The 57,671-nt window shown below is 23.6% G+C and carries 54 protein-coding genes and 2 tRNA genes (2 of these 56 only partly in view); 42 read left to right on the top strand and 14 right to left on the bottom strand.

What is annotated here, in order from left to right; all coding sequences use genetic code 11:
- The 5 genes in view from ispG to AOQ89_RS01180 are tightly spaced (at most 19 nt apart) and all read left to right on the top strand, a layout consistent with a single transcriptional unit that may run on beyond the window.
- On the top strand, positions 1-105 hold the 3' portion of the coding sequence (ispG, locus tag AOQ89_RS01200; RefSeq protein ID WP_080872563.1) for a flavodoxin-dependent (E)-4-hydroxy-3-methylbut-2-enyl-diphosphate synthase. The gene continues 1,002 nt to the left of window position 1, outside the view; 105 of the gene's 1,107 nt are visible here — the last part of the coding sequence; the start codon falls outside the window, past its left edge; it ends in the stop codon at positions 103-105.
- Complete coding sequence (hisS, locus tag AOQ89_RS01195) at positions 95-1,402, top strand: histidine--tRNA ligase (RefSeq protein WP_080872560.1); 1,308 nt, start codon at positions 95-97, stop codon at positions 1,400-1,402. The genes ispG and hisS overlap by 11 nt, the downstream gene beginning before the upstream one ends.
- Entirely contained in the window at positions 1,371-1,910 is a 540-nt protein-coding gene (locus AOQ89_RS01190) for a tetratricopeptide repeat protein (protein WP_080872558.1), read from the top strand. The genes hisS and AOQ89_RS01190 overlap by 32 nt, the downstream gene beginning before the upstream one ends.
- On the top strand, positions 1,907-3,016 hold the full coding sequence (locus AOQ89_RS01185; protein WP_080872556.1) for an outer membrane protein assembly factor BamB family protein: 1,110 nt from the start codon (positions 1,907-1,909) through the stop codon (positions 3,014-3,016). The genes AOQ89_RS01190 and AOQ89_RS01185 overlap by 4 nt, the downstream gene beginning before the upstream one ends.
- A 19-nt stretch (positions 3,017-3,035) precedes the next feature.
- Positions 3,036-3,755 carry a GTPase gene (locus AOQ89_RS01180; protein ID WP_143715374.1) on the top strand — a complete coding sequence of 240 codons (720 nt, stop codon included), beginning with the start codon at positions 3,036-3,038 and terminating at the stop codon, positions 3,753-3,755.
- On the opposite strand, the gene AOQ89_RS03035 is transcribed toward AOQ89_RS01180, so the two are convergent.
- The gene (locus AOQ89_RS03035) at positions 3,733-3,897 is read right to left on the bottom strand and encodes a hypothetical protein (RefSeq protein ID WP_243469328.1); all 165 of its coding nucleotides are present in this window, start codon (positions 3,895-3,897) and stop codon (positions 3,733-3,735) included. The genes AOQ89_RS01180 and AOQ89_RS03035 overlap by 23 nt on opposite strands.
- Here AOQ89_RS03035 and AOQ89_RS01175 point away from each other — a divergent pair.
- The 8 genes from AOQ89_RS01175 to AOQ89_RS01140 all read left to right on the top strand — a co-directional run bounded on the left by AOQ89_RS01175 (position 3,824) and on the right by AOQ89_RS01140 (position 10,785).
- Positions 3,824-4,318, top strand: a complete 495-nt coding sequence (locus AOQ89_RS01175) for a GTP-binding protein (protein WP_243469326.1) — start codon at positions 3,824-3,826, stop codon at positions 4,316-4,318. The two genes, AOQ89_RS03035 and AOQ89_RS01175, sit on opposite strands and share 74 nt — an antisense overlap.
- A 151-nt stretch (positions 4,319-4,469) precedes the next feature.
- On the top strand, positions 4,470-5,936 hold the full coding sequence (gene guaB, locus AOQ89_RS01170) for an IMP dehydrogenase (RefSeq protein WP_080872550.1): 1,467 nt from the start codon (positions 4,470-4,472) through the stop codon (positions 5,934-5,936).
- A 15-nt stretch (positions 5,937-5,951) separates the two neighbouring features.
- A complete protein-coding gene (guaA, locus tag AOQ89_RS01165; protein WP_080872548.1) occupies positions 5,952-7,523 on the top strand; it encodes a glutamine-hydrolyzing GMP synthase in 1,572 nt (523 codons plus the stop codon).
- Between the two features lie 2 nt (positions 7,524-7,525).
- A complete protein-coding gene (gene thiD / locus AOQ89_RS01160; protein WP_080872546.1) occupies positions 7,526-8,350 on the top strand; it encodes a bifunctional hydroxymethylpyrimidine kinase/phosphomethylpyrimidine kinase in 825 nt (274 codons plus the stop codon).
- Between the two features lie 99 nt (positions 8,351-8,449).
- Entirely contained in the window at positions 8,450-9,073 is a 624-nt protein-coding gene (gene upp / locus AOQ89_RS01155; protein ID WP_080872545.1) for a uracil phosphoribosyltransferase, read from the top strand.
- A gap of 103 nt (positions 9,074-9,176) precedes the next feature.
- A complete protein-coding gene (gene dapA, locus AOQ89_RS01150; RefSeq protein WP_080872543.1) occupies positions 9,177-10,082 on the top strand; it encodes a 4-hydroxy-tetrahydrodipicolinate synthase in 906 nt (301 codons plus the stop codon).
- Positions 10,079-10,318: a hypothetical protein gene (locus tag AOQ89_RS01145; protein ID WP_080872541.1), complete on the top strand. Its 240-nt coding sequence runs from the start codon at positions 10,079-10,081 to the stop codon at positions 10,316-10,318. Before dapA ends, AOQ89_RS01145 begins: the two co-directional genes overlap by 4 nt.
- A gap of 20 nt (positions 10,319-10,338) precedes the next feature.
- The gene (locus tag AOQ89_RS01140; protein WP_080872539.1) at positions 10,339-10,785 is read left to right on the top strand and encodes a DUF441 family protein; all 447 of its coding nucleotides are present in this window, start codon (positions 10,339-10,341) and stop codon (positions 10,783-10,785) included.
- A gap of 11 nt (positions 10,786-10,796) precedes the next feature.
- On the opposite strand, the gene dapE is transcribed toward AOQ89_RS01140, so the two are convergent.
- The 4 genes from dapE to AOQ89_RS01120 are packed head-to-tail and all read right to left on the bottom strand — an operon-like array spanning position 10,797 to position 15,926.
- Positions 10,797-11,903 carry a succinyl-diaminopimelate desuccinylase gene (gene dapE, locus AOQ89_RS01135; RefSeq protein WP_080872537.1) on the bottom strand — a complete coding sequence of 369 codons (1,107 nt, stop codon included), beginning with the start codon at positions 11,901-11,903 and terminating at the stop codon, positions 10,797-10,799.
- Positions 11,903-13,897, bottom strand: a complete 1,995-nt coding sequence (gene tkt / locus AOQ89_RS01130; RefSeq protein WP_080872535.1) for a transketolase — start codon at positions 13,895-13,897, stop codon at positions 11,903-11,905. The genes dapE and tkt overlap by 1 nt, the downstream gene beginning before the upstream one ends.
- A 26-nt stretch (positions 13,898-13,923) precedes the next feature.
- The gene (gene ptsP / locus AOQ89_RS01125; protein WP_080872532.1) at positions 13,924-15,648 is read right to left on the bottom strand and encodes a phosphoenolpyruvate--protein phosphotransferase; all 1,725 of its coding nucleotides are present in this window, start codon (positions 15,646-15,648) and stop codon (positions 13,924-13,926) included.
- A gap of 20 nt (positions 15,649-15,668) precedes the next feature.
- Positions 15,669-15,926, bottom strand: coding sequence for an HPr family phosphocarrier protein (locus tag AOQ89_RS01120; RefSeq protein WP_080872530.1), 258 nt, complete (start codon positions 15,924-15,926; stop codon positions 15,669-15,671).
- Between the two features lie 204 nt (positions 15,927-16,130).
- Here AOQ89_RS01120 and ligA point away from each other — a divergent pair, with 204 nt between their 5' ends.
- Entirely contained in the window at positions 16,131-17,858 is a 1,728-nt protein-coding gene (gene ligA / locus AOQ89_RS01115; protein WP_080872528.1) for an NAD-dependent DNA ligase LigA, read from the top strand.
- A 9-nt stretch (positions 17,859-17,867) separates the two neighbouring features.
- Here the strand turns inward: ligA and AOQ89_RS01110 are convergent.
- Positions 17,868-17,941 (bottom strand) — tRNA-Lys (locus AOQ89_RS01110).
- Between the two features lie 9 nt (positions 17,942-17,950).
- Positions 17,951-18,022: transfer RNA gene (locus AOQ89_RS01105), tRNA-Val, on the bottom strand.
- A gap of 86 nt (positions 18,023-18,108) precedes the next feature.
- Between AOQ89_RS01105 and gltX the strand changes: the two genes are divergently transcribed.
- The 10 genes from gltX (at position 18,109) to AOQ89_RS01055 (ending at position 27,899) form a co-directional block, all read left to right on the top strand.
- The gene (gene gltX, locus AOQ89_RS01100; RefSeq protein ID WP_080872526.1) at positions 18,109-19,509 is read left to right on the top strand and encodes a glutamate--tRNA ligase; all 1,401 of its coding nucleotides are present in this window, start codon (positions 18,109-18,111) and stop codon (positions 19,507-19,509) included.
- Between the two features lie 480 nt (positions 19,510-19,989).
- Positions 19,990-20,430, top strand: a complete 441-nt coding sequence (locus AOQ89_RS02995; RefSeq protein ID WP_143715371.1) for a HemK family protein methyltransferase — start codon at positions 19,990-19,992, stop codon at positions 20,428-20,430.
- A 4-nt stretch (positions 20,431-20,434) separates the two neighbouring features.
- On the top strand, positions 20,435-21,499 hold the full coding sequence (gene aroC, locus AOQ89_RS01090) for a chorismate synthase (protein ID WP_080872524.1): 1,065 nt from the start codon (positions 20,435-20,437) through the stop codon (positions 21,497-21,499).
- Between the two features lie 66 nt (positions 21,500-21,565).
- Complete coding sequence (gene fabB, locus AOQ89_RS01085; protein WP_080872522.1) at positions 21,566-22,777, top strand: beta-ketoacyl-ACP synthase I; 1,212 nt, start codon at positions 21,566-21,568, stop codon at positions 22,775-22,777.
- 14 nt (positions 22,778-22,791) lie between these two features.
- The gene (locus tag AOQ89_RS01080) at positions 22,792-23,895 is read left to right on the top strand and encodes a 4-phosphoerythronate dehydrogenase (protein WP_195909755.1); all 1,104 of its coding nucleotides are present in this window, start codon (positions 22,792-22,794) and stop codon (positions 23,893-23,895) included.
- Positions 23,896-23,904: 9 nt separating this feature from the next.
- Positions 23,905-24,654 carry a tRNA pseudouridine(38-40) synthase TruA gene (truA, locus tag AOQ89_RS01075; RefSeq protein ID WP_080872517.1) on the top strand — a complete coding sequence of 250 codons (750 nt, stop codon included), beginning with the start codon at positions 23,905-23,907 and terminating at the stop codon, positions 24,652-24,654.
- 11 nt (positions 24,655-24,665) lie between these two features.
- On the top strand, positions 24,666-25,526 hold the full coding sequence (gene accD, locus AOQ89_RS01070; RefSeq protein WP_080872515.1) for an acetyl-CoA carboxylase, carboxyltransferase subunit beta: 861 nt from the start codon (positions 24,666-24,668) through the stop codon (positions 25,524-25,526).
- A gap of 14 nt (positions 25,527-25,540) precedes the next feature.
- Positions 25,541-26,806 (top strand): bifunctional tetrahydrofolate synthase/dihydrofolate synthase, encoded by a 1,266-nt coding sequence (folC, locus tag AOQ89_RS01065; protein WP_080872511.1) that lies wholly within the window; start codon positions 25,541-25,543, stop codon positions 26,804-26,806.
- A 22-nt stretch (positions 26,807-26,828) separates the two neighbouring features.
- Entirely contained in the window at positions 26,829-27,296 is a 468-nt protein-coding gene (locus AOQ89_RS01060) for a CvpA family protein (protein WP_080872506.1), read from the top strand.
- A gap of 21 nt (positions 27,297-27,317) precedes the next feature.
- Entirely contained in the window at positions 27,318-27,899 is a 582-nt protein-coding gene (locus AOQ89_RS01055) for a UbiX family flavin prenyltransferase (protein WP_080872503.1), read from the top strand.
- On the opposite strand, the gene pta is transcribed toward AOQ89_RS01055, so the two are convergent.
- Entirely contained in the window at positions 27,889-29,937 is a 2,049-nt protein-coding gene (gene pta / locus AOQ89_RS01050) for a phosphate acetyltransferase (RefSeq protein ID WP_080872499.1), read from the bottom strand. The genes AOQ89_RS01055 and pta overlap by 11 nt on opposite strands.
- Positions 29,918-31,141 carry an acetate kinase gene (locus AOQ89_RS01045; protein WP_080872497.1) on the bottom strand — a complete coding sequence of 408 codons (1,224 nt, stop codon included), beginning with the start codon at positions 31,139-31,141 and terminating at the stop codon, positions 29,918-29,920. Before AOQ89_RS01045 ends, pta begins: the two co-directional genes overlap by 20 nt.
- Positions 31,142-31,212: 71 nt before the next feature.
- Here AOQ89_RS01045 and AOQ89_RS01040 point away from each other — a divergent pair, with 71 nt between their 5' ends.
- The 13 genes from AOQ89_RS01040 to AOQ89_RS00980 are packed head-to-tail and all read left to right on the top strand — an operon-like array spanning position 31,213 to position 45,712.
- On the top strand, positions 31,213-31,644 hold the full coding sequence (locus AOQ89_RS01040; RefSeq protein WP_080872493.1) for an NADH-quinone oxidoreductase subunit A: 432 nt from the start codon (positions 31,213-31,215) through the stop codon (positions 31,642-31,644).
- Positions 31,607-32,281 (top strand): NADH-quinone oxidoreductase subunit B, encoded by a 675-nt coding sequence (locus AOQ89_RS01035; RefSeq protein ID WP_080872489.1) that lies wholly within the window; start codon positions 31,607-31,609, stop codon positions 32,279-32,281. The genes AOQ89_RS01040 and AOQ89_RS01035 overlap by 38 nt, the downstream gene beginning before the upstream one ends.
- Positions 32,282-32,306: 25 nt before the next feature.
- Complete coding sequence (nuoC, locus tag AOQ89_RS01030; protein WP_080872486.1) at positions 32,307-34,064, top strand: NADH-quinone oxidoreductase subunit C/D; 1,758 nt, start codon at positions 32,307-32,309, stop codon at positions 34,062-34,064.
- Between the two features lie 6 nt (positions 34,065-34,070).
- Positions 34,071-34,565: an NADH-quinone oxidoreductase subunit NuoE gene (nuoE, locus tag AOQ89_RS01025; RefSeq protein ID WP_080872483.1), complete on the top strand. Its 495-nt coding sequence runs from the start codon at positions 34,071-34,073 to the stop codon at positions 34,563-34,565.
- Positions 34,558-35,856, top strand: a complete 1,299-nt coding sequence (gene nuoF, locus AOQ89_RS01020; protein WP_080872481.1) for an NADH-quinone oxidoreductase subunit NuoF — start codon at positions 34,558-34,560, stop codon at positions 35,854-35,856. Before nuoE ends, nuoF begins: the two co-directional genes overlap by 8 nt.
- A 28-nt stretch (positions 35,857-35,884) precedes the next feature.
- Positions 35,885-38,602 carry an NADH-quinone oxidoreductase subunit NuoG gene (nuoG, locus tag AOQ89_RS01015; protein ID WP_080872479.1) on the top strand — a complete coding sequence of 906 codons (2,718 nt, stop codon included), beginning with the start codon at positions 35,885-35,887 and terminating at the stop codon, positions 38,600-38,602.
- Positions 38,603-38,609: 7 nt separating this feature from the next.
- Positions 38,610-39,551, top strand: a complete 942-nt coding sequence (gene nuoH, locus AOQ89_RS01010; protein WP_080872477.1) for an NADH-quinone oxidoreductase subunit NuoH — start codon at positions 38,610-38,612, stop codon at positions 39,549-39,551.
- Positions 39,552-39,560: 9 nt separating this feature from the next.
- Complete coding sequence (nuoI, locus tag AOQ89_RS01005) at positions 39,561-40,097, top strand: NADH-quinone oxidoreductase subunit NuoI (RefSeq protein ID WP_080872473.1); 537 nt, start codon at positions 39,561-39,563, stop codon at positions 40,095-40,097.
- A gap of 9 nt (positions 40,098-40,106) precedes the next feature.
- Positions 40,107-40,610, top strand: coding sequence for an NADH-quinone oxidoreductase subunit J family protein (locus tag AOQ89_RS01000; protein ID WP_080872471.1), 504 nt, complete (start codon positions 40,107-40,109; stop codon positions 40,608-40,610).
- Complete coding sequence (locus tag AOQ89_RS00995) at positions 40,607-40,906, top strand: NADH-quinone oxidoreductase subunit NuoK (protein WP_080872470.1); 300 nt, start codon at positions 40,607-40,609, stop codon at positions 40,904-40,906. The genes AOQ89_RS01000 and AOQ89_RS00995 overlap by 4 nt, the downstream gene beginning before the upstream one ends.
- The gene (locus tag AOQ89_RS00990; protein ID WP_080872468.1) at positions 40,903-42,765 is read left to right on the top strand and encodes an NADH-quinone oxidoreductase subunit 5 family protein; all 1,863 of its coding nucleotides are present in this window, start codon (positions 40,903-40,905) and stop codon (positions 42,763-42,765) included. Before AOQ89_RS00995 ends, AOQ89_RS00990 begins: the two co-directional genes overlap by 4 nt.
- Positions 42,762-44,216 (top strand): complex I subunit 4 family protein, encoded by a 1,455-nt coding sequence (locus tag AOQ89_RS00985; protein WP_080872466.1) that lies wholly within the window; start codon positions 42,762-42,764, stop codon positions 44,214-44,216. The genes AOQ89_RS00990 and AOQ89_RS00985 overlap by 4 nt, the downstream gene beginning before the upstream one ends.
- Before the next feature lie 17 nt (positions 44,217-44,233).
- On the top strand, positions 44,234-45,712 hold the full coding sequence (locus AOQ89_RS00980) for an NADH-quinone oxidoreductase subunit N (protein ID WP_080872464.1): 1,479 nt from the start codon (positions 44,234-44,236) through the stop codon (positions 45,710-45,712).
- A 1-nt stretch (position 45,713) separates the two neighbouring features.
- Here AOQ89_RS00980 and nrdB read toward each other — a convergent pair whose 3' ends face one another.
- The 3 genes from nrdB to ubiG all read right to left on the bottom strand — a co-directional run bounded on the left by nrdB (position 45,714) and on the right by ubiG (position 49,959).
- Positions 45,714-46,847, bottom strand: coding sequence for a class Ia ribonucleoside-diphosphate reductase subunit beta (nrdB, locus tag AOQ89_RS00975; RefSeq protein ID WP_080872463.1), 1,134 nt, complete (start codon positions 46,845-46,847; stop codon positions 45,714-45,716).
- Between the two features lie 27 nt (positions 46,848-46,874).
- Complete coding sequence (nrdA, locus tag AOQ89_RS00970) at positions 46,875-49,160, bottom strand: class 1a ribonucleoside-diphosphate reductase subunit alpha (RefSeq protein ID WP_080872461.1); 2,286 nt, start codon at positions 49,158-49,160, stop codon at positions 46,875-46,877.
- Between the two features lie 103 nt (positions 49,161-49,263).
- Positions 49,264-49,959, bottom strand: coding sequence for a bifunctional 2-polyprenyl-6-hydroxyphenol methylase/3-demethylubiquinol 3-O-methyltransferase UbiG (gene ubiG, locus AOQ89_RS00965; protein WP_080872459.1), 696 nt, complete (start codon positions 49,957-49,959; stop codon positions 49,264-49,266).
- Between the two features lie 108 nt (positions 49,960-50,067).
- Here ubiG and gyrA point away from each other — a divergent pair, with 108 nt between their 5' ends.
- Together gyrA and AOQ89_RS00955 are read left to right on the top strand one after the other, a co-directional pair.
- Complete coding sequence (gene gyrA, locus AOQ89_RS00960) at positions 50,068-52,557, top strand: DNA gyrase subunit A (RefSeq protein WP_080872457.1); 2,490 nt, start codon at positions 50,068-50,070, stop codon at positions 52,555-52,557.
- Positions 52,558-52,699: 142 nt separating this feature from the next.
- Positions 52,700-53,833 carry a porin gene (locus tag AOQ89_RS00955; RefSeq protein WP_080872456.1) on the top strand — a complete coding sequence of 378 codons (1,134 nt, stop codon included), beginning with the start codon at positions 52,700-52,702 and terminating at the stop codon, positions 53,831-53,833.
- Positions 53,834-53,876: 43 nt separating this feature from the next.
- Here the strand turns inward: AOQ89_RS00955 and rplY are convergent, their stop codons facing one another.
- Positions 53,877-54,164 (bottom strand): 50S ribosomal protein L25, encoded by a 288-nt coding sequence (gene rplY / locus AOQ89_RS00950; RefSeq protein ID WP_080872454.1) that lies wholly within the window; start codon positions 54,162-54,164, stop codon positions 53,877-53,879.
- A 106-nt stretch (positions 54,165-54,270) separates the two neighbouring features.
- On the opposite strand from rplY, the gene folE reads away from it, so the two are divergent.
- Positions 54,271-54,927, top strand: coding sequence for a GTP cyclohydrolase I FolE (folE, locus tag AOQ89_RS00945; protein WP_080872452.1), 657 nt, complete (start codon positions 54,271-54,273; stop codon positions 54,925-54,927).
- A 12-nt stretch (positions 54,928-54,939) separates the two neighbouring features.
- On the opposite strand, the gene metG is transcribed toward folE, so the two are convergent.
- A complete protein-coding gene (metG, locus tag AOQ89_RS00940; protein ID WP_080872450.1) occupies positions 54,940-56,565 on the bottom strand; it encodes a methionine--tRNA ligase in 1,626 nt (541 codons plus the stop codon).
- A gap of 74 nt (positions 56,566-56,639) precedes the next feature.
- Here metG and dcd point away from each other — a divergent pair, with 74 nt between their 5' ends.
- Together dcd and gndA are read left to right on the top strand one after the other, a co-directional pair.
- Positions 56,640-57,230 (top strand): dCTP deaminase, encoded by a 591-nt coding sequence (dcd, locus tag AOQ89_RS00935; RefSeq protein ID WP_080872448.1) that lies wholly within the window; start codon positions 56,640-56,642, stop codon positions 57,228-57,230.
- A gap of 16 nt (positions 57,231-57,246) precedes the next feature.
- Positions 57,247-57,671 carry the start of an NADP-dependent phosphogluconate dehydrogenase gene (gene gndA, locus AOQ89_RS00930; protein WP_080872446.1) on the top strand. It continues 970 nt past the right edge of the window, so the window shows 425 of its 1,395 coding nt (coding positions 1-425); its start codon is at positions 57,247-57,249; its stop codon lies off the right edge, out of view.

Here is a 57,671-nt window from a genome sequence, read left to right as displayed (position 1 = left end):
AGAAAAAAAAAAATTAAGAACTCTTTAATACTTAAAGAATTAAAAAAAAATATCCAAAAAATAATAGAAATTAAAAATAAATATAGAAAAAAAAATGAAAAATAAGAAAATTTATTCTATAAGAGGAGTACACGATTTTTTTCCTCCAAATTCAAATATTTTGAGCAAAATAGTACAAATTTTTGCAAAAATTTTAAACAATTATGGATTCGAAAAAATTTACATACCTATCTTAGAAAAAACAAGCTTATTAAAAAAAATTATAGGAGTAAGTACTAATTTAATAAAAAAAGAAATGTATACATTTTTTGATAAAAAAAAAAATAGCCTTTCTCTAAGACCAGAAGGAACATCAGGATGCGCAAGATCTTTAGTGCAGAATTCTCTACTAAGAAATAGAATAGAAAAAAAATTTTGGTATTTTGGACCTATGTTTAGGTATGAAAGACCTCAAAAGGGAAGATACAGACAGTTCTATCAAATTGGGATAGAAATATTTGGATTGGAAGGTCCAGAGATAGAAGCTGAAACAATTCTAATGGTACAAAAATTCTGGAAAACTTTAGGAATAGAAAAATTTGTATCTTTAGAAATTAATTCTTTAGGTAACTACAATTCACAAACTTTGTATAAAAAAAAACTTTTTGAATTTTATAAAAAATATAAAATTGATTCAAAAACTAAACAAGAAATAGAAAATAATCCAATTAAAATTCCCAGATATATTCTTTCAAAAAACATAAATAAAAAAATACCTAAAATTATTGATTTTTTAGACAAAAGATCTAAAAAACACTTTTTATATTTATGCAATATTTTGGATAATTTAAAAATAAAATATAAAATAAATCCTAGGTTGTACAGAGGATTAAATTACTATAATGATACAATTTTTGAATGGATTTATAAAGATGAAAATAAAAGATCACAATCCGTTTGTGGAGGAGGAAGATACGACCAATTGACTAAAAAAATTGGAGGATACTTTTGTTTTGCTTTTGGATTAGCTATAGGAATAGAAAGAATAATGCTAATTAGACAATTAAATAAAGCAATAAAAAAATCTAATTTAGTAAGTACAGATATCCATATATTCTATTTAGAAAAAAAAATAGAAAAAAATTTTTTAATTCTATCAGAAAAAATAAGAAGTGCATTTCCTAATCTAAAGATATCTTCAAATTATAAAATACAAAAAATAAAAAAATGTTTAAAAATTGCTAGTATGCAAAATACTAAAATTGTAATCTTAATTGGAAAAAAAGAGATAGAATCTAACACTATAACAATTAAAGATTTTTTTGCAAAAAAGCAGTACAAAGTAAGTTTACTAAAAATGAAAAAAAAAATTCAAGAAATATTACAAATAAATGAAAAAAATATATCAAACAATAAAAAATAAAAATAAATGGATTCTTTTCTTTTTTTTATCTATTTTTCTGGTATTTTTTTTATTTTTTAAAATTTTTAAGAATATTCAATCAGATAGAAATAATAAAAGAAATTTATCTTTTGCAAAAAATTTTTTTTCTGTTTATAAAACAGATATAGTTAGTAGTATTGAAAAATCTTATAAATTTGAAAAAAATTTAGAATTTACTAAATCGTATTCTATAATTTTGTCTATTCTAGATAAAAAAATAGAAAAAGATTTTCAAAATATGATGTATATAAAATTAATTAGAATAGGTATGCAAACAAATAAAGTAGAAGATCTTTCAAAAATTTTTAAAAAAATAAAAAATTCTAAATGGATAGGAATAGCAGAAAATGTTTTTGGAGATATCCAAAAAAATATATTTAGTAATGAAAACAATGCTAAATTTTTTTATAAAAATTCTTTAAAGAAAGAAATACCAAAAGAAATGAAGGAAATCATACAAATTAAAATTAATAATACAATTCAATGAACAAAAATATTTTAAAAATTTCTTTTTTTTCCATTCTACTTTTTTTCTTTTGTTTCGTATGTAATGCACAAAAAACAGAAAAAAATATTTTTTGGGAGAAAAAAATTAAAGATATAAAAAATAGTTCTTTTATAAATTTAAAAATTTTTATGAATTATCTTTTTATTACAGACGAAAAAAAATCTATTCATGCTATTGATTTAGAAAAAGGATACGATATATGGTATAAAAAAGTAAAATCTTTTCTTGGAAAAAAAGAGAGTATTTTTAATTCTATTGAAATAGGTAAAAACTCAATATACCTATCTAGTAATTCAGGAAAAATTTATTCTATAGATATAGTTAATGGTGAAGTACTTTGGAACTTAGAAATTTCAGATTCCATTATTTCTGATATATTTTATTACAAAGGAATTCTATTTGTACAATCAGCCAATGGTATACTTCAAGCAATTGATGCTGATTATGGAAGAATAATTTGGAGTATGAAAATAAGAAAAAAATTTTTTTCTATTCAAGAAAAACCAATTTTTTTAATATTAGAAAATAAAATACTCATAAATGATGACTATGGATACTTAAATGCTATATTGATTGAAAATGGAGAACTAGTATGGAAGAAAAAAATTTTTAATTTTTCAGACGAAAAATATTTAGATGTACAAGAAAATACTATAAGCAATATGGAGAAGAAAAAAGATGTAATGTTTTTCTCATCCTATAAAAATTGTTTTGCCTTAGAAAATAAATCTGGATCTTTATTATGGGAACTACCTATAGGAACAAAAAAAAAATGTATTTTTCAAGAAAATGCTATTTTTTTACTAAATAATAAAAATAAAATAATCGGAATAGACTCTTCAAATGGAAAAATATTATGGAAAAATTTAACATTTTTAAATCAAAAAACTACTAATTTGCAAATCAAAAATAGAGAAATTATTTTAGGAGATTCTAAAGGATATTTGTATAAAATTAATGCGAATAATGGAAAGGTTGTATCAAAAAAAAGAGTTTGCAAATCTAGTTTTTTTGATAATATTATTGTACAAAAAGAAAGAGTTATTTTAGTTTCAAAAAAAGGAAAAATATACAGTTTCAGATGAAACAAAATTGGCATTTTTTATGAAAAAATTTTATATTGCAATTATTGGAGAAAAAAATGTAGGAAAGTCTTCTTTGTTCAATAAATTAACAAGAACAAAAGATGCAATAATAACAAAACAATCTGGATTTACAAAAGATATTAAATGTAGAAATATCTTTTATAAAAATATTAATATTATTTTTATGGATACTAAGAACAATATTATTTTAGAAAATACAAATATATTTAATAAAAAGGTTCTTCAATCTAATCTGATAATTCATATTATAGACTGCTCTAAGGGTATTAGAGAAAAAGAAAAAAGATCTATAAATTTTTTAAGAAAAAACAAAAAAAAATTTCTTCTTGTAGCTAATAAATCCGACAATAATGATATTAGAAATGAAAGTTTTAATTTTTATTCTTTAGGAATAAAGAAAATTTTTTATGTTTCTACTATAAAAAATATAGGAATTAAAAAATTGTATAAAAAAATAATTTTAATTATTAAAGAAGAAACTTTTATTTCCAAAAAAAAATATACTATAGATCAAAAAACTGATTTAAAAATTTCTGTTATTGGAAGACCAAATGTAGGAAAATCTACATTGTTTAATAAAATTTTAGGTTTTAAAAGAACAGAAACTGATAAATATCCTGGAACTACCAAAGACAGCATAAATGAATTTTTTGTAAAAGATCAAAAAAAATACGAAATTATAGATACAGCTGGAATTAAAAAAAAAAAAATTTTTTAGATAAAATTATTTTTTCAGATACAAAAAAATCTATTATTTCATCTGATTTAGTTGTTTTGGTATTTGATATAAATTTTGGTATTACTAAACAAGATTTATCTTTATTAAATTTTTTAAGTAAAAACTTAAAAAATTTGATCATAGTTATAAATAAAATGGATACAATTAAAAAAAAACATACAAATTATATAAAAAAACATATAAAAAAAAATTTTCAGTTTTTTAGTTTCTTTCCAATACATTTTGTATCTGCATTAAAAAATGTAGGAATTCGCAATTTGATTAGTAATTTTCACAAAGTTTATCAGTATACTAGAAGAAGAATAAGATCTTCTGAAATCAATAAAATATTAAGAAATTCTTTAGAAAAAAATCCTATAAAGAAAAAAAAAGTCTCTATAAAATATGCGCATATAGGTGGAAAAAATCCAACTACAATTATTTTACATGGAAAAAATCTTCATAAAATTTCTAATAGTTATAAAAGATACTTAAAAAAATCTTTTTACTATGGTTTAAAGTCTTTTGGAATTTTTATTCGTTTTATTTTCAAAAATAATTAGTATTTTCTATTTAATAATACTATTCAATAACATTCGAGATACTAATTTTTAAAAATTTAAAAAAATTTTAAATTGTAAACCAAAAAAGTAGAGAAAAAAAACTATATATTATAATATTTACTTTAATAGATTTTAATTTTATAAGAATTTTATGTTACGAATCTTAAAAAAATCTTTAACTTTTGATGATGTTTTACTAGTTCCTTCTTATTCAAATCTTTGCTTAAAAGATATAAATATAAAAACTAAATTAACGAGAAAAATAGATATTAATATTCCAATTGTTTCTGCTGCAATGGATACAGTAACAGAATCAAATTTAGCAATTGCTATTGCGAAAGAAGGAGGAATAGGATTTATACATAAAAATATGTCTGTTGAAGATCAAGTAAAAGAAATTCTAAAGGTAAAAAGATACAAAAATGGAATTATATACCAGCCTAAATGCGTATTTCCTGAAGATACTATAGAAAAAATTGTAGAATTAACTAAAAAAAATGGATTTTCAGGATATCCAGTAGTATCAAAAAATAAAAAATTAGTAGGAATCATTACAAAAAGAGATGTTAAATTTGCAAAAGATAGAAATAGAAAAGTTTTTGAAGTGATGACTAAGAAAGAAAAATTAATAACTGTCTATAAAAATGAAAAAAGAAACAAAATACTAGAAAAAATGCAAGAAAATAAAGTAGAAAAGATTCTTGTTATTAATCAAGATTTTTGTCTTATTGGAATGATTACTGCAAAAGATCTAAAAAATTTTAAAGAAAAACAAAATTCTTGTAAAGATCAAAAAGGAAGATTAAGAGTAGGAGCAGCTATTAGTGCAGAAATTGAAACAAAAAGGATTAGTTTTCTTATTTCATCTGGAGTAGACGCAATACTAATAGATTCTTCTCATGCTCATACAAAAAAAATACTTAAGAATATAGAAGATATAAAAAAAAAATATCCAAATTTGCAGATTATAGCAGGAAATATAGCTACAAAATCTGCAGCAATTTCTTTATTGAATGTAGGAGTAGATGCAGTTAAAGTTGGAATTGGACCAGGATCTATATGCACTACAAGAATAATTACTGGAGTAGGTATTCCTCAAATAACAGCTATATCTGATGTTGCAGAAGCTTTAAAAGGGAAAAATCTTCCTATTATAGCTGATGGAGGAATAAGATATTCCGGAGATATTGCAAAAGCTATAGCAGCAGGATCTGATTGTGTTATGTTAGGTTATTTACTTGCCGGTACTAAAGAATCTCCTGGAAAATTAGAATTTTTTCAAGGAAAATATTTTAAGTCTTACAGAGGAATGGGATCTATAGGAGCTATTTCTAAAGGATATTCTAATAGATACTCTATAAAAGAAAGTAGAGAAAAAAGAATTATTCCTGAAGGTATTGAAGGAAAAGTTTCTTATAAAGGAAATTTATCAGAAATAATTTTTCAACATGTAGGAGGATTGAAATCTTCTATGATGCTTACTGGATGCAAAAATATTCAAGAATTAAAAACAAAGTCAGAATTTATACATGTGAGTTCTTCTGGAAAAAGAGAAAATCATGTTCATAATGTTACAATTACAAAAGAACCTCCTAATTATCCTATATATAAAAAATAAAAAAATTGATTTTTTATGAAAAAAAAAGATTATTCTAAAATTTTAGTAGTAGATTTTGGATCACAGTACACTATGTTACTAAAAAAAAAAATACAAGAATTTGGTGTATATTGCAAAATTTTCTCTTATAAAATTACTGAGAAACAAGTTCAAAATTTTAATCCAAAAGGTATTATACTTTCTGGAAGTCCTAAAAGTGCAATAGATACATGCAGTCCAGAAATACCTACTTTTATGTTAAATATGCATATCCCTATTTTAGGAATTTGCTATGGAATGCAAATAATGGTGCAACAAATGGGAGGTACAGTAAAAAAATCAAAGTTTAAAGAATTTGGAGAAACGCAAATTAAAGTTCTTAAAAAAAAGAGTAAATTGATTCAAAAAAATGATTACGATAAAAATTATTTAGCAAAAGTATGGATGAGTCACGAAGATGAGGTTTATAAAATTCCAAAAAACTTTCAAGTAATTGCGAAGACAAAACATTCTATCGCAATTATAGAAGATTCAAAAAAGAATTTTTATGGATTACAATTTCATCCAGAAGTTTCACATACTAAATTAGGAAAAAAAATACTAAAAAAATTTTTATTTAAAATTTGTAAATGTAAAAAATACCTAAAAACTACAAAAACAGTAGAAAATATTATAAAAAAAATTAAAAATTTAGTAAAAAAAGAAAAAGTATTACTAGGATTTTCTGGAGGTATAGATTCTCTTGTTTGTGCTGTACTTATAAAAAAAGCAATTAAAGAAAATCTGTTTTGTTTTTTTATTGATCATGGATTATTAGATACTAAAAAAATTAGAGATAGTATAGAAAATTTTTCCGAAAAATATCTATTAAATATTAAATATATCAATGCAAAAAGAATTTTTTTTAAAAAACTAGAAAATGTTTATGATCCAGAAAAAAAGAGAAAAATTATAGGAAAAACATTTATAAAAATTTTTGAAGAAGAATCTAAAAAAATAAAAAATGCTAAATGGCTAGCTCAAGGGACTATTTATCCTGATATAATAGAATCTTCATTTCATAAAAATAAAGAAGGTATTAACGAAAATTTAATTAAATCACACCATAATGTTGGTGGTATTCCAAAAATAACTAAAATAAAAATTTTAGAACCATTGAAAAACTTTTTTAAATATGAAATTAGAAAAATTGGTCTACATTTAGGAATTTCAAAAAATGATTTATACCAAAGTCCATTTCCAGGTCCTGGCTATGCAATTAGAATTATTGGATCAATTAAATACGAATACTGTAGAATATTAAGTAAATCGGATGAAATTTTTTTAGAAGAAATAAAAAAAAGTAACTTAGAGAAAAAAATAAGTCAGGCATTTTCAATATTTTTACCAATTAAATCAGTAGGAATAGAAGGAGATAGAAGAAAATATGGATGGACAATTGTACTGAGAGCAGTAGAAACAAAAGATTTTATGACAGCAAATTTTTATAATTTTTCTAGCAAATTTTTAAAAAAAGTTTCAACTAGAATTACAAATGAAATTGATGAAGTATCTAGAGTACTATACGATATATCTAATAAACCTCCTTCAACAATAGAATGGGAATAAATATGACGATTTATAGAGAAAAAAAAGAAAATATTCAAAATGCTTTAACTATTGCAGGTTCAGATTCATGTGGAGGAGCGGGTATACAAGCTGATCTAAAAACTTTTAGTGCACTTGGATTGTATGGATTATCCGCTATTACTTCTTTAACTGCCCAAAATACTATGGGAGTTAAAAAAATTTATTCTGTAGATCCAATATTTTTTAAAGAACAACTAGTATGTCTATTTGAAGATATAGATATTTCTACTGTAAAAATAGGTATGTTAGAAAACGAAAAAATTATAAAAATTGTATTTGAAGTTTTAGAAAAATACAGACCAAAATTTATTGTTTTAGATCCTGTAATGTTTTCTAAAAATGGAAATTTATTGATTGAAAAAAAAGATATTAATAATCTAAAAGAATTTCTACTTCCTATAGCTTCTATTATTACTCCTAATATTTTAGAATCTGCAATGCTTACCAACAAAAAAACAGCAGAAAACGAAGAAGAAATTATGGAACAAGGAGAAATTCTTAAAAAAATTTGCAAAAGAGTTCTTATAAAAGGAGGACATTATTCAAAAAAAGATAGTTCAGATTGGTTTTTTTCTAAAAATAAGAAAATTCGTTTTTATGCGCAAAGAATAAAAACAAAAAGAAAGATTCATGGTACGGGATGCACATTTTCTTCTGCTTTAGCATCTTTTAGGGTATACAAAAAAAATTGGATTGATTCTGTACAATCAGCGAAAACTTGGATTCAAAAATGTATTATAAAATCTAATTTTTTAAAAGTTGGTAAAGGACTTAAAGTACTAAATCATTTTTACGAGTGTTGGTAAATTTTATCTAATGAAAGGTTTTATCTACTAGAATTAAAAAACTAATAAAATTTTATACTTCATTTGATAGAATATATATAAATAAAATTTGGAGAAAAAATGAAAATTGTAGAAGTCAAACATCCTTTAATACATCATAAAATTGGTATTTTAAGAAAAAATACTACAAATAGAAAAAAATTCCAAGAGATTGCTTCTGATTTAGCCAGTTTATTAACTTATGTTGCAACAAAAAATTTAAAAACTACTAAAAAAATAGTTGAAGGATGGAATGGAAACGTAAAAATTCAAATTATTAAAGAAAAAATTACTATAGTTCCAATTTTAAGAGCTGGAATAGGAATGATTAATGGAGTACTAAAACATTTTCCAGAATCTAATATTAGCGTTGTAGGAATTTATAGAGAAGAAGATACTTTAAATCCAATTCCATATTTTAAAAAATTTGTTCCACAAATAAAAAACTATATCGCTATTGTTATAGATCCTATGTTAGCTACAGGAGGATCTATGATATCTACTATAAACTTACTTAAAAAAGCTGGTTGTGAATATATAAAAGTTTTGACTTTGGTTTCTGCACCAGAAGGATTAGAAGCATTAAGAAAGATACATCCAGATATTGAATTATATACCTCTTCTATAGATTCAGGAATTAATGAAAATGGATATATTATACCTGGATTAGGTGACGCTGGAGATAGAATATTCGGAACAAAATAAAAGAAGAATTAAAAATTTAAAATAAAAAAATACAAAGATTTAAATTTTCTACAATTAAGTATTTAAAAATTTTTCTCTATAACAAAAAATAATAAATTTAAAAATGAAGAATGTTATTGATTTTTTTAAAAAAAAAAATCGTACAAAAAATATAGTAGCTCTAATTACTCCAATGAAAAAAAATGGATGTTTAGACTATTTTGGAATAGATAATGTAATTAAATATCAAATAAGTAATAAAATTGATGGTATATTAGTAGCTGGCACAACAGGAGAAGCTTCTACTTTAAAAGAAGAAGAATACGTAAAATTACTAGAAATAGTTTTAGAACATTCTTGTGGAAAAATTCCAGTATTTTTTGGAATTCATTCCAATTCTACTACTGGATGTATAGAAATAATAAAAAAAGTAAAAAACTATCCAATTTCTGCATTCTTAACAGTAGTACCTTACTACAATCTTCCAAATCAGGAAGGAATATACAAACATTTTATGAAAATTTCTGAATTTTCTAACATTCCACAAATTATATATAACGTTCCAAAAAGAACAGGATCTAAGATACTTACAAGAACGATTTATAAACTTTCAAAATTTGGTAATATTATAGGAATTAAAGAATGCAGTAAAAAATATCGCATATATAAAAATTTAAAAAGAAAAAAATTTCTTTTTTTTAGTGGAAATGATAGTACTTTTATAGATTTTATAAAAAACGGAGGAAATGGAGTAATTTCTACACTATCTAATGCTATACCAGATAAAATTTCAAAAATTTGTTCTTTATTAGACAATAAAGAATATAAAAAGGTAAATTTATTGAAAAAAGAAATTAATTCTTTATTTTTTGCAATCTCTTTAGAAACTAATCCAATTGTAATAAAATACATATGTAAATCTTTACGTATAATAAAAAATAGTTTTGTCAGACTTCCTTTAACAGAATTAAATAAAAAAAATAAAAAGATAGTAAAAAACATCATTAAAAAATACAAAAAAATTACATGAAAACAAAAAAAAAATTCAAATTTCTTTTTTTTCCTATTCTTTTGTTTTTCTTTTCTTGTCAAAATAATTCTATTATGCAAAATAAATATAGGAATTCAAAAAAAATAAAATTTCCAAAAAATTCTATTTTTTTAGAAAATAAAAAATACGAAACTTCTGAAAAAATTTTAGAAAAATCTTTGAAAAAAGGTGAAAAAGTAGATTTAAGTCCTCCATACCCTCCTTTTTTAGAATAGAAAAAATAATTTTTAAAATTATGATGATTTATAGCGAAATTTTACTAATTCTATTTTTAATTTTGAATATTTTTCTAAAAAATAGAATTGTTTTTTTTTCTCTACTTTTTTTACTAATTTTAAAAATTTTAAATTTGCAAAAATATTTTACTTTTTTTAAAAGTAATGGAATTGAAATAGGAATGATAGTAATTACTACTAGTGCACTCTTTCCAATATTTGAAGAGAACTTCTTTTTTTTAAAAGACATAAAGAAATTTTTTCACTTAAAATATTTCATAGCTATTATAATAGGATCTTTTTTATCTTGGATTGCAGGAAAAGGAGTTTTATTAATTGCGAAAAAACCAGATTTTTCTGTATTTTTTTTAATAGGAATTACTATTGGAATTCTATTTTTTAATGGTGTTTCTGTAGGTCCTTTGATAGCATATGGAATATTTTATCTAATTTTTAAAAATAATTAAGTTGAAAAAAATTATAGCACAGTATTATTTAAAATTTCTTCATAAATTAAGGATAAAGATAATAGATCATCTAATCTCACTCTCTCATTTATTTGGTGAATAGTAGCATTTTGTAATCCTAATTCTACTATTTGGCAATTTAATTTTCGTATAAATCTTCCATCTGATGTCCCTCCGGAATTATTTATTTGTGGAAGAAATTTTTGTACTTTTTTAATAGAATTTTTAACTTTATTTAAAAATTTTCCCTTTTTACTTTCAAAAGGTTTACTAGAATTTTCGAGATATATTTGATATTTTATTCTATAGTATTTTAGTGCTTTTTCTATCATTTCTTTAATTTTAGGTACAGAGACTTTACTTTCATACCTTATATTTATAAAAATTATTATTTTTTCTGGATGAGTATTACTTATATTCTTTTCTTTTTTTATATCTATAATTTGAAAATTGAATTTCTCTTGGTTTAAAAAATTCTTTAAAAAAAATATAGATTTATGATAAGGATTTTCAAATCCATTTGAATAAGCGACATGTTTTTGTGCTCCATAAACAAAAATTTTTATATTCAAAGATCCTCTTCTACCAATTCTAATTTGATCTCCTACAAAAAATTTACTGGATGGTTCTCCTATTAGGCAATAATGAATTTTCTTTTTTTTTCTTATTAAATACTCTACAATTTTTTTTGTTCCAAATCTTGCTTTAGATTCTTCATCTGAAGTAATAAAGAATAGAATTTCTTCATTATGAAAAGGATTTTTTTTTAGAAAATTTTTTAATGCAAAAATCATAGAAGATATAGCACCTTTCATGTCTACAACACCTCTTCCATAAAGATAGTTTCCTTCTATAGATGCTTTGAAAGGAGGAAATTTCCAAAGACTATAATTTCCTGGATGCACAACATCAGTATGACAAGAAAAAGCAAAACTTTTGGAATTTTTCATTCCAATCTTCCATGCTAAAGTATTCTTAGTATCAGAAAAATCTATGGTTTTTACTATAAATCCAAGAGAAATAAGAATTTTTCTTATAATTTTTTGACAATCTAAATCTAATGGACTAATTGAAGGACTTTGTATTAATTTTTTTGTAAATTCTAATAAAAATTTCATTACAAATTTAGTTCAGTGCATATAAATTTTAAAATATTTTCTTTAACTATTCCAAAATACTTGAATAGTTCTTTTTCTGATCCTGATTTTCCAAATTCATTAATTCCAAAAATTTTTCCTTTTCTATATCTAAGAAATTTAAACCAAAAATTTGTGTTTCCAGCTTCTATAATAATGATAGGTATTTTTTTGTTTCTAGGAATAACAGAATTTTTATACTTTTTATTTTGTTTTTCAAAAACGTCTACTGAAGGCATAGAAATTAATCTAGAGGAAACATTTCTTTTTTTTAATTCTTCGTATACTTGGTTTCCTATAGAAACTTCTGATCCAGTTGCTAGAATCAAAATTTTTGGTTTTTTAGAATTTTTCAGTATATATCCTCCTTTTTGAATAGACAAAAATTTTTTAAAATCTTTATTTTGTTGCTCCAAATTTTGTCTAGAAAGAACTAAAACAGTAGGTCTACAAGAATTTTCTATAGCTATTTTCCATGCTATAAATGTTTCAACATAATCACAAGGTCTCCAAACACTAATTTCAGGTATCATTCTTAAACTAGAAAGTTGTTCTATTGGTTGATGTGTAGGACCATCTTCTCCTACTCCAATTGAATCATGAGTATAAATCATAATATGCTGTATTTTCATCATACAGGCCATACGAATTGCATTTTTAGCATATTCTGAAAAAATTAAAAAAGTCGAACTATAAGGTATAAAACCTCCATGTAAGGATATTCCATTTGCTATTGCTGTCATTCCAAATTCTCTAACTCCATAATGAATATAGTTTCCTAATTCATTTTTATTTAAAGAAATTGATTTTGACCAAAAAGCTAAGTTACTTGGAGTCAGATCTGCGGATCCTCCTAACAATTCTGGAACAATTGGACCTAGCTGTTCTAATGTATTCCTTGAAGATTGTCTTGTAGAAATGGTATTTTCTTTACTTTTCCAATTTTTAGTTATACGTAATATCTCATTTTTCCATTTTTTTGGAAGAGTTTTTTTTATTCTCCTAACTAATTCTCTAGCTAATTTTGGATACTTTTGTTTATAGGAATAGAACTTTCTTTTCCATTTTTCTTCCTTTTCTGATCCAGAAATTTTAGCATTCCAAGACTGATATATTCTAACAGGAATAATGAATGGAGGATAATTCCATTGTAAAAATTTTCTTACAGAATGTACTTCATCTTTTCCAAGAGGAGCGCCATGAGAAATAGATTTTCCAGATTTTTTTGGAGAACCATACGCTATAGTGGTTTTACAAATTATTAAAGAAGGTCTATCAGAAGTACCTTTTGCTTCTTGAATAGCAGAAATAATTTCATTTCTGTTATGTCCATTTATTTCTATAACATGCCATCCATAAGAATAAAATCTCATGTATGTATCGTCTTTTAACCAATTTTTTACTTCTCCATCTATAGAAATTTTATTATCATCATAAAATGCAATAAGTTTACCTAATTTCATAACTCCAGCTAAAGAGCAAGATTCATGAGAAATACCTTCCATAATGCATCCATCTCCAAAAAATACATAAGTATAGTGATCAATAATACAGTATCCTTCTCTATTAAAATAACTAGAAAGAGATTTTTCTGCAATTGCTATACCTACTGCATTTGCTAATCCTTGACCTAAAGGTCCAGTAGTTACATCTACCCCCCAAGAATTTTTTTCAGGATGACCTGGTGTTTCTGAACCAAACTTTCTAAAGTTTTTAATTTCATTTATAGATATCTTATATCCAGTAAGATGCAAAATACTATACAAAAGCATAGATGCATGTCCGTTCGAAAGTACAAATCTATCTCTATTTATCCAATTTGGATTATTTGGATTATGATTTATATATTTTCTCCAAAGTACTTCTGCTATATCAGACATACCCATAACGGCTCCAGGATGTCCAGAACCTGCATTTTCTATTGCATCAATAGAAAGAATTCTTATAGCATTTGCTAGTTCTTTTTTATCATTCATTAACGAATTCCTAGAATTTAATTTTTTTATTTTATTTTTTTTTCTTTTTTAAAAGTGTCTAACAGATTCATAATTTCTCTATTTGTTTTACAAAAAATGGCAAGTTGAGAAATTTTTTTTGCATCCTTATAATTTATTGATCTAATTACTTTTTTTACTCTTTTTATGGAGGAAATATTCATACTTAATTCATCTATTCCCATTCCAACTAGTAATATCGCTGCATTTTCATCGTTTGCTAATTCTCCACATATAGAAGTTTTTTTTCCATATTTATGAGAAGCTTCAATAACCATTTTAATAAGTTTTAGAACTGATGGAGAAATAGGATTGTATAAATGAGAAATATACTCATTTCCTCTATCTACAGCTAAAGTATACTGTGTAAGGTCATTTGTACCAATACTAAAAAAGTCAACTTCTTGTGCTAAATTCTCTGAAAGTATAGCTGCTGCTGGAGTTTCAATCATTAATCCTATTTTTATATTTTTATCAAATTTTATACATTCTTTATTAAGTTGAAGTTTTAAAATTTCTATTTCTTTTTTTAAAGCATACACTTCTTCCAAAGAAGAAATCATAGGATACATAATTTTTAATTTTCCAAATACAGAAGCTCTGAATATAGCTCTTAATTGAGTACGGAGTATCTCTATTTTATCTAAACAAATTCTTATTCCTCTCCATCCTAAAAAAGGATTATTTTCCTTAGGAAAATTTATACAAGAAATTTCTTTATCTCCTCCTACATCTAAAGTTCTTATAACTATTTCATTTTTGAAAGATTGTGCTAAAGATTTGTATTCTAAAAATTGTTCTTCTTCATTAGGAAGAGAATTTCTATTCATAAATATAAATTCAGTTCTATACAATCCAATTCCTTCTGCTCCAGATTTTTCTATATTTTTTAATTCAAAAATATTTCCAATATTAGCGCATATTTTAATTTTATGATTGTCTATTGTAATACAAGGCAATTTGCTATCTTGTTGTAGATTCTTTTTTTCTATTTCATACTTGATTTTTATTTTTTTAATTTTTTGAAACTCATTTTTTTTTGGATTAATATATATTCTATTATTAATTGCGTCAATTGAAATAAAATCTCCATTCTTTACAATTTTAGTTATATTTCCTATACCAACTATAGCTGGTATTTCTAAAGATTTTGCAATAATAGAAGTATGTGATGTTGTTCCACCTACATCTGTTAAAATACCTAGTATTTTTTTAAAATTAGCTTGAGCAATATCAGAAGGAGTCAAATCTTTAGAAATCAGTATTACTTCCTTCTTTAAAGTACTTAGATCTACTACTGAAAAATTGAAAATATTTTGTAGTATTCTTTTTTTGATATCTTGTAAATCTATAATTCTTTCCTTTAAATAAGCATTTTTTAGTTTTTCTATTTTTTTAATTTGTTCTTCAATTGCTAAATTAATAGAATATTCAGGAGTATACAATTTTTTTTCTATTAAAAATACTATTTTTTTTTCTAATTCTTCATCTTGCAGTAGTAAAATATGGCTATCAAAAATTTCAGATTTTTCTTTTCCAAAAAATTTTTTTATTCTGTCCCTTATTTTACTTATTTGTATACAAGATTTTTCTCTAGCTATAAAGAATCTTTTTATTTCTCCTTCTATATCTTCTTTTTTAATATATTTTTTTTTGAAGGAAATTTTTTTTTCTTTTAATAAAAGTGCTTTACCAAACGATATACCTGGAGATGCTAAAATACCTGAGATCATGTTTTCTCCCAATTAAATGATTACTTTAATTTTTTAATAAGTTCTATAAGACTATTAACTGCTTTTTTTTCATCAGTTCCATTAGCACAAATTTTAATTTCAGTACCTTTTGTTATTCCTAAAGACTGTATTCCTAAAATGCTTTTTGCATTTTCTTCTTGATTATTGGCAATAATTTTTATTTCAGAAAAAAAACTTTTAGCTAATTTAACAAATTTAGCTGCTGGACGAGCGTGTATTCCATTCGAAATATTGATGCTTACTGTTTTTATATACATTATGTATTTCCTTCATAAAAATAGAATATTTTAAAATGTTGGTACAAATCATTTTTAGTAAAAAAGTTTAGTTCTATTAAAATTAGTTACTAATTTGCATAAAACAATTATAATCTAAAATTATTTTTTTTTTTAAATATTTTCATAAAAATAAAATTTTCATAAAGCAAACTAAAACTAAAAAATTTTTATAAGTATAAATATATGGAAAAAAAAATTAAAAAGTTGCAGAAAAAAATATTAAAATGGAATTTTTTTTATTATATAAAAAATTCTCCTAAAGTAACAGATTATGAATACGATGTATATTTTGATATTTTGAAAAAAATGGAATCTAATACTAAAGTTTCTAATCCTATTACGCAAAATATATGGTTTCAAAAAGAAAAAAATTTTCTAAAAAGTATGCATATAGAACCTATGCTTTCTTTAGAAAGTATTTTTAAAATTTCAGATTTAAAAAAATTTGAAAAAAAAATACAAAAGAAAATAAAAAACAAAAAAATTCAGTACTGTTGTGAATTAAAAATAGACGGAATTGCAGTAAATCTAAGATACAAAAAAAATTCTTTGCTTTCAGCTGCCACAAGAGGAAACGGAAAAATTGGAGAGAATGTTACGAAAAAAATATATCATTTAGATACAATACCAAAAATTTTATCTTTAGAAAAAGAGAACGATATATACGAAATTAGGGGAGAAATTTTTGTATCTAAAAAAAATTTTTTAAAAATCAACTCAATTCTAAAAAAAAAAAACAAAAAAATATTTTCTAATGCAAGAAGCGCTGCTTCTGGAATTTTAAGAAGTTCTTCAAATAATGATTTAGTAAAATACTTAGATTTTTTTTGTTATGGTATTGGATTTTTAAAAAATAAAGAAAAATTCATAAGCCAATTTAAAATACTAAAATTTTTAAAAAAGATTGGATTTCCTACTGAAGAAAAGAATACAAAAATTTTTTATCAAATAAAAGAAATTGAAAATTTTTATCACATCCTGCAAAAAAAAAGAAAAAAACTAGATTATGATACAGACGGTATAGTAGTAAAAATCAATAGTTTTAGATTACAGAAGAAATTAGGAAATACACATAGATTTCCAAAATGGTCGATAGCAGTAAAATTTCAAGGAGAAGAAAAAATTTCTAAAATTCTTTCTGTTTATTTTACTGTTGGAAAGACAGGATCTATAGTTCCAATAGCAAAAATTGCTCCAATATATATATCTGGTACAAAAATTACTAATGTAAACCTATACAATTTTAAATTCATAAAAAAAATGAATTTAATGATCAATGATAGAATAATAGTAGAAAAAATAGGAAATACGATTCCTAAAATAACTAAAAAAATTTCTTCCTTTTATAAAAAGGAATCTAAATTTTGCATAGAAATTCCTAAAAATTGTCCTTCTTGTAAGGAAAAAATTTTCATAAAAAAAAATGGTCTTCTATCGTGCAAAAATAAAAAAAATTGTTTGCAACAAAAAATTTGTATTTTTCAACACTTTGTTTCTAGAAATGCTATGAATATTTCTGGAATAGGAAAAAAAATTATAGAAGATCTAATTGTAAAAAATATAGTCATAGAATTTTCTGATATTTTTAAATTGTCCGTTCATGATCTTTTAAAAATTGAAAAAATAAAAGAAAAAAAAGCAAAAAAAATTTTTTTAGCTATACAAAACTCTAAAAGAGTAAATTTTTCTTGCTTTTTGTATTCTTTAAGTATAAAAGGTTTAGGAAAATCCAATTCTGTAAGAATTGCTAAAACTCTTAAAAATACAAAAAATTTTTTAAATGTAGAATATAATACTTTAAAAAAAATAAAAAATTTAGGAAAAAAGAACGCTAAAAATATATTTTTATTTTTAAAACAAAATAGGGAAAGTTTGAAAAATCTAATTAATTCAATTTCTATTGTTGTGTAAACTACTAAATGGGTCGTGCAGGATTTGAACCTGCGACCAATTGATTAAAAGTCAACTGCTCTACCATGCTGAGCTAACGACCCAAATACAATTGGGTGATGATGGATTTGAACCATCGACCCCCTCCTTGTAAGGGAGGTGCTCTTCCACTGAGCTAATCACCCCATATTTTTATTATAGAACAATGTAATATATTATACAAATATATTAATCATTCAGTTTTTATCAAAATAGGTGTAATAAAATTAATATGAAAGTTAAAACAAGATTTTCTCCAAGTCCAACTGGAAATTTTCATTTAGGTAATGCTAGAACTGCCTTATATTCTTGGTTATTTGCTAGAGCAAATAAAGGGAAATTCTTACTAAGAATAGAAGATACTGATTATGCTAGAGTAAAGTTTTCTTCTCTAAAAAGTATAATTGGAGGATTAAAATGGCTTAATATTGATTGGGATGAAAAAGTTTATTTTCAAAGTAAAAGGATTGTGAAATATAGAGAAATTGTCGTTTATATGCTGAAAAAAAAATTGGCATACAAATGTTATTGTAAAGAAGAAAGACTAAAAGAACTAAGAAAACAACAAATTTTTGAAAAAAAAAAACCTAAATATGACAGGTTTTGTATAAAAAATTCTAAAAAAGTAAATAAAAATGATAAATATGTAATAAGATTTTTTAATCCTTCTGAAGGAGATATAGAATTTTTTGATTTAATTAGAGGGAAAATAATTTTTAAAAATTCTGAATTAGATGATTTGATAATTATTAGAAACAACGGAATTCCAACCTATAATTTTGCTTCTGTTGTGGATGATGATGAAATGGGAATAACTCATATTATTAGAGGAGAAGAACACATTAATAATACTCCAAGACAAATAAATATTATTCGTGCTCTAAAAAAAAAGATTCCTACTTATGCTCATCTTCCTATGATTCTAGATGAAAATAGAAAAAAAATTTCTAAAAGAAATTTTGCGAAAAATATACTAGATTATAAAAAAGAAGGATTACTTCCTGAAAGTATAGTAAACTACCTTCTTAGATTAGGTTGGTCTTACAAAAACAAAGAAATATTTTCTTATGAAGAAATGAAGAATTTATTCAACTTAAATTCAATCAGTAAATCTCCAAGCATACTAAATTATAAAAAAATGTTTTGGTTAAATAAATATTATATTAACAATACTGAAGAAAAAGAAATACTTCCGTACGTAAAAAAATATTTTAAAATTTGTAACACAAATTTTAAAAAAGGACCGAAAATAGAAAAAGTTATTAATTATGTAAAAAAGAGATGTAATTCTTTAAAAGAAGTTTCAAAAAATTGCATTCCTTTTTATAAAAATTTTTTGCAATTCTCAGAATCTTCAAAAAAGAAAAATCTAAATAAAATTTCTGAGAAAGATATTGAAACTATTATTGAAGAATTTGGATCAATAGAATATTCAAAAAATAAAAATATAGAAAAATCTCTTAATAAAATAGAAAAAAAAACAAAAATTAAAAAAAAAGATCTATATAAGATAATTAAATTTATTTTGATTGGAAAAACAAAAAATTTTTCTTTAAACGAAATTTTAAGAATTTTAGGGAAGACAAGAGTAATAAAATATTTATTTTATGCATTAAAATTTTTACAAAAATAACAAAAATGAAATTCTATATCAGAAAGATTGCTGTAGAAATGAAATCAATACTTGATATAATAAGATGGACAGTTAGTCAATTTAATAGATCTAATATATTTTATGGACAAGGTTCAACAAATTCGTATGAAGAAGCCTTACAAATTGTATTTTCTAGTATAAATTTATCTCCTTATATAAGCTATAAATTTTTTTCTGCAAAACTAACATATAAAGAAAAAATTAGAATTATTAGTAGAGTAATTAAAAGAATAAGATACAGAATTCCGTCTTCTTATATAACAAAAACATCTTGGTTTTGTGGATTGAAATTTTTCGTTGATAATAGAGTTTTAATTCCTAGATCCCCTATATGTGAGGTAATAAAAAAAAATTTTTTTGGATTTTTAAAGAAAAATCCTAATCGTATTTTAGATATGTGTACAGGAAGCGGATGTATAGCTATACTTTGTGCAAAAAAGTACAAAAAATCTTTTGTAGATGCTTCCGANCGATATTTCTATAAAAGCACTTAATGTAGCTGAAAAAAATATTAATATGTATAATTTGCATAATAGAGTAAATTTAATTTTTTCTAACTTATTTAAAAATATAATTTTTGATAAATACGACTTGATAATTTCAAATCCTCCTTATGTCAGTAAAAAAGAAATTTTGCATCTTCCTAATGAGTATAAAAAAGAACCAAATATTGCCTTATATGGAGAAAAAGATGGTAACTTCTATATAAAAAAAATTTTATCTTTATCATACAGATACTTAAATTCTAATGGAATTTTAGTTTGCGAAGTTGGAAATAGAATGAAATACTTAATTTCTCAGTATCCTAAAATTTCTTTTTTTTGGACACCCTTAAAAAAAGGGGGGAAAGGAGTATTTATTTTAACAAAACAACAAATTAAAAAACAATTTAAAAATTAGTCATATGCCAGGAAATAGTATAGGTAAATTATTTAAAGTAACTACTTTTGGAGAATCACATGGATCACTTATAGGAGCTGTAATTGATGGTATGCCTCCAAAATTTTCTATTTCAGAAAAATACATACAAAAAGAGATAAATAGAAGAAAATCTGGATTTTCTGAATATACTACAAAAAGAATTGAAGAAGACAAAATAAAAATTGTTTCTGGAATATTTAAAGGACAAACTACGGGAGCCAGTATAGGAATATTTATAAAAAATAAAAACTTTAAAAGCAAAGACTATCAAAAATATAAAAACATTTATAGACCTGGTCATGCAGATTTTTCTTATAAAAATAAGTACGGTATTAGAGACTATAGAGGAGGAGGAAGAGCTTCTGCTAGAGAAACTGTTATTAGAGTTGCTGCAGGAAGTATAGCAAAAAAATATTTATTCGAAAAATGTGGAATAAAAATTTCTTCTTATGTTTCAAAAATCGGTAGATTACAGTGTAGAATAAAAAATTCTTATCAAATAAAAGATATAGAAAACGTAAAAATTGCAAATCTTCTAGAAAAAATCCAAAAATCAAAAAATTCTATTGGATCAAAAATTACTGTTTGCATAAAAAATGTACCAATAGGATTAGGAGAACCAATTTTTGATAAATTAGATGCTGATCTATCTCATGCTATCATGACTATAAATGCTGTTAAAGGAGTAGAAGTCGGAGATGGATTTTCTGTAGTAGAACAAAAAGGAGATAAAAATAGAGATCCAATTAGCAAATCAGGATTTTTAAGTAATCATTCTGGAGGAATTATTGGAGGTATTAGTACTGGACAAAAAATTATTTTGCACGCAGCTATAAAACCTACCTCTAGTATAGAAATTCCAATAGATACTGTAGACGAAAAAAATAGAAAAAAAACTATTATAGTTAAAGGAAGACACGATACTTGTTTAGGTATTAGAGCCATGCCTATAGTTGAATCTATGGTTTCTATTGTTCTTATGGATCATTATTTAAGAAATATCTCGCAATGCCACGAAATTTTTTTCAAAAAATTAAAAGTTTTTTAGTTTTTTATAATTTTTTTTAGAATGCAAATTAATTTTTCTTCTACTAATTTTTATAAGAGGTTATACATGAAAAGGGCTGTAATAACTGGTATAGGAATTCTATCTAGTATAGGTAGTAGTAAAAAAGAAGTTCTATACTCTCTAAAAAAAGGTCAATCTGGAATTACTTTTTCTGAAGAATTTAGAGATTCTGGAATGAAAAGTCATGTTTGGGGTAATATAAAAATTGATGTATCAGAAAATATAGATAGAAAAATGAGAAGATTTATGAATGATGCTTCTATATACTCTTATATTTGCATGCAACAAGCAATCTCAGATTCAAATCTAACGAAAAGTATGATTTCAAATGAAAGAACTGGACTAATAATTGGATCAGGAGGAGGCTCTCCAAGAAATCAATCTATAGTATTTAGTAAAATGAAGTCTGAAGGACTAAAAGGAGTAGGTCCTTATATGGTTCCTAAATCTATGAATTCTGGAATATCTGCTTGTTTAGGAACATTTTTTAAAATTAAAGGAATTAGTTATTCTATTAGTTCTGCATGTTCAACTTCAGCTCATTGTATAGGAAATGCATTTGAAATGATTCAATTTGGCAAACAAGACTTAGTATTCGCTGGAGGAGGAGAAGAATTATCTTGGGAAATAGCTTGTGAATTTGATGCTATGCGCGCCTTATCAACAAATTACAATCATACTCCAGAAAAGTCATCAAGAGCTTACGACGCGCATAGGGATGGATTTGTAATATCTGGAGGAGCTGGAATAATAGTCGTAGAAGAGCTACAGCATGCAATAAAAAGAAATGCTCATATTTATGCTGAAATTGTTGGATACGGAGCTAATTCAGATGGATTTAATATGGTTATACCTTCTGGAGAAGGAGCTATAAGATGCATGAAAAATGCAATAAAAGATATAGATTCTCCTATTGACTATATTAATGTTCATGGAACATCAACAAAAATAGGAGATATAAAAGAATTACTAGCTATTAAAGAAACATTTGGTGAAAAACATCCTTGTTTTTCCTCTACTAAATCTATGACTGGACATTCTTTAGGAGCCTCTGGAGTTCATGAAATAATTTTTAGTCTTCTTATGTTAGAAAATAACTTTATTGCTCCTAGCATAAATATAGAAAAAGTAGATTCTAATGTAAAAGGAATGAATTTGATTACAAAGTATACTAAAAAAAAACTAAATACTATTATGACTAATAGTTTTGGTTTTGGAGGAACAAATGTTTCTTTGGTCATAAAGAAAATTTTTTAAATTTGGAGGTATATTTGAATATTTTAATAGATGAAAACGTATATTTTGGAAAAAATATATTTTCTAGTGTAGGAAAAGTAAATATTATTAAAAAAAGAATATTTAAAAAATTTGTACTATCTCATTCTGATGCTTTAATTATTAGGTCTTCTATAAAAATAAGAAAAAATAGCCTACAAAACACTAAAGTAAAATTTGTAGGAAGTGCAACTTCTGGAATAGATCATGTCGATACAAAATATCTAAAAAATTCAAAAATCAAATTTTCTTTTGCAAAAGGTTGTAATTCTAGATCAGTTGTAGAATATGTTATCTCTTGCATGTATTTTTTTGCGAAAAAATACAATTTTTTTTTAAAAGATAAAGTAGTTGGAATTATTGGAATGGGAAGTATAGGATCTTTACTATTTAAAATACTAAAAAAAATGCAAATTAATACAATTTTTTATGATCCATTTGTAAAAAATCAAAAAAACTGTAAAAATTTAAAAGAAGTTGCTAAATCTGCTGATATAATCACTTTGCATGTTCCCTTAACAAAACATTGTAAACATTCTACTTGGCATTTAATAGACTACAATTTTTTGTCATCTCTAAAAAAGAATTGCATTCTTATTAATACTTCTAGAGGAGCAGTGGTAGATAATTTGGGATTACTTAAAATTTTAAAAGAAAAAAAAGAAATAAAAGTAGCATTAGATGTTTGGGAAAACGAACCAAAATTTTCTTCTTCTCTTTTTTCTTTAATAGATATAGGTACTCCTCATATTGCTGGATATTCATTAGAAGGAAGACTAAATGGTACTTTTTTAATATACAAAAAATACTGCAAATTTTTGAAAATAAAAAAAAAATTTGATAAAATTCTTTTTCCTAATAAACCAATTTTTAGATTTAAAATACCAGAAAAATACAGTATTTCAGAAGAAAAAATTGGTAAAATTATTAGAGTTTTTTGTAATGTTGAAAAATACAGCTTATTTTTTAGGAATAATGCTAAAGAAGATTTTTTTAAAATTAGAAATAAGTATACGAATAGAAGAGAATTTTCTTCAATTAAAATAGATACTAAAAATTTTAGATACAAACAACAACTTTCTAATTTAGGTTTTTCATAGATTTTATTAATGAGAATAGCTTTATTAATTGAGTATGAAGGAAGTAGCTATTTTGGTTGGCAAAATCAAAATTCTTTTCCAAGCATACAAGAAAATTTAGAAATCGCTTTAAGAAAAATTGCGAAAGAAAAAGTCAGCACTTTTTGTGGTGGAAGAACAGATTCTGGAGTACATGCAATAGGGCAAGTAGTGCATTTCGACACTACTAAAAATATTCCTTATAGTGCTTGGATAAAAGGAACAAACAGTTATCTTCCAAAAAGTATTCGCATAAAAAATATGCTCTATGTAAACGAAAATTTTCATGCCAGATACAGCGCAATATCTAGAAAATATCATTATATACTGTATAATGGACCTGAAGAATTTGCATTACTAAGAAATTTTGTAACATACTATAAAATTCCATTAAATGAAAAAAACATGCAAATAGCATCAAATTATTTAATAGGAGAAAAAGATTTTTCTACTTTTAGAAGTAGAAAATGCCAATCAAAAAGTTCTATAAGAAAAATTTATAAAATTAGAATATTTAGAAAAAATAATTATATTATATTTGAAATCGTAGCTAATTCATTTTTGTACAAAATGGTTAGAAATATAATTGGCAGTCTAATCAGTGTAGGAACAGGAAAAAAAAAAATAGGATGGATATTAGAAATTTTACTTAAAAAAAATAGAAATTTTGCAAGTTTTACAGCTCCTTCTAATGGACTATTTTTAACGAAGATCAATTATCCAAAAAAAATATTTTTGTAAAATTTTTTCATATGAATTGGATTAAAAAAATTTTAAAAAAAACAGTTTCTATACCAGTAGAAAAATCAAAAATTCCAAAAGGAATATGGGAAAAATGTGAAAAATGTAAAGAGTTTTTATATATTCCAGAATTAATAAAAAATTTAAGAGTTTGCACAAAATGTGGATATCATATGAAAATTAGTGCAAGATTAAGAATAAAAAATTTTTTAGATTCTGAAAATCAAAAAGAAATAGATTCAAATCTACTTCCCATCGATTCTTTGAACTTTAAAGATTTAAGAAAATATAAAGAAAGACTACAAGAAGCGCAAAGAAAAACTAAAGAAAAAGAAGCTATAGTAGTCATGCAGGGAAAACTTTTTTCTATTCCAATTATTGTAGCAGCATTTGAATTTTCTTTTATAGGAGGATCAATGTCTTTTTTAGTAGGAGAAAAATTTAAAAATGCTGTAGAAAAATCAATACAAGAAAATTGTCCTTTTGTATGTTTTTCTTCTAGTGGAGGAGCGAGAATTCAAGAATCTTTAATATCTTTAATGCAAATGGCAAAAACTAGTGCAGTAATTGCCAAAATGAAAAAAAAAAAATTACCTTATATATCGGTTTTAACAAATCCAACTATGGGTGGAGTTTCAGCTAGTTTAGCTACTTTAGGAGATTTAAATATTGCAGAACCAGAAGCTTTAATAGGATTTGCCGGTCCTAGAGTAATAGAGCAAACTGTAAGAACAAAATTACCAGATTTTTTTCAAAAAAGCGAATTTTTGCTTAAAAAAGGAGCTATAGATATGATTGTGCATAGAACAAAAATGAGAGAAAAAATAGCAAGTATTATTTCAAAATTGATTAAAAAAAAAATATATATGTAGTAAAATTTTAGTATATGCTTCTTAGCAATCTTCTTAAATTTCTAAAAAATCTACACTACAAAAAAATAGATCTAGATTTGAGTAGAGTAAAAAAAGTATTTTTGAAAACAAAAATTACAAAAATAGCAAAAAAAATTGTGCTTGTAAGTGGAACTAATGGAAAAGGTACTACATGCAAGATATTAGAGGACATTTTACTTTTTTATAATCAAAAAGTAGGAGTGTACAGTTCTCCTCATATTCTAAACTATAAAGAAAGAATAAGAATTAATGGAAAAATTCTTTCAGATAAATTTCACATAGATTCTATTAATTTTATAAATAAAATAAGAAAAAAAATATCTTTAAGTTACTTTGAATTTTCAACTCTATCAGCCTTTTATATTTTTAAAAAATGCAAATTAGATTATGCTATTTTAGAAGTTGGAATGGGAGGAAGACTAGATGCAACTAACATAATTGAACCAGATGTATCAATAATTACAAATATTGATATAGATCATACTAATTGGTTGGGAAAAAATAGATACTGTATAGCTAAAGAAAAATTCGAAATTTTTAGAAAAAAAAAGCCTTCTATTATAGGAACTGGAAACTTAACTAATAAAGAAATAGATCTTATTAAAAAAAAAAAATCTATTTTGTATAGAAAAAACTTCGAATGGCATATAGAAAAAAAAAATACACACTGGAATTGGATTGGAGAAAAAATTGTATTTAGTCATTTACCTTACGGAAGAATACCACCAGAAAATATAGGTGTAGCTATTGCTGCTACTCAATTCTTTGAAGATTTTAAAGTAGAAAAAAAAAATTTAAAAAATTTAATACTAAAATCAAGATTGATAGGAAGATTTCATATTATTTATAGTAGTCCTACCGTTATTTTAGATGGAGCGCATAATCCTCATGCGGCAAAAAAATTATCTAAATTTTTAAATATTTTCTTAAAAAAAAATAAAACAATTAGAGCAATTTTAGGTATTCTATCAGACAAAGATATACAAGGAATTGTTGAACCTCTTAGAGAAAGAATTAAATATTGGTACTGCACCAATTTAAATACTTCAAGAGGCTATAATGCAGAAGAAATCTCTTCAAAAATTAAGAAAAAAACAGTTTTTGTATTTAAAAATTCTAAAAAAGCTTGGAATAAAGCAATATTTGATTCCTGCATAGATGATTGTATACTAGTGTTTGGATCTTTTTATACAGTTTCAGAAATACTAAAAAAAATAGTACTCTTAAAAAGTAAAAACAAAATATTCCATAATTTTTGAATTTTTAATTGCAAATAAATAAATGATTCAGTACGCTGTTTTTTTTATTTTTTTTATTTCTTCCTTGATGGGATTACATAAAGGATTTATAAGAGAAATTTTTTCTTTACTTATTTGGTATTTTTTTATAATTTTTTTACTTAGTAACTATCAAGAAATAAATAAATTTTTCTTTAGTAATGCAAAGAATTCTATACAAAAATACATAAATTTTGCAATTTTTGCATTTTTTATCTTAATTATCAATAGAATTATAAATTATTCATTCTATTTATTCATACTAAAATTTGGATATTCATTTATAGACAAAATTTTAGGACTTTTTTTAGGAATTTTTAGAGGTCTTGTTTTGTCTTATATTTTTGTGTTTTTTTTAAATAAAAAATTAAGTATAAATCTTAAAAATAATTGGATACAAAAAATCATACAAAATTCTTATTTAAAAAAAGTACTTGATACAATTATAAATAAAATAAAAAAATTTTTTTAAAATAAATGAAAAAGTAATTATATGAAAAAAATTATTTTAGCTATTAGTGGAGCAAGTGGAGTTATATACGGAATTCGATTACTGCAAATTTTAAAACTTGAAAAAAATATTGAGACTCACCTTATTATTAGTGAATCTGCTCGTAAAACAATAAGTTTAGAAACTAATTTTTCTATAAAAAGTATAGAAAAATTATCCGATAAAGTCTATGATTTTCAAGATATATCTGCAGATATAAGTTCAGGATCATTTAAAACTTTTGGCATGTTTGTAGTTCCTTGTTCTATTAGAACTCTTTCTGGAATTGCAAACAGTTATAACGAAAATTTAATAATTCGTGCTGCAGATGTAATTTTAAAAGAAAATAGATATCTTGTTCTTGGAATAAGAGAAACTCCCATTCATATAGGTCATATAAATTTAATGCATAAAGCTTGTAGCATAGGGGCTATTATTATGCCTTTAGTTCCATCTTTTTATAAAAAACCTAAAAAAATACAAGAAATTGTTGATAATACAGTAAATAGAATGATTGATCAAATGGGAATAGTTTTGCAAAAAGAAATACTACAGAGATGGAAAAAAAATAATTTTATTGGATAGAAGTTATAAGTATAGTTAGTACAATATCATCTATCGTTGCTCCTCTAGAAATATCATTAACAGGTTTATTCAAACCTTGTAGTATTGGACCTACAGCTTTAATTTCAGTTGATCTCTGAACTGCTTTATAAGTTATATTTCCAGAATCTAAATTTGGAAATATAAAAACGTTAGTTTTTCCTTTAATAGAAGAATTTGGAAATTTTTTTATAGATACTTCTTCGCACACTGCAGCGTCGTACTGTACAGGTCCTTCTATGAGGATGTCAGGTTTATTTTTTTTCGCAATTCTTATTGCATTTTTTATTTTTTCTATATTATCTCCCTTTGCTGAATTTCCAGTAGAATAAGATAAAACAGATACTTTTGGAAAAAGACCAAATTTTTTAGCAGTTTCGTAAGATTGAATAGATATTTCCGATAACTGACTAGAACTTGGATTAGGATTAATAGCACAATCTCCATAAATATAAACATTTTTTTTAAAAAGCATAAAAAAAATTGAAGAAACTAAGGAGTATTTATCCTTCTTTTTTATAATTTGTAAAGCAGGTCTAACCACATCGGCAGTATTGTTTTCTATTCCAGCAACTATTCCATCTACTAATCCTGAATGAAGCATCAAATTTGCTAAAACTATATTATTTTTTACCTGTTCTTTTGCTTCTTTTTTATTCATCCCTTTATGTCTTCTAATTTCTAATAATTTTTCTACGTATTCATTTCTTTTTTTATCTGGATCTATTATTTTTATACCATATTTCTTATAAGAAAATCCTAATTTGTGAAAAATACTTACTATTTTTTCTGGATTACCCATAAGAATACAATTTACTATTTTTCTTTTTACGCATTCTATTGCTGATTTTATAATATTTATATTTTCTCCTTCTGGAAGAAGAATTGTTCTTTTTAATTTCTTTGATTTTTTTAATATTTCGTATATAAAAGAAGTTGAAGATATAGATATACACTGATTTTTAGAAGTGTTTTTTTTAATTTTTCTTAGAATTTTTGAGAGATTTATTTTGTTTATATTAAAAAATTCATTGTTGATATTTAAATAATTTGATAAAAAAAATTTTACTTGATTTTTTTTTATCTTTTTTTTTCTAAAGAGAATAGAAATTTTTTCGTATAAAAACATTTTTTCTAGTATTTTACAAATTTTGGATTCCTTATTTTTGAAATCTGTAACTAGTATGGCTTTTGGTTTGCCGATGATTTTAAGAAAAAATTTTTTTTCTAATTTTTCAATTTTTTTTGAATTAATTACAAGTAAATCTTTGTTACTAATTGTCAAATTTTTACATTTTTCAATTTCTGAATAATATTGAATAGAATTAAAAAAATTATTTTTATTTTTACTTTTGTAAAAGAGTTCTTTTGCAGAAAAAAATTTTTTTATTGCAGTAAAATTGAAATATAAGTACTCTTTTTCCCAGTATATTTTTCCTATATTTAAAATTTTATCAATTTTTTGAAATTTCCAGTTTTGGTTCTTTGATACTATTAAAAATTTATCTTTCCAATTTTTTTTTAAAATATTTATAAATCCTAAAATATTACTTCCATCAGAATTAGCAAAATATTTGTATAAAATTTTTTTTTCTTTTTCTATTTTTTTTATATTTTTTTTATCAAAAAAAATTAAGAATATTATTTTTGCATTAAATGAATTAAGAATTTCTAAATTAAATTCCTGAAAAAAATAGTGATTTTTATTTTTTGAAATTCCAAGTATAAAATTTATTTCAGAATTTTCATAATTTTCTTTATATTTTTGATAAATTTTTTGTATTAAATAATCTTGTTTCCCCTTAATAAAACAATCGTTTATAAAATTTACGGAATAAAAATTTTGTTTCTTCTTTAGCTTATTAATCGTATTTCTATAAGAAAACTCTTCAATTGGATTGAATATATTACTAAAAATATTTTTTTTTTCTAAAATACTTTTTATAGCTTTTACTATGTAGATAGTATTTCTAAATTTTTTGTTTCCTATTACTAGTATGTTATTTTTTTTTAATAGCATTTTTATTTTTTTTTATTAAGTAGTATGTTTCTTTTGCGATTATCAACTCTTCATTTGCAGGAACTACGAATATTGAATTTTTACTTTTAGTAATTCTTTGTAATTTTTTTATTTTAGAAGAATTTTTTTTTACGTCAATTTTGTATCCAAAATACTCTAAATTATTTATTATAATACTTCTGATTAAAACAGAATTTTCTCCTATTCCTCCAGTCAGTACAATTGCATCTATTTTTTCTCCTATTAATGCTATATATGCGCCAATATACTTAATGATTTTATAACAATACATAGATACCGCTATTTTTGCAAATTTATTATTTTTGTAGTATTGTTTTTCTATTTCTCTACAATCATTACTAATTCCACTGATACCCAACAAACCAGATTTTTTAATTAATATATTTTCTATTTCATTTAAAGAAATTTTTAAATATTTTTGCATATAAAAAATTATTGCAGGATCTATATCTCCAGATCTAGTACCCATCATAAGTCCTTCTAAAGGAGTAAATCCCATAGAAGTTTCTATACATTTTCCTCTTTTAATAGCAGATATAGAACTTCCGTTTCCTAGATGACAAGAAATAAGATTAATCTTCTTTTTCGAAATGTTCAAAAATTTTTTCATTTTTTGAAAAATATAACAATGACTTATTCCATGAGCTCCGTATTTTCTAATAGAATACTTTTTATAAAAATAGTAGGGAATAGAATACAAAAATGCAATTTTTGGAAGATTATAAAAAAAAGAAGTATCAAACACAGCAACATTTTTTTTTTTTAATTTTGGAAATTCTTTTTGCATACTATCTATACCAGATAAATTTGCTGGATTATGTAAAGGAGCAAAAGGAATAAGTTCTTCAATCTTTTTTAAAACATCTTCTGTTATTAAAGTAGGTTTTTTGAAAAATTTTCCTCCATGTACAATTCTATGCCCTATACAAAATATATTATCAAAAATTTGTACATTATTTTTAAGTATTCTTTTCTTTATAAATTTTAAAGATTCTTCATGATTACTATATTTTTTTAAAGATTTTTGAAAATTTTGACTATCTAAATTCCAAGAAATCCTCGTATTTGATAATCCAAAATTTTCTGCAATTCCAAAAATTTTTTTTTCTTCTTTAATGGGATCAATTATAGCGAATTTTAAAGAAGAACTACCGCAATTTACTACAAACACTAAATTTTTCATACTAATTTTTAGAGGATATTCTTCATTTGTTTGTTTATAATATCAGTAATAGCTTTCAATAATCAACAAAAATGAATAATTATAATTTTCAAAACAGTTTTTTAGGGATTATCTTATTGTCTGTTTTTTCAATAGTATTTATAGCAATAGTTTTATTTTTAGGATATATACTTGGATCAAAATCTAAGAAAAACAGCAATCAAAATTCTCAATTTGAATCTGGAATAAATTCTTTTGGAAATACAAGAATAAATATACCAATTAAATTTTATTTTATTGCCATTTCTTTTATAACATTTGATATAGAAATAGTATTTTTATATATTTGGTGTATTAATATACGAGAATTAGGTTGGAAAGGATTTTTAATAATACTTTATTTTATTTTAACACTTTTAGTATTACTGTTGTATTTAAAAAATAGTAAAATATTTTCTATACTTTCTAATAAAAGAGCAAATCAAAATGAAATATACTGTAATAAAAATAAAAGAAAAAAATAATAAATCTAGATATCCTCTGCAAAAAAGAAAAACAGTTTTAGATCCTATTTTAGGATATACCAAAAAAAACTTATTTTTTGGAAAACTAAAAAAAATTTTTCATACAATAGTTAATTGGGGAAGAGCAAATTCTATATGGCCATATAATTTTGGTTTGTCTTGTTGCTACGTAGAAATGACAACTGCGTTTACATCTGCGCATGATATAGCAAGATTTGGATCTGAAGTGATAAGATCTTCTCCAAGACAATCAGATCTTATGGTAATTGCTGGAACTCCTTTTATAAAAATGGCTCCTATAATACAAAGACTATACGATCAAATGCTAGAACCAAAATGGGTTATATCTATGGGATCTTGTGCAAATTCTGGAGGTATGTACGATATATATTCTGTTGTACAAGGAATAGACAAATTTATTCCAGTAGACGTATATATACCTGGATGTCCTCCTAGACCAGAAGCTTATATAGAAGCAATTCTATTACTACAAAAATCTATTAAATTAGAGAGAAGACCTTTTTCTTGGATCATAGGGGATCAAGGAATCTATAAAGCAAAAATGAAATCGCAAAAATTTCAAAAAAGAAATAAAAGAAAAGAAACAAAATATTTCAAAAATCCAGAAATTTTATAAACTATTTTAATCTGTATTTATTAGTATGAAATATACAAGAAATTACGAATATATAGTAAAAAAAATACAAAAAAAATTTAGTAAGTATATAAAATTACAAAGAAAGAGTGCTTTTAATTTTCCTGTTTTTTGGGTTAGAAAAGAAAAAATAAAATCGATAATACTTTTTTTAAAAAGTATAGATAAACCGTATAACATGCTTTATGATCTGCATGCAATAGATGAACGTTTCAGAAGAAAAAAATTCGATCCTTCAGAAAAAGATTTTACAGTTTTTTACCATTTATTATCTATAGATAGAAACGATGATATTTTATTAAAAGTAGCTTTGATTGAAGAAGATCTTAATGTTCCAACAATAACAAAAATATTTAAAAATGCTAATTGGTACGAAAGAGAAACATGGGAAATGTTTGGAATTTTTTTCGAAAATCATCCTAATTTAACAAGAATATTAATGCCAAAATCTTGGGTGGGTCATCCTTTAAGGAAGGATTATTCTGCAAAAGCTACAGAACAAAAATCCTTTTTTATGAACTCTATAAAAGAAAGGAAATATATGCAAGATTTAGAATTTGACCCAAGTGATTGGAATATGAAAAAAAACAGTAAAAAAGAAGAATTTATGTTTCTAAATTTAGGACCAAACCATCCTTCAGTTCACGGAGTTTTTAGAATTATTTTACAATTAAAAGGAGAAGAAATTATAAACTGTGCACCAGATATAGGATATCATCATAGAGGAGCAGAAAAAATTGGTGAGATACAATCTTGGCACAGTTATATACCTTATACAGATAGAATTGAATATTTAGGAGGATGCATAAATGAAATGCCATATATCTTAGCAATTGAAAAGATAGAGAATATTTTAATTACGGAAAGAGCAAAAACAATCAGAGTGCTTCTATCAGAACTATTCAGAATCAACAGTCATTTATTATATATAGGGACATATATACAAGATTTAGGATGCATGTCTCCTATATTTTTAACATTTTTTGATCGTAAAAAAATTTATGATATTATTGAATTTATAACAGGAGCTCGCATGCATCCAGCTTGGTTTAGAATTGGAGGAATAGCAAATGATCTTCCTAATGGATGGGAAAATTTAATAAAAAGTTTTTTGTCTTGGATACCAAAAAGATTAAAAATATACAGACATTTTATTTCAGAAAATAAAATTTTGGTAGATAGAACAAAAAAAGTTGCTTCTTATGATTCTCAGCAAGCAATAGAATGGGGTGTAACTGGTTCTTCTTTAAGAGCAACTGGAATAGATTTTGATATCAGAAAAAAACGACCGTATTCTGGATATGAAAACTTTGATTTTGAAATACCAATAGGAAATGGAATAAGCGATTGCTATACAAGAGCAAAAATTAAATTAGAAGAAATACATGAAAGTTGCAAAATTGTACAGCAATGCTTGGAAAACATGCCTAAAGGAGAAATTAAATCTGATCATTACCTTACAACTCCTCCAAAAAGAGATCATACTTTGTATAGTATAGAAACGTTAATTACGCATTTTTTGCATTCTTCATGGGGTCCAATAATTTCGGAAAATGAATCTTTACAAATGGTAGAAGCTACTAAAGGAATAAATAGTTATTATATAATTAGTGATGGAGGAATATGTAGTTATAGAACTAGAATTAGGACTCCAAGTTTTCCTCACTTACAACAAATACCCTCTGTTATTAATGGATCTGTATTACAAGATTTAATAGCTTATTTAGGAAGTATAGATTTTGTTATGTCTGATGTAGATAGGTAAAATAATATGAAGAAAAATAAAAATAATAACTATTTTTCTGAAAATGAAAAAATAGATATAGAAAAAGAAAAAAAAAAATACGAAAATCCAAGATCTGCAGTAATAGAAGTACTAAAAATAGCACAAAAAAAAATTGGTTGGATAGATAGTACAGCTATCTTTGAAGTTTCTAGAATTTTAAATATTTCTTCAGTAGAAGTTGAAGAGATTGCTACGTTTTACAGTCAAATATTTAGAAAACCGGTAGGAAAAAATATTATTCGATACTGCGATAGTATAGTGTGCTACATAAAAGGATATAAAAATATACTTAAAGAAATTAAAAAGTTTTTAAAAATTAATACTGGAGAAACTACTAAAGATAATAAATTTACAATTATTCCTACTTGTTGTTTAGGATACTGCTATAAAAGTCCTGTAATTATGATAAATGATGAAATTTTTGTTGATTTAAATGAGAAAAAAATTAAAAAATTATTAAATTGTAAAAAATATGTATAATAAAAAAGAAGAAACACATCCAATCACATGGAGAATTAAAAAAGATGGTGATCCTGTATTTATTACGGAATACATAAAAAAAAATGGATATAATTCTCTTAAAAAAGTTCTAAAAAGATTTTCTTTTACAGATGTTTTAGAAATAGTTATTAAATCAGGACTAAAAGGAAGAGGTGGAGCAGGATTTCCTACAGGAATAAAATGGAAATTTGTGGCAAGTTCTAAAAAAGAAAAAAGATACTTAATATGCAATGCAGACGAAATGGAACCAGGAACTTATAAAGATAGATTCATTATGGAAAGAATACCTCATCTTCTCATAGAAGGTATGATAATATCTGCATATGCTATAAGAGCTTCTGTAGGATACATATTTTTAAGAGGAGAGTATAAAAATTCAGAAAAAATACTAAAAAAAGCAATTTATGAAGCTGAAGAAAAAAAACTTCTTGGAAAAAATATTTTAAATTCTGATTTTGATTTTAGTATTTTTATACATACAGGGGCAGGAAGATATATATGTGGAGAAGAAACAGCTTTAATAAATTCTTTAGAGGGAAATAGACCCAATCCAAGAGCAAAACCTCCTTTTCCTGTAGAATTCGGTCTTTGGGGCAATCCTACATGTGTAAATAATGTGGAAACATTTTGTAATATTCCTTATATTTTATTATACGGAGAAAATTGGTATAAAAATTTATCCTTTAGTAAGGATTCTGGTACAAAATTAATAGGATTTTCAGGAAATGTAAACAATCCAGGATTATGGGAGGTACCACTTGGTACTCCTGCTGTAGAGATTTTAAAAAACTATGCAAAAGGAATGAAAAAAGGATTTTTTCTAAAAGCTTGGCAACCAGGAGGAGCTGGAACGAGTTTTCTTACCAAAAAACATATCGAAGTTCCTATGGATTTTGATAGTTTGCAAAATTTAGGAAGTAGACTAGGTACAGGAATAGCTATAGTAATAGATCATACTATAAACATGGTTTCAGTGACGAAAAATCTAGAAAAATTTTTTTCTAGAGAATCTTGTGGATTTTGTACTCCTTGCAGAGATGGCTTACCTTGGACAGTAAAAATACTAGATAGACTAGAAAAAAAGCAAGGAAAAAAAAAAGATATAGAATTATTAGAAGAGATTTGTCATTTTTTATCTCCTGGAAGTACGTTTTGTGCTCATGCTCAAGGAGCAGCTTCTCCATTACAAAGTGCAATAAAATATTTTCGAGAAGAATTTGAAATGGGGATAAAAAAAGATAAAATCATTACAAAATTTTACAATATTTAGCAATTTAATTTTTTAGATTGGAAAAATCATGACTTTTAATATACAAGTTGATGGAAAAAAATACAAAGTAAATTCTTCCATAAATCTTCTGCAATTTTGTTTATCTCTAAAAATAGATATTCCTTATTTTTGTTGGCATCCAGCATTGGGAAGTATAGGATCTTGTAGACAATGTGCAGTAAAAAAAATAGAAAATAATACCAATAGAATTGTTATGTCTTGTATGACTCCAATAGAAGAAAATTCTGTATTCATTACAAAAGATAAAGAAATACAAAAATTTAGAAAAAATATCATAGAATGCATGATGACTAATCATCCTCATGACTGCCCAATATGTGAAGAAGGAGGAAATTGTCATCTTCAAGATATGACAGTCATGGTTCGTCACAACAAAAGAAGATACGAATTTGCAAAAAAGATTCAAAAAAGTCAGTATTTGGGTCCATTTATTAAACATGAAATGAATCGTTGTATCTCTTGTTATAGATGTGTAAGATATTATAGAAATTACTCAGGAGGAAAAGATTTTGGAGTTTACGGATCAAAAAATAGATTGTATTTTGGAAGAATACAGTCTGGAAATTTAAAAAGCGAATTCTCTGGAAATCTAATAGATATTTGTCCAACAGGAGTTTTTACAGATAAAATACATTCTGAAAATTACAATAGAAAATGGGATATGAACTATTCTCCTAGTATATGCCACAATTGTAGTTTAGGGTGCAATATTTCTGTTGCTGAAAAATATGGAAAAATAATTAAAATAGAAAATAGATACCATGAAAATATAAATTCGTACTTTCTTTGTGATAAAGGAAGATTTGGTTTTAGTTATGCAAATTTAGATAGTAGACCAAAAAAAATTTTTATTAAAAAAAATAACAAAAATATAAAGATTAAAAACTATAAAGAAATAAAAATTTTACTAAAAAATTTTTTAGATAAAAAAATATTTGGAATTGGATCTCCAAAATCTAGTTTAGAAAGTAATTTTGCTCTTCAAGAATTAGTAGGAAAAGAAAATTTTTATATTGGAATTTCTAAAAAAGAAAATATAAAAATTCGTAAAATTATTGAATCGTTAAAAAAAACAGGAATTAAAACTCCTTCTTTAAAAGAAGTAGAATCTTATGATGCAATACTAATTTTATCGGAGGATGTAACACAAACAGCTCCTAGAATGGCTCTTTCAATTAGACAATCTATAAATTCAAAAAAAACTAAGTTTGCTAAAAAAAATGGAATACAAAAATGGCATTTTTATGCTATTAATAATATTGCTCAAAATATTAAATACCCACTAATAATAACAAGCATATATAAAACAAAATTGGATGATATATCATATTTGAAATACTCAGGAAGTATAGAAAAACAGATAGAAATTGGATTTTTAATATCTAATCAAATCGATGAAAAATCTCCAAAAGTGAATAGTACTTCGAAAAAAACAGTATCTTTTTCTCAAAAAGCCGCAAAAATTTTAATAAAATCTCAAAAGCCTCTTATTATAACTGGAACACAATCTAATAGTACAAATATTATTATTTCAGCAATAAATATAGCAATTTCTTTAAAAAGAAAAAATAAAAAAGTTGGAATCTCTTTCATTCTTCCTAATGTGAATAGTTTTGGATCTTCAATAATAGAAAAAAAAAGTATAGAAGAAATAAAAAATGTTCCAGAAAATAGTACTTTAATTGTATTAGAAAGCAATATACTGGAAAAAATGCATCATAAAATTAAAAAAAGAATAGTAAAATTCTTTAAGACAATTATTTTTATAGATTCTCAAAAAAGAAAAATAGTAGAAAAAAAAATAAATATATTTTTACCTTGTGCATCTTTTGCAGAAGGAAGTGGATTAGTAGTAAATCAAGAAGGCAGAATACAAAATTTTTTTAAAGCGTACGATACTAAATTTTATAATAAAAATTCTGATATATTAGATAGTTGGAAATGGATTTATCTAATGTACGCAATTCGATTCAAAAAAAAAGAAATGAAATTTATTAGTCTAGAACAAATTAGAATAAGAATAGTAAAAAAATATAAGATACTTAGCAAAATACAAAATTTTATACCTAATTCAAAGTATGCATTTAATAGAAAAAAAACTTCCAGATGTTCTATAAGGTATAGCGGAAAAAATGCAATTTTTGCAAATATTAATGTGCATGAAAGAAACATAAAAAATGACCGAGACACAATATTTTCATTTTCTACAGAAGAAATACAAAATACACAATCTAAAAAAAAAGAAATACCATTCTTTTGGTATCCAGGTTGGAATTCTAACAATGCTTTAAATAAGTATCAAAAAAACATTGGTGGTAAATTACTTTTTGGAAATCCAGGAGAAAAAATGATATTAAATAAATTAGAAAATTTAGTATATTTTAAAATTCCTCATTTACGAAATTTTCAAATGAACACAAAATTTTGGAAATTTATACCTTATTGGCATATATTTTTTAGTGAAGAAAATCTACAAAAATGCAAAAATTTTAAGATAAGATACTCTAATCCCTACATTTTTATTAATAAAAAAGATGCTGTATTTCTTAAAAAAAATAGCAATTCTATTGTCAAATTTTTTTTTGAAAACATTAGATTTAAAGCAATTTTAAAAGTCAGTACAAGTATTGATGAAAAAAGTATAGCTATACCTTTTAATTTTTCTAAAATTCCAGAATGGATTTTTGAAAAAAAAATAAAAAATATACGTAAAATACTGCAATAAATATAATATGAATATACTTTTATTTATAAAAGATATAATCGTAATATTTTTCTTTCTTATTATTTTTGGATCCTATATGAGCATTATAGAAAGAAAAATATTAGCTTATATGCAAAATAGATACGGACCAAGATTAGGTTTCGGAGGATTTTTACAAATTTATGCTGACATGATTAAAATTTTATTTAAAGAAGACTGGATTCCAAGATTTTCAGAAAAAACTATTTTTTTTATTTCTCCAGCAATATCATTTTTTTGTTCAGTTATGATTTTTTCTGTTATTCCAATAACAAAAAATTTTATGATTTCTAATCTAGATATAGGAATTTTGTTTTTTTTAATGATATGCAGTATTTCAGTATATTCAACAATTTTTTCTGGTTATTCAAGTAATAATAAATATTCTTTAATAGGATCAATTAGATCTATTGCACAAACAATTAGCTATGAAGTGTTTTTAGGAATCTCTACAATGAGTGTAGTAGCTAAATCAGAATCTTTCAGTATTATAGAAATAGTCAATGCACAAGAAAAAATTTGGAATGTTATTCCACAATTTTTTAGTTTTTTGTGTTTTTTATTTTCTTCTATAGCAATTTGTCATAGACATCCTTTTGATCAACCAGAATCTGAACAAGAACTAGTTGCTGGATATCATACAGAATATTCTGGAATAAAATTTAGTTTATTTTTTATTAGTGAGTATATTTCTATGATTTCTATGTCCTCCATGATAGTAGTTTTATTTTTTGGAGGATGGAAAGGACCAGTTCTTTATCCAATAGTTTGGTTTTTTATAAAAATTTTATGTTTTTTATTTTTCTTTATACTTCTTAGAGCTTCTCTACCAAGACCAAAATATGATAAGATCTTAAAATTAGGATGGTTTATACTACTTCCATTATCTCTATTGAATTTAATGCTAACCGCATTTTTTTTACTAATTTAAAATGCTTTTATGAAAAATTTAGAAAAGTTTATAAAAAATATACTTAGTGTATTTAAAACAATATTAATTATTTTTTTGCAAATTTTTAAAAAAAAAGTCACTATTTTATATCCAAAAGACAAAACATTTTTAACTTCTAGATATAGAGGAAGAATTGTACTAACTAGAAATTTAGATAAAACAGAAAGATGTGTAGCCTGTGGACTATGTTCTGTAGTATGTCCAACAAATTGCATTGCTTTACAAAAAAAAGAAAAAAAAGGAAGATGGTATGCTAAGTTTTTTCGTATAAATTTTTCAAGATGCATATTTTGTGGATTTTGTGAAGAAGCTTGTCCAACCAAAGCTATACAGCTTATTCCTGATTTTGAAATGTCAGAATTTGAAAGAAAAGAACTAGTTTATGAAAAAAAAGATCTACTTATTTCTGGAGAAGGAAAATACAAAAATTATAATTTTTATGAAATTTCAGGAGTAAAAGAACCAAAAAAGAAAAAAAAAAAGAATTTACATAAAGAATCAGATTTTAAAAGTATTTTACCTTAAAAATAAGCAATGGATAGATTAATCTTATATATTTTAGAAGCGTTTTCTATTATCTCTATATCAATTTCTATACTACAAAAAAAAGTTTTTTATAGCATAGTATACTTAATTATATTTACTATTTTAATTGGAATAATGTTTTTTAATATAAATTCTAATTTTTGCGCAATATTGGAAATTATAATATATTCTGGAGGAATACTAATAATATTTTTATTTTCTTTAATGACTTTAAATAAAAAAGAATTTGGAGAAAAAATAGAATTTAATAAAGAATTTTTTTTAAAAATTTTCGTATCTTTTTTTTCAGTTCTTTCTTTTTTATATTTTTTTTTAAAAAAAAAATTAAATGAAAAATCTATTTTGTATAAAAATTTCACTATCAAACAAATTAGTAAAGAATTCTTTGAAAATTATTTCTTTTTTGTAGGAATAGTATCGATTATTATATTATCCGGAATAATAGTTTCTTTTATTCTTTGCAAAAATAAAAAAAATAAAAAAAATATATGATATCCTTACAAAATGCGATCATTTTTTGTTCTTTTTTATTCTTTTTAGGTTTTTTAGGCATAATAATAAAAAAAAATCTTATCCATACTCTAATTGGTATAGAAATTATGACTGCTTCTTCTGGAATATTATTTGTATTTTCAGGGAAGTTTTGGAATCAAATTGATGGAGAAATAATTTATATTCTAATGCTTAGTTTTTCTGTAATAGAATCAATTATTCTTCTTTCTTTACTATTCTTTTTATACAAAAATAAAACTATACATTTAGATGAACTAAGTGAGAAAGACAAATGATTTTTTTTTGTTATTTAATAATTTTAATACCTCTTATAAATTTTTTTATTTTTCATACTTTATTAAAAAATGTATCAAAAAGAATTCTACTTCTGATCACAAATATTAGTATTTTTCCTTTCTTTACATTATTTTTATTCTTTGCATCAAAAAATAAAGATTTTTTAGTAAGTACATTTGTATATAATTGGATCAAAATAAAAGATTTTAAAATACCATTTTATCTATATATTGATAAATTTTCTTTAGTTATGATTTCTATAATATTCGTAATTAGTTTTTTAATATATTTGTACTCTTACTGGTATTTTAAAAATTCTTTTGAATATAAAAAATTTTTATCTAAAATAAATCTTTTTATTTTTGGAATGATTTTGTTGGTTACAGCAAATAATTTTTTATTTGCGTATTTTGGATGGGAAATAATTGGAATGTGTAGCTATTTATTAGTTTCTTTTTACAATAATCAAAAAAATAGTGAAAAATTTTCAAAAAAAGTTTTTTTTACAACAAAAATTGGAGATTTAATTCTATTAATTTCTTTCTTAATAATTTATAAAAATTTTAAAACTTTAGAATTTGAAGAGATACAAAATATTCTAAGAACTTCTAAAATTTATTTTTCAAACTTTGAAATTTCTACTGCAATTTTTTTATTTTTTATAGGAGCTATTAGCAAATCAGTACAAGTTCCTATGCATATATGGCTACCAAACGCAATGATAGGACCTACACCAGCCTCTGCCATAATACACTCATCGACTATGATAACGGCAGGAATATACTTAATTATTAGAAACTATGATATGTTTATTATGTATCCTTTCATGCTAAAAATTATAGAAAGCATAGGAATTATTACTATAATATTTGGAGCTTTCTGTGCCTGTAGGAATAAAAAAATAAAAAAGATACTAGCATACTCAACAATTAGTCAAATTGGATACGTATTCGTATTTATAGGAACGAAAAACATAAAATTAGCTGCTTTATATACTGTTTGTCATGCTTTCTTTAAGTGTTTATTATTTCTTGTATCTGGAAATTTGATAAAATTCAGTAATGAGAAATCTAGCATAAAAAGTATCGGTACAAATTACAAAAGTATATTTTTACTGTATTTTTGTTTTTTATTAGGAAGTCTTTCTATGATGGGATTTCCATTATTTTCTGGTTTTTTCGCTAAAAAGGAAATTATATCTGTATTTATAGAAAAAAGAAACTATTTCTATGCCTTTTTATTATTTATAGGAGCTGCATTAACAAGTATTTATACTTTTAAAATGATATTTTTAATTTTTTATAGAGAAAGAAATAAAAACTTTAAAAAAAGTTATAGTTTTTTTAATATATTTCCTATAATTATTTTAGCAATTTTTTCAACTTTTTTAACAAATATAATTTATGAACCAATCTTACAAAATCATTTTATTAAAGAAAAAACTATAGAAAATACGCATCTCTTAAATTTTTATATAGAATTTTTTCTTTTATTTTTAAATATACTAGTTGGAATACTAAGTAAAAAATATTTTTTATACGGAAAACCAAAAATTAGAATAGAATTAAAATCATTGGATTTTTTAAAAAAAATTAATTCTGATTGCTTTTGTAAAAAAATTTTTTTTCATTCTTACCTAATTTTAAGTAGAATGTTTAAAAATGATCTGATTAATTTAGTTATAGAAAAAACTATAAGTACTGTATTTCAAAAAATTAAAAAAAAATCTTTTTTATTATTAAGAGGAAAAATAAATATTTATATTTTTTATATAGGAATTTGTATCCTACTTATTTTAATAATGATAATTTTTTATAAAGAAAATTTTTTTAATAATTTTTTATCTAAAAATTCATGAACCTCATTTTTATAATTTTAATTCCTTTTATTGGAATAATATTTTGTCTATTACATAATAGAATTCATAAAATTTCACAAAAATGGATTGCTTTATTTTCTGTAGTATCTACTTTATTTTTAACTGTATTTGAGTTATTTAAAAAAATTCAAGAAAGAAATTTTAATTGGATTTCTCAATTTCAATTTCCTTGGATTCCAAATTTCGGTATAAAATTTCACTTATCATTGGACAATCTATCTTTCCTTATGATATTTAGTACAACTATTGTATCAATTACAGCAATACTTTGTTCTTGGAAAGAGGTTAAAGATAAAGAAAAAAATTTTTTTTATACAAATTTGCTATCTATTTTTTTAAGTACTATTGGTATTTTCCTTGCTTCAGATTTATTTTTATTTTTTTTATTTTGGGAAATATCTTCAATATCGATATTTTTTCTCATTTCTTTTTGGAATACAAATTCTGAAAATAGTAAGAAAAAATACGAATCTGCAAAGAGTTTTTTCATGTATTCCCAAATGAGCAGTGCGTTTATGTTTTTAGGAATACTTTTTTTGGTAATAAAACAGTACCAAACAACTAATATTTTAAGTTTTAGTTATTTTGATATATTAAAAATTCGATTAGGCATTTGGGAAGAATATTTTATTATGATTTTATTTCTTTTTTCTTTCATTATTAAACTTCCTATTATTCCTTTTCACGGATGGCTAGTAAAAGTACAGTCTAATTCTCATTTTTCTGGAACAGTAGATTTAATAAGCATAATTATAAAAACTTCAGCATATGCTATTTTAAAAATTAATACAAAAATTTTTCCAACTTCTTCTTATTATATTGAAAATTTTATGATGATTTTTGGAATAATTAATATTGTCTATGGTTCAGTATGCGCACTTAGTCATAAAAACATTAAAAAAATTATCTCTTATAGTACAATTTCTCAAATGGGATTTATTTTAATAGGTATCTATGCAAATAACAGAATTTCTTATAAAGGAACTATAGTTCAAATAATTTCTTACTCTCTATGTACTTCTGGAATTATTGCTATATTTGGACAAATATTTCAAAGAGTCAAAACATATAATATAGAAGAAATGAATTTTTCTAAAAAAAAATACTACTTTTTCTATAAAATACTAGGATTTTTTTTGTTTTCTTATTTAGGTATTCCTGGATCTGTGAGTTTTGTAGGAAAAATCATGATTTCATTCGGAAACTTTTTTAAGCATCCTATAGTATCAATAATTTCTATTTTTTCTTTTTTTCTATCTTCTATATATTGTATTAATATACTACATAAAGTTTTTAATATAAAATTTATCGAATATTCTAAAATAAAAAAAATTCGTTTTTTAGAAAAGTTTATTCTTTTATGGATTAGTTTTTTTATTCTTATTTTAGGAGTTTTTCCAAATATTATTCTAAATTCAATTGAAAAATAAAAATATAAATTAAAATTATGAATCAACTAAAAGAAGTTTTTATTTTTTTTCCTTTTTTAGCTATAGAAACCATTATTTTTATTAATATATTCATTATTGCAGTAAAAAAAAGAAAATTTTCTGAATTTTTTTCCATATTTAGTCTAATTTCCATACTATTTATTTTTTTATTTTATAAAAAAAATAGTCTAAATTTAAAATTTAAAGAATTTTTTTTATTTGATAATTTGTACTTTTTTTACTCCATTCTATCTTTAACTTTAATAATCTTTTTATTTTTAGATTGTAAAATATTTTTCAAATCTGAAAAAAAAAATTTAAATAATTTGGAAGAAATTTATATTTTATTTTTTATTTCTTTAATTTCATCTATGATAGTATCTAGCTCCAATGGAATGATAACTTTATACATAGGAATAGAAATTTTTTCCATTACTTCATTTGGAATTGTAAGTTTTATAGAAAAAAATAAATATACTAAAGAATCTATTACAAAATATATATTGTATTCTGTAGTATCTTCTGCAATACTACTGTTTGGAATTGCTTTGGTATACGCATCAATAGGAAAATTTAGTTTTTCTTCTATACAAGAAAATATTTTTCTAATAAATAAAGAAAAATTAGAAAATACTATTTTTTTAGTAGGTTTATCATTTTCTTTAGTAGGAATATCAGGAAAGTTATCTTTATTTCCATTTCACTTTTGGACTGCAGATACATATCAAGGAATTTCTAATATTAGTAGCATTTTTATTAGTACTATAGGAAAAGTTATTTTATTTTCTGGAATATCAAAATTTTTGTTAAAAACTTCCATTTTAGAAATTGAATACATTTATTATTTAATATACATTTTAGTAGTTCTTTCCATATTTTTTGGAAATTTTATAGGCTTCTTTCAAAAAAGACTAACAAGAATGATAGGATGCTCTTCTATAACTACTACAGGTATTATTTTATCTCCATATTTAATAAAAAAAGGGATTTTAGAAGAAAACCAAGCAATTAAGTTATCTATAAGTTATCTTTTAGGATACATAATTACAATTTTAGGAATTTTTTTATTCATACAAATAATAGAAAAAATAAAAGAAAAAGATGAAAAGGAAATTGGAATAGATAAAATTTTTAGTTATGAAGGATATCTTCATAATTTTCCTATTTTACGTTTCTCTTTTTTGGTATTTTTACTTTCTTTTTGTGGACTTCCAATAACTATTGGATTTATAACAAAATTTTTTATATTATTTAGCTTTATAAAAAATAACTTTTTTATAATTCCAATTTTCATACTAGTAAGTAGTTTTTTAGGAATTTTATATTTTCTAAAAATTACAAAAATTTTATATTCAAATAAAAAAATCCATAGTTTAATTGTAAAAAAAAATAGTAAAATACTTATCTATAAATTTTTTATGTTTTTTTATTCCATAGTAATAGTAATTTTCGGTTTGCATCCGAAATTAATAGAAGATATAATAAATCTTTTTTAATTTATATTTTAAATTTTCTAAGTTCTTTACGATCAATTTTCGAATCAATTTGTCCTACTAAATAGGAGCTTACTTCTGATTCTTGAGGAGCTACTTGAACATTATCAGAAATTAACCATGAGTTTATCCATGGTATAGGATTATTTAAAGAATTTTTAAAAAGTATTTCTAATCCTACAGATTGCATTCTAATATTTGTGATATATTCTATATATTTTATTAGTATTTTTTCATTTAATCCAATCATAGAATAATTTTTAAATAGGTACTTAGCCCAATTTTTTTCTTGTTTAGCAGTAAGTAAAAAAATTTTTACGCATTCTTTTTCGCAACTGTGAGAAATTTCTAACATTTCTTTATCATCAGAACCAGATTGAATAAGATTAATAATATTTTGTGTACCTAGCAAATGCAAATACTCATCTCTAGCAATAAGTTTTATAATTTTTGCATTTCCTTCCATTAATTCTCTTTCTGCAAATGCAAAAGAGCAAGCAAAACTAACATAAAATCTTATTGCTTCTAAAGCATTTACACTCATCAAACAAAGGTATAGTTTTTTTTTTAATTTTTTAGTATCTACATGAATTTTCTTATTATTTACAAAATGCACTCCTGATCCTAAATTATGATAATAATTTGTCATTTCTATTAAATCGTCATAGTACTTTGAAATATCTTTTGCTCTTCTAAAAATTTGTTCATTAGTAATAATTTTACTAAATACAATAGAGGGATCATTAACAATATTTCTAATAATGTGAGTATAAGATCTAGAATGTATAGTTTCAAAAAATGACCAAGTTTCTATCCAAGTTTCTAATTCTGGTATAGAAACTAAAGGCAAAAAAGCTATATTAGGACTTCTTCCTTGTATGGAATCTAAAAGAGTTTGGTATTTTAAATTACTAATAAAAATATGTTTTTCTTGAATAGATAAAGATTCATAGTCAATAGCATCTTTCGAAAGATCAATTTCTTCTGGTCTCCAAAAAAAAGATAATTGTCTTTCTATTAGTTTTTCAAAAATTTCGTATTTTTGTTGATCAAATCTTGCAATATTAACAGACTGCCCTAGAAACATAGGTTCTAATAATTGATTATTATTTTTTCTTGAAAAAGTTGTGTAAATCATATTGATCCTCTATATCAAAAAGTATTTTTAAATTGTGCAAACTTCATCGCAATTGTTACTCTTTTTTAAAATATTTTCTATATCATTTTGCGCATCATTCATTCCATCTCTAGTATTATGATAATATAGAGTTTTGATTCCAAACTTATAGGCGACTAGTAAATCTCTTATCATTTCTTTCATAGGAACCTTTTTATTTGGATATTTATTAGGATCATAATTCGTATTTGCAGAAATTGATTGATCAATAAATTTTTGCATAATACTAACTAAGTATATATATCCTAAATTATTTGGCATATTCCATAAAAATTCATAAGAATCTTTTAATTTTTTAGATTCTGGAACAACTTGTCGTAGAATTCCATCTTTAGATGCTTTAATACTTACTAAACCTCTAGGAGGTTCAATTCCGTTCGTCGCATTAGAAATTTGAGAAGAAGTTTCAGAAGGCATAAGAGCAGAAACAGTAGAATTTCTTAATCCATATTTTTTTATTTCTTTTCTTAATTTTTCCCAATTGTATTGTAGAGGTTCATTTATAATACTATCAACTTCTCTTTTATAACTATCAATAGGAAGTATTCCTTTTGCATATGTTGTTTCTTCAAATAAATTACAATTTCCGTATTCTTTAGCTAAATTACAGGATGCTTTAAGTAGATAATATTGCATAGCTTCAAAAGTTTTATGTGTAAGACAATATGCACTCCCATCTGAATACTTAACTCCATTCTTTGCCAAATAGTAAGCAAAATTAGTAACTCCTATTCCTAACGTTCTTCTATTTATAGCACTTTTTCTGGCAGCCAAAATTGGATATTCTTGGTAATCTAATAGAGTATCTAAAGCTCTTACTAGTAAATTTGAAAGTTCTTTAAAGTCTTCTAAGCTATTTATTTTTCCTAAATTGAATGCTCCCAAAGTACATAATGCTATTTCTCCATTTTCATCGTATATGTCTTCTAAAGGTTTAGTAGGAAGAGTAATTTCTAAACATAAATTAGACTGTTTTATTGGAGCAAATTTTGGATTAAATGCACTATGCGTGTTGCAATGATCTACATTTTGTATATAAATTCTTCCTGTTGATGCTCTTTCTTGCATCATTAAAGAAAATAGATCTATTGCACTAATTTGTTTTTTTCTTATTTCTTTATTTCTTTCATATTTTTTATACAATCTATTAAATTTTTTTTGGTCTGAAAAAAAAGATTCGTACAATCCTGGTACATCAGAAGGACTAAACAAAGTAATTTTTTTTCCATTTATTAATCTTTTATACATTAATTTATTGATTTGTACTCCATAATCTATATGTCTAACCCTATTTTCTTCTATTCCCCTATTATTTTTTAAAACTAACAAATTCTCTACTTCTAAATGCCAAATTGGATAAAATAGAGTAGCAGCACCTCCTCTCACTCCTCCTTGAGAGCAAGATTTAACAGAACTTTGAAAATATTTAAAAAATGGTATACAACCTGTATGAAATGCTTCTCCTTTTCTTATTTCACTTCCTATAGCTCTTATTCTTCCTGCATTTATTCCTATTCCAGCTCTTTGAGAGACATATTTAATAATTGCATGAGAAGTTGCACTAATGGAATTTAAACTATCACCACACTCAATTAATATACAAGAACTAAATTGTCTAGTTGGTGTTCTCACTCCTGACATAATTGGAGTAGGCAAAGATATTCTAAAAGTAGATATTGCATCATAAAACTTTTTTATATATTCTAATCTAATTTTTGTATCATACTTAGAAAATAAACAAGCGGAAACTAAAATATATAAAAATTGTGGACTTTCGTATAACTCTTCGGTAACTCTATTTTGCACTAAGTACTTTTTTTCCATTTGTTTTACGGCTGCATAAGAAAATTGCATATCTCTTGTATGATCTAAAAATTTTTCCATTTCTTCAAATTCTTTTTTAGTAAAGTCTTCTAAAAGATGTTTATCGTATTTACCATTTTTAACCATATTTTTTACATGTCTGTATAATTTTGGAGGATGAAAAGTACCATAAGCTTTTTTTCTTAAATAAAAAATTAATAGTCTTGCAGCTAAATATTGATAATCAGGATTTTCTGAAGAAATCAAATTGGCAGAAGATTTTATTATAATTTTGTGAATTTTATTTGTTTTTATACAATTATAAAATTGTGTATAAGATTGTGTTTCTATTTTTTTAATCGAAATTTTTTCTAATCCTTTTGCTGCTATCTTAATTATTTTTCTTATTTTTTCAAAACTAATGTTTTCTTTTTTTCCGTTTTTTTTAATTACTGTCAAAATTTCTTTCATTTAAATTCTTACCTTTACAATACAATTTTATCTTTAATTAAATTAATTTTTTAGATACAGAAATTTTAAGAAATGGAACAGTTTTTGAAATACAGATGATACTTTATTTAAATTTTTTAGTATGTAAAATATAGTTAGTATCTATTCTATTACAAAAATAGAATTTTTTTTTAAAAAAATTGTATTTCATACCTAATATTTCCATTTCATGTAATCTAGTCTCATCAATAAATCGTAGTAATTCATTTGGACGTATAAAATTTTTGAATTGATGTGTTTTTTTTGGAATAATTTGTAAAATATATTCTGCAAAAAATATGATATATAAAAGAGACTTATAGTTTCTATTAATCGTAGAAAAAAATACAGATCCATTTTTTTTAACTAATTTAGAGCAAATACGTACAATACTTTTAGGATTTTTTACATGCTCTAACATTTCCATACAAGTAACGATATCGTATTTTTTTTTACAAAAATTTTTGTATTTGTATATATCGGAATTAATATACTTGATATCTAGTCCATATTCCATTGCATGTTTTTGAGCTTCCAAAATAGATTTTTTAGAAATATCTACACCTGTTACTATCGCCCCCATTTTTGCCATACTCTCCGATAGTATACCCCCTCCGCATCCAATATCTAGTATCTTTTTTGCAAATATTCCATTGGATTTTAGTAAAATATATTTCAGTCTAATTTTGTTCATTTTATGCAAAAAAGAAAAAATTCCGTTTTTTTCCCACCAATCTTTATGAAATAGATCAAATTCATTTTTGTAATTTTTTTTTTGCATTTTATCTATAAATTTTTATTAAATACTTTTATTATATTTTTTTATATAAAAAATGGTATACTTTTTTAAAATCTAATAAAAGATTTTGTTTTTTAAAAAGGAAAATGTATGAGTGATTTTGCAAAGGAAATTACTTTAGTAAATATAGAAAAGGAACTCAAAAAATCTTACCTAAATTATGCAATGTCTGTAATTATAGGAAGAGCTCTTCCGGATGCCAGAGATGGATTAAAACCAGTACATAGAAGAATACTGTATGCAATGTACACAATAAAAAATTTTTGGAATAGACCTTATAAAAAATCTGCAAGAATAGTAGGAGACGTAATAGGAAAGTATCATCCTCATGGAGATTCTGCTGTTTACGAAACAATAGTAAGAATGGCTCAAAATTTTTCTTTAAGATATACTCTAATAGATGGTCAAGGAAATTTTGGATCAATAGATGGAGATTCTGCTGCTGCTATGCGTTATACAGAAGTTCGTATGACAAAAATTGCGCAAGAAATGCTATCAGATATAGAAAAAAATACAGTGAATTTTTCTTTGAATTATGACGAATCAGAAAAAATTCCAGAAATTTTTCCTAATAAAATTCCTAACCTTTTAATAAACGGATCTTCTGGAATTGCTGTGGGAATGGCTACTAATATTCCTCCTCACAATATTACGGAAGTTATCGACGCTTGTTTAGCATATATAGAAGATGAAAATATTAGTACAAAAAAAATTATGAAGTATATTAAAGGACCAGATTTTCCTACAGCTGCTATAATAAATGGAAAAATTGGTATAAAAACAGCATACAAGACTGGAAAAGGAAAAATTATAATAAGAGCAAAAGCAAAAATTGAAAAGAAAAAAAATGGAAGAGAGAAAATAATAATTTCTCAAATTCCTTACCAAGTAAATAAATCAAATCTATTAGAAAAAATCTCTTTTCTAGTAAAAGAAAAAAAAATTGAAGGAATTAGTAATTTTAGGGATGAATCTGATAGAGAAGGAATGCGAATTGTGATAGAAACTAAAAAAGGGTTTATAGGAAAAATTGTGCTAAATAATTTGTACTCTATGACACAATTGCAAACTTCTTTTGGTATTAATATGGTTGCCTTACATAAAGGAAAACCAAAATTACTTTCTCTAAAAAAAATTCTTTCTATTTTTTTAGAACACAGAAAAGAAGTAGTTTATAGAAAAACAATTTTTGAACTAAAAAAAGAGAAAAAAAAACTCCATACTCTACAAGGTATTATTATAGCTGTTCTAAATTTAGAAAAAATTATTAGTATAATTAAAAATTCTTCTAATGTTCAAGAAGCAAAAAAAAATTTAAAAGAAATTTTTATTCTTCATCAATCATTAAAAAATAAAAAGTATAAAAATATAAGAGAGTTTAAAAATAAGGAAAAATATTATTTTAGTAAAAAGCAAATTGAAGAAATACTAAATTTAAAATTGCAAAAATTGACAAATTTGGAAATTAATAAAGTATTTCAAGAGTACGAAAAAACTGAAAAATACATAAAAAATCTTACAAAAATAAAAGAAAACTCTAATACTTTAGTAAAAGTTATTAAAAAAGAACTAGTAAAAATAAGAAATGAATACAAAGATTTTAGAAAAACAAAAATTATAGAAAATTCTTCTTCTATTTGTATAGAAGACTTAATTAATAAAAAAAATGTAGTAATTACTTTGTCTTATCATGGATACGTAAAGTATCAACCTCTTAAAGACTATCAAGCACAACATAGAGGAGGAAAAGGAAAATTTGCTACAAAAATTAAAGAAAAAGATTTTATAGATTGCTTACTAATTGCAAATACTCACGATAAAATTTTACTTTTTTCTAGTCAAGGAAAAATATATTGGATGCATGTTTATCAACTTCCTGAGGCAAAGAGGGGATCAAAAGGAAAACCTATTGTAAATATACTACCATTACAAGAAAAAGAAAGAATAACTGCAATATTATCAATTAAAAAGTATAATTTTTCTAATTATGTTGTTATGGCAACATCTAAAGGAATTATAAAAAAAACTTCTTTAAATTCATTTAGTAGACCAAGAGAAAAAGGAATTATTGCAATTAATCTAGATAAGAATGATCAATTAATAGGAGTAGACATAACAGATGGTAATAAAGAAATTATGTTATTTTCTTCTAAAGGTAAAGTAGTAAGATTTCAGGAAAAACAAGTTAGAAGCACAGGAAGAAATGCTAGAGGTGTAATAGGGATAAATCTATCTAAAGAAGATAAAGTAGTTTCTTTAATTATTCCTAAACAGAAAGGAGATATTTTAACTGTCACACAAAATGGATATGGAAAACGTACAAAAACAGAAGAATATCCTGTAAAATCTAGAGCTACACAAGGAGTTGTTTCTATTAAAACAGATTTAAGAAACGGAAAAGTAGTTAAAGCAGTACAAGTTGATTCTAATGATCAAGTAATGATAATTACAAATTCTGGGAAGATAGTTAGAATTCGAGTATCTGAAGTAAGTTTGATAAAAAGAAATACAAAAGGTGTTCTTTTAATAAGAAAAAATAAAAAAGAAAAAGTTGTAGATTTGCAAAGAACAATTGATTAAATATTATTTAGATTTTTTTTAGTTTACTTGAAATAATTTTATTCATTTAGTATTATTTTATTTCAAATAAAATCGTCTTTTCTTAAAAAAATTTAAAACAGTTTTCTAAATTCTAGTAATTAAATACTATTAGAGGCTCAAAATGAAATGGAGTTATTATTTTTTTGCAACTTTCTTAATTATATTTTCTAGTCAATTGCAAGCAATGAGAATATATAATAAAGAAGGTAATAAAATAGATGTTTATGGAAAAATGGAAGTAAAAAATGTTGTATCAGATAGTTTTTTAAATAAAGGAGATAAATCTTTTATAGAATACGGAGTAAAAGGTGAAACTCAGATATCAGATCAAATTTACGGATTTTTTAAGATAGAAAGCAAAATAAAAATTAGACAAGATCAAAAAACCACTAATAATCTTGGCTTAGGATTTATCGGAGTAGATTTTGGTGAAATGGGTTCTATAGATTATGGTAGAAATTATGGTGTTTTATACGAAATTAATAGTTGGACAAGTTCTATATTAGAAAATAATACTGTTTTTCCAGATAATTTTTTATCACATAAAGCAAATAGCGTACTAACATACAGAAATAAAAATTTTTTTGGTAATGTTAATGGATTAAATTTTGTTTTACAATACCAAGGAAAAAATGTTACTAAATCAGATATAAAAGATCCTAAAGTAGAGAATGGTCAAGGATTTGGAACTTTAGTATACTACGATTTTGATAATGGAATTTCTACAGGTGCTTCTTATACAAATCATAAAAAAACAAAACTTCAAAAAAGTTTATCAGAATATGAAAAGTATTTAGGAGATTCTAAAAAAAATGCGCAATCCTATGCTTTAGGAATTAAGTACGATATAAATTCTCTATACTTATCTGCTTTATACAAAGAAACTAGAAATATGTCTACATTTGGTGACTTTGATGAAGATGAAAAAAAAGAAAATTTATTTGGATTTCCAGAAAAAATTAAAAATATTGAATTAGTTGCACAGTATAATTTTGGTTTTGGATTTTGTCCTTCTATAGGATATTCGCAATCTAGCTTGTATGATAAAAAAGCTAAAATTCATAACCATTTTATAGAAAAATATTTAGAACTATGTGCTAAATACAATTTTAATAAGAATGTTTCTACATTTTTCGACTGTAAAATAAATCTTTTGAAAAAAAATAAAAAAGATGCTGAAGAAAAAATTAAATCTAATTTATTAGATATTAATAAAGATAATAAATTTTCAATCGGTATCAAGTACAGCTTTTAATTTTTAATTTTAAAAAGTTATCACATATTATTTGTGATAACTTTTATTTTATAATTTTGAATTCTATATGCATGATTTTTTCTTTAAAAGGATGCCATTGTATATACTGAATTTTTACTTTTCTTACAGTATTTTCAATATACAAATTTATAGTGTTTTTATAGAAATTTTCTTTTTTTTTGGCATTTATAATATCTTTATTTTTTAGAAATACAGAAATGGATTTTTTATTTTTTTCGTACAAAACAGCTGGAATTAAATTGTCTTTTCTTATTTTCTTACTATTCAATTTTCCTAACAATTTTCTAATTTTTGCCTGTATAGTTAACATAATATTTACCAATATTTACAATTTTCATTTCTTTTAAAATGTTCATTATAAAATCTTTTTTAAGAAAATCAAATTCAAAAAATTTATTTATACAAATGAGAAAACTATGAATAGCATAATAAAAAAAATAAAAAATATACTTGTAAAAAAAAAATTAGAAAATCCAATCTTAAAAAAAAAGACTAACTTTTTAAAGTCACAAAAAAAAATACAAAATTGTATAGAAAAAATTCTCATTTATCTTAATTTAGATAGCAAAAATTCAAATATTATTGATACTCCTAAAAGAATTTCTAGTATGTTGATTAAAGAAATATTTTCTGGATTATATTATGAAAATTTTCCAAAAATTAGTTTTATAAAAAATACTATTCAAGTTGAAGAGATGATAAAAATCTTTAATATTTCTTTTACTAGCTTTTGTGAACATCATTTTTTAATAACAGAAGGAAAAGCATTCATTGCATATTTTCCAAATAGAAAAATTTTAGGTATTTCTACAGTAAATAAAATTGTCAATTTTTTTGCAAAAAGACCTCAAATTCAAGAAAGAATGACTAAACAAATTGCTATTTGCTTACAGACTCTATTACAAATAGAGGATGTAGCAGTATTAATTCAGGCTAAACATTTTTGCGCACAAATAAGAAAAATGGAAAATCAAAAAAATTATGTAATTACTTCAAATTTTTGTGGAAAATTTGAGAAAAGCTATTCTATAAAAAAAGAATTTTATAAATTTATAAATGTAAAATTTTATTAATTTCTTATATTTTTATATGATTATGTTTTTTATTTCTTCTAAAGAAATTCTTTTTAAAATTTTTTTGAATTTTTTAATTTTATGTGAAATAAGAATAAAGTCTATATTATTCCAATTTATTGAAAAATTTAGAAATTCAGAAGATTTTTTTGCTAATTTTGGAACTATAGGAGATAAATAAGTTACAATTATTTTATACATATTTATTCCAGTAGAACAAACATTGTGCATTTTTTCCTTATTTTTTATTTTCCAAGGTGTCATTTTATCTATATAATGATTAGCTTTTCTTGCCAACTTAATAATTGCTCTTACGGCTAGATCATTTCTTCTGCTAATAAAAAAATTTTCTATCATATTTTTCTGATATAAAAATTCTCCTAATTGTTTGCTATCTATTTTTTTAGATAAAAATCCAGAAAATTCTTTCTGTATAATTTTTTCACATCTAGAAGCTAAATTTGCTATTTTATTAACTAAATCAGAATTTACTTTGTTTCTAAAATCTAAAATTTCTAAATTAATGTCATCAAATTTATTCGATAATTTTGAAGCAAAATAGTATCTGATATAATCAGAATCTAAAAATTGCAGATATTTTTTAACAGTAATAAAGTTATTCTTAGATTTTGACATTTTTTTTCCATTAATTTTTAGATGTCCATGAACAAAAATAGCATTTGGAATCCTAAAATTTATGCTATTTAAAATAGCTATCCAAAATATTCCGTGAAAATATATGATATCCTTTCCTATAAAATGAAATAACATGGTATCGTATTTGTATTTTCTTTTCCAAAATTTTTCAAATTTTAAATTTTTTTTAGACTTACAAAAAATTTTAAAAGCGCTTATATAAGTGATTAAAGCATCAAACCAAACATAAAAGTACTTTTTAGAGTTTGGAATTCTAAAACCAAAATATGGGCTATTTCTAGAAATATTCCAAGATTTCAGTTTTTTTGGGAACCATTCAATTAATTTTAAAAAAATACTTTCTTCTAATTCTATTGATTTTATAGAATTTATAAGATTTTTTTTAATTTTTGAAAGGTCTAAAAAATAGTGCTTAGACTTTTTTTTTATTGGAACAGTATTAGAAATTTTTGAAATAGGGTTAATTAAGTCAACAGCTTCGTAATGTTCTCCACAAAATTCACAATTATCTCCATTTTGATTATTTGTAAAGCATTTTGGACAAGTTCCAGTTATAAATCTATCAGATAAAAAAATTTTTTCTTTTTTATCATAAAGTTGAAGTACCATTTTTGAATAAATAAGATCACTTTTTAGTAATTTTTTATATACAGATACTACAAATTTTTTATTTTCTAAACTATTTGAAGAACAAAAATGATCGTATTTAATATCGAAATTCAAAAGGTCCTTTTTATGTTCTATATGTACTTTTTTTATTAAATTTTCAGGAGAAATATTCAGTTTTTTTGAATTTATTAAAGTAGCAGTTCCATGAGTATCTTCTGCACAAATAAAATATATCTTTTTTCCAATCATTTTTTGAAATCTCACCCAAATATCTGCTTGTACATGTTCTAAAATGTGTCCTAAATGTATAGGTCCATTTATGTATGGAAGAGCACAAGTAACTAATATTTTTTTATTATTTTTTCTTTTCATGCTATATTTATTTTATAATATTTCTAATAGACTATTTTATAATAAATCATAAATAAAATACTATTATAATTAAGATGTTTTTATGCGATAAAGAAATAGAAAAATGGATTGAAAATAAAAAAATACTAATTTTCCCTAAAGTTTCTAAAAATAGAATAAACGGAGCTTCACTAGATTTAACTTTAGACAATCGTTTTAGAATATTTTCAAAATCTTATAAAACAGGATTTATAGATTGTACAGTACGAAACAAAAAAAATTATACTCATTTAAAAGAAACCATGAGTAAAGAGATTATAATAAAAAATAATAAAAAATTTTTTTTGCATCCAAAAAATTTAGTTTTAGCTACAACTACAGAAACACTTTCTTTACCAGAAAATTTATTGGGATTTTTTAATGGAAGATCTTCTTTAGCTAGAATTGGACTAATTGTGCATGCAACAGCACAATTTATCGATCCAGGATGGAATGGAAAAATAGTTTTAGAACTATATAACTTAGGAGAATTGCCTATAGCACTTAAAAAAGGAATAATAATAGGTTCTGTGTTTTTTTCTTTACTAAATGAGAATTCAGTTAGACCCTATAATATTAAGAAAAATGCTAAGTATAAAAATCAAAGTAGTACACTAATTAGTAAAATTAATAAAGATACTTTTTAATAAATGAGAAAATTTTATGAATGATATTGGTATTATTGGAATGGGAATAATGGGAAAAAGCATTTCCTTAAATTTTGCAAGAAATGGATATAAGACTGCTATTTTTAATAGATCTATAGAAAAAGTGAAAAATATTTCAGAAAAAAATATATATCCTTATTTAAATCTACAGGAATTTATAAAGTCTTTAAAAAAACCAAGAATTATATTAATAATCGTGACTTCCGGTAAACCAGTAGATAGCATTATAAATTCTTTGCTTTCTTACTTAGAAGAAAAAGACATCATAATGGATGGAGGTAATTCGTACTACATTGATAGTATTAGAAGAGAAAAAAATCTAAAAAAAAAAGGAATAAATTTTTTTGGAGTTGGAATTTCTGGAGGAAAATTAGGAGCTTTATACGGTCCTTCTATTATGGTTGATGGAAATCAATCCTC

Source organism: bacterium endosymbiont of Pedicinus badii (assembly GCF_002075085.1).
Taxonomy (GTDB): Bacteria; Pseudomonadota; Gammaproteobacteria; order Enterobacterales; family Enterobacteriaceae; genus PRUG.
The sequence above is the reverse complement of the archived record's forward strand: the minus strand, read 5'-3'. Positions and strand labels throughout refer to the sequence as shown.

Bases quoted from the DNA above. Each gene is read 5' to 3' on its own strand.
- AOQ89_RS01000 (WP_080872471.1), top strand. From the start codon at position 40,107: ATGGATAGATTAATCTTATATATTTTAGAAGCGTTTTCTATTATCTCT.
- upp (WP_080872545.1), top strand. From the start codon at position 8,450: ATGAAAATTGTAGAAGTCAAACATCCTTTAATACATCATAAAATTGGT.
- gltX (WP_080872526.1), top strand. From the start codon at position 18,109: ATGAAAGTTAAAACAAGATTTTCTCCAAGTCCAACTGGAAATTTTCAT.
- nuoE (WP_080872483.1), top strand. From the start codon at position 34,071: ATGAAGAAAAATAAAAATAATAACTATTTTTCTGAAAATGAAAAAATA.
- AOQ89_RS00990 (WP_080872468.1), top strand. From the start codon at position 40,903: ATGATTTTTTTTTGTTATTTAATAATTTTAATACCTCTTATAAATTTT.
- tkt (WP_080872535.1), bottom strand. From the start codon at position 13,897: ATGAATGATAAAAAAGAACTAGCAAATGCTATAAGAATTCTTTCTATT.
- AOQ89_RS01035 (WP_080872489.1), top strand. From the start codon at position 31,607: ATGAAATATACTGTAATAAAAATAAAAGAAAAAAATAATAAATCTAGA.
- AOQ89_RS01185 (WP_080872556.1), top strand. From the start codon at position 1,907: ATGAACAAAAATATTTTAAAAATTTCTTTTTTTTCCATTCTACTTTTT.
- AOQ89_RS01145 (WP_080872541.1), top strand. From the start codon at position 10,079: ATGAAAACAAAAAAAAAATTCAAATTTCTTTTTTTTCCTATTCTTTTG.
- AOQ89_RS01190 (WP_080872558.1), top strand. From the start codon at position 1,371: ATGAAAAAAATATATCAAACAATAAAAAATAAAAATAAATGGATTCTT.
- nrdB (WP_080872463.1), bottom strand. From the start codon at position 46,847: ATGATTTACACAACTTTTTCAAGAAAAAATAATAATCAATTATTAGAA.
- AOQ89_RS01040 (WP_080872493.1), top strand. From the start codon at position 31,213: ATGAATAATTATAATTTTCAAAACAGTTTTTTAGGGATTATCTTATTG.
- hisS (WP_080872560.1), top strand. From the start codon at position 95: ATGAAAAATAAGAAAATTTATTCTATAAGAGGAGTACACGATTTTTTT.
- AOQ89_RS00985 (WP_080872466.1), top strand. From the start codon at position 42,762: ATGAACCTCATTTTTATAATTTTAATTCCTTTTATTGGAATAATATTT.
- accD (WP_080872515.1), top strand. From the start codon at position 24,666: ATGAATTGGATTAAAAAAATTTTAAAAAAAACAGTTTCTATACCAGTA.
- ligA (WP_080872528.1), top strand. From the start codon at position 16,131: ATGGAAAAAAAAATTAAAAAGTTGCAGAAAAAAATATTAAAATGGAAT.
- gyrA (WP_080872457.1), top strand. From the start codon at position 50,068: ATGAGTGATTTTGCAAAGGAAATTACTTTAGTAAATATAGAAAAGGAA.
- nuoG (WP_080872479.1), top strand. From the start codon at position 35,885: ATGACTTTTAATATACAAGTTGATGGAAAAAAATACAAAGTAAATTCT.
- aroC (WP_080872524.1), top strand. From the start codon at position 20,435: ATGCCAGGAAATAGTATAGGTAAATTATTTAAAGTAACTACTTTTGGA.
- truA (WP_080872517.1), top strand. From the start codon at position 23,905: ATGAGAATAGCTTTATTAATTGAGTATGAAGGAAGTAGCTATTTTGGT.
- AOQ89_RS01060 (WP_080872506.1), top strand. From the start codon at position 26,829: ATGATTCAGTACGCTGTTTTTTTTATTTTTTTTATTTCTTCCTTGATG.
- ptsP (WP_080872532.1), bottom strand. From the start codon at position 15,648: ATGATCTCAGGTATTTTAGCATCTCCAGGTATATCGTTTGGTAAAGCA.
- nuoI (WP_080872473.1), top strand. From the start codon at position 39,561: ATGAAAAATTTAGAAAAGTTTATAAAAAATATACTTAGTGTATTTAAA.
- guaA (WP_080872548.1), top strand. From the start codon at position 5,952: ATGAAAAAAAAAGATTATTCTAAAATTTTAGTAGTAGATTTTGGATCA.
- AOQ89_RS01120 (WP_080872530.1), bottom strand. From the start codon at position 15,926: ATGTATATAAAAACAGTAAGCATCAATATTTCGAATGGAATACACGCT.
- AOQ89_RS00980 (WP_080872464.1), top strand. From the start codon at position 44,234: ATGAATCAACTAAAAGAAGTTTTTATTTTTTTTCCTTTTTTAGCTATA.
- AOQ89_RS01140 (WP_080872539.1), top strand. From the start codon at position 10,339: ATGATGATTTATAGCGAAATTTTACTAATTCTATTTTTAATTTTGAAT.
- guaB (WP_080872550.1), top strand. From the start codon at position 4,470: ATGTTACGAATCTTAAAAAAATCTTTAACTTTTGATGATGTTTTACTA.
- nuoC (WP_080872486.1), top strand. From the start codon at position 32,307: ATGAAATATACAAGAAATTACGAATATATAGTAAAAAAAATACAAAAA.
- folC (WP_080872511.1), top strand. From the start codon at position 25,541: ATGCTTCTTAGCAATCTTCTTAAATTTCTAAAAAATCTACACTACAAA.
- AOQ89_RS01055 (WP_080872503.1), top strand. From the start codon at position 27,318: ATGAAAAAAATTATTTTAGCTATTAGTGGAGCAAGTGGAGTTATATAC.
- rplY (WP_080872454.1), bottom strand. From the start codon at position 54,164: ATGTTAACTATACAGGCAAAAATTAGAAAATTGTTAGGAAAATTGAAT.
- pta (WP_080872499.1), bottom strand. From the start codon at position 29,937: ATGCTATTAAAAAAAAATAACATACTAGTAATAGGAAACAAAAAATTT.
- metG (WP_080872450.1), bottom strand. From the start codon at position 56,565: ATGAAAAGAAAAAATAATAAAAAAATATTAGTTACTTGTGCTCTTCCA.
- dapA (WP_080872543.1), top strand. From the start codon at position 9,177: ATGAAGAATGTTATTGATTTTTTTAAAAAAAAAAATCGTACAAAAAAT.
- thiD (WP_080872546.1), top strand. From the start codon at position 7,526: ATGACGATTTATAGAGAAAAAAAAGAAAATATTCAAAATGCTTTAACT.
- ubiG (WP_080872459.1), bottom strand. From the start codon at position 49,959: ATGCAAAAAAAAAATTACAAAAATGAATTTGATCTATTTCATAAAGAT.
- dcd (WP_080872448.1), top strand. From the start codon at position 56,640: ATGTTTTTATGCGATAAAGAAATAGAAAAATGGATTGAAAATAAAAAA.
- AOQ89_RS00995 (WP_080872470.1), top strand. From the start codon at position 40,607: ATGATATCCTTACAAAATGCGATCATTTTTTGTTCTTTTTTATTCTTT.
- nuoH (WP_080872477.1), top strand. From the start codon at position 38,610: ATGAATATACTTTTATTTATAAAAGATATAATCGTAATATTTTTCTTT.
- dapE (WP_080872537.1), bottom strand. From the start codon at position 11,903: ATGAAATTTTTATTAGAATTTACAAAAAAATTAATACAAAGTCCTTCA.
- nrdA (WP_080872461.1), bottom strand. From the start codon at position 49,160: ATGAAAGAAATTTTGACAGTAATTAAAAAAAACGGAAAAAAAGAAAAC.
- AOQ89_RS01045 (WP_080872497.1), bottom strand. From the start codon at position 31,141: ATGAAAAATTTAGTGTTTGTAGTAAATTGCGGTAGTTCTTCTTTAAAA.
- fabB (WP_080872522.1), top strand. From the start codon at position 21,566: ATGAAAAGGGCTGTAATAACTGGTATAGGAATTCTATCTAGTATAGGT.
- AOQ89_RS00955 (WP_080872456.1), top strand. From the start codon at position 52,700: ATGAAATGGAGTTATTATTTTTTTGCAACTTTCTTAATTATATTTTCT.
- AOQ89_RS01180 (WP_143715374.1), top strand. From the start codon at position 3,036: ATGAAAAAATTTTATATTGCAATTATTGGAGAAAAAAATGTAGGAAAG.
- nuoF (WP_080872481.1), top strand. From the start codon at position 34,558: ATGTATAATAAAAAAGAAGAAACACATCCAATCACATGGAGAATTAAA.
- AOQ89_RS03035 (WP_243469328.1), bottom strand. From the start codon at position 3,897: ATGATCAAATTTTTTAAGTTTTTACTTAAAAAATTTAATAAAGATAAA.
- folE (WP_080872452.1), top strand. From the start codon at position 54,271: ATGAATAGCATAATAAAAAAAATAAAAAATATACTTGTAAAAAAAAAA.